This window comes from Pseudomonas sp. G.S.17 (genome assembly GCF_038096165.1).
Lineage (GTDB): Bacteria > Pseudomonadota > Gammaproteobacteria > Pseudomonadales > Pseudomonadaceae > Aquipseudomonas.
Genome location: NZ_CP151076.1, coordinates 399,724 through 455,654, shown reverse-complemented (window position 1 = coordinate 455,654; position 55,931 = coordinate 399,724). Strand labels below are relative to the sequence as shown.

Annotated in this window: 56 protein-coding genes and 2 tRNA genes (2 of these 58 only partly in view); 27 read left to right on the top strand and 31 right to left on the bottom strand. The window is 57.4% G+C overall.

Annotated features, from left to right (window positions below):
- From ssuC to AABC73_RS02115, 5 genes are all read right to left on the bottom strand, one after another.
- Positions 1-391 carry the beginning of an aliphatic sulfonate ABC transporter permease SsuC gene (ssuC, locus tag AABC73_RS02135; protein WP_341522260.1) on the bottom strand. 407 nt of this gene lie to the left of the window's left edge, so the window shows 391 of its 798 coding nt (coding positions 1-391); the start codon lies at positions 389-391; the stop codon falls past the left edge of the window.
- 28 nt (positions 392-419) lie between these two features.
- Complete coding sequence (locus AABC73_RS02130; protein WP_341522259.1) at positions 420-1,385, bottom strand: sulfonate ABC transporter substrate-binding protein; 966 nt, start codon at positions 1,383-1,385, stop codon at positions 420-422.
- Between the two features lie 372 nt (positions 1,386-1,757).
- Positions 1,758-2,396 (bottom strand): peroxiredoxin, encoded by a 639-nt coding sequence (locus AABC73_RS02125; protein ID WP_341522258.1) that lies wholly within the window; start codon positions 2,394-2,396, stop codon positions 1,758-1,760.
- A 184-nt stretch (positions 2,397-2,580) separates the two neighbouring features.
- Positions 2,581-3,936, bottom strand: a complete 1,356-nt coding sequence (locus AABC73_RS02120; protein WP_341522257.1) for an OprD family porin — start codon at positions 3,934-3,936, stop codon at positions 2,581-2,583.
- Between the two features lie 944 nt (positions 3,937-4,880).
- Positions 4,881-5,321: a hypothetical protein gene (locus tag AABC73_RS02115; protein ID WP_341522256.1), complete on the bottom strand. Its 441-nt coding sequence runs from the start codon at positions 5,319-5,321 to the stop codon at positions 4,881-4,883.
- Between AABC73_RS02115 and trmL the strand changes: the two genes are divergently transcribed.
- On the top strand, positions 5,320-5,775 hold the full coding sequence (gene trmL / locus AABC73_RS02110) for a tRNA (uridine(34)/cytosine(34)/5-carboxymethylaminomethyluridine(34)-2'-O)-methyltransferase TrmL (RefSeq protein WP_020291757.1): 456 nt from the start codon (positions 5,320-5,322) through the stop codon (positions 5,773-5,775). The two genes, AABC73_RS02115 and trmL, sit on opposite strands and share 2 nt — an antisense overlap.
- A gap of 195 nt (positions 5,776-5,970) precedes the next feature.
- Here the strand turns inward: trmL and secB are convergent, their stop codons facing one another.
- Genes secB through AABC73_RS02095 form a run of 3 tightly spaced genes read right to left on the bottom strand, consistent with a single transcriptional unit; the run spans position 5,971 to position 7,170 of the window.
- Positions 5,971-6,459, bottom strand: a complete 489-nt coding sequence (gene secB / locus AABC73_RS02105) for a protein-export chaperone SecB (protein ID WP_020291756.1) — start codon at positions 6,457-6,459, stop codon at positions 5,971-5,973.
- 41 nt (positions 6,460-6,500) lie between these two features.
- Positions 6,501-6,755: a glutaredoxin 3 gene (grxC, locus tag AABC73_RS02100; protein ID WP_065835350.1), complete on the bottom strand. Its 255-nt coding sequence runs from the start codon at positions 6,753-6,755 to the stop codon at positions 6,501-6,503.
- A gap of 1 nt (position 6,756) precedes the next feature.
- On the bottom strand, positions 6,757-7,170 hold the full coding sequence (locus tag AABC73_RS02095; RefSeq protein WP_065835349.1) for a rhodanese-like domain-containing protein: 414 nt from the start codon (positions 7,168-7,170) through the stop codon (positions 6,757-6,759).
- 207 nt (positions 7,171-7,377) lie between these two features.
- Here AABC73_RS02095 and gpmI point away from each other — a divergent pair, with 207 nt between their 5' ends.
- The 4 genes from gpmI to AABC73_RS02075 all read left to right on the top strand — a co-directional run bounded on the left by gpmI (position 7,378) and on the right by AABC73_RS02075 (position 12,548).
- On the top strand, positions 7,378-8,913 hold the full coding sequence (gene gpmI / locus AABC73_RS02090; RefSeq protein WP_341522255.1) for a 2,3-bisphosphoglycerate-independent phosphoglycerate mutase: 1,536 nt from the start codon (positions 7,378-7,380) through the stop codon (positions 8,911-8,913).
- A 152-nt stretch (positions 8,914-9,065) separates the two neighbouring features.
- Complete coding sequence (locus tag AABC73_RS02085) at positions 9,066-10,403, top strand: murein hydrolase activator EnvC (protein ID WP_341522254.1); 1,338 nt, start codon at positions 9,066-9,068, stop codon at positions 10,401-10,403.
- Positions 10,404-10,433: 30 nt separating this feature from the next.
- On the top strand, positions 10,434-11,750 hold the full coding sequence (locus AABC73_RS02080) for a S41 family peptidase (protein ID WP_341522253.1): 1,317 nt from the start codon (positions 10,434-10,436) through the stop codon (positions 11,748-11,750).
- A gap of 3 nt (positions 11,751-11,753) precedes the next feature.
- Positions 11,754-12,548, top strand: coding sequence for a divergent polysaccharide deacetylase family protein (locus tag AABC73_RS02075; protein ID WP_341522252.1), 795 nt, complete (start codon positions 11,754-11,756; stop codon positions 12,546-12,548).
- 132 nt (positions 12,549-12,680) lie between these two features.
- On the opposite strand, the gene AABC73_RS02070 is transcribed toward AABC73_RS02075, so the two are convergent.
- The 7 genes from AABC73_RS02070 to AABC73_RS02040 form a co-directional block, all read right to left on the bottom strand.
- Complete coding sequence (locus AABC73_RS02070) at positions 12,681-13,457, bottom strand: ABC transporter substrate-binding protein (RefSeq protein ID WP_341522251.1); 777 nt, start codon at positions 13,455-13,457, stop codon at positions 12,681-12,683.
- Positions 13,458-13,642: 185 nt separating this feature from the next.
- The gene (hisF, locus tag AABC73_RS02065) at positions 13,643-14,413 is read right to left on the bottom strand and encodes an imidazole glycerol phosphate synthase subunit HisF (RefSeq protein ID WP_020291748.1); all 771 of its coding nucleotides are present in this window, start codon (positions 14,411-14,413) and stop codon (positions 13,643-13,645) included.
- A gap of 93 nt (positions 14,414-14,506) precedes the next feature.
- Positions 14,507-15,244, bottom strand: a complete 738-nt coding sequence (gene hisA, locus AABC73_RS02060; RefSeq protein WP_065835343.1) for a 1-(5-phosphoribosyl)-5-[(5-phosphoribosylamino)methylideneamino]imidazole-4-carboxamide isomerase — start codon at positions 15,242-15,244, stop codon at positions 14,507-14,509.
- Between the two features lie 145 nt (positions 15,245-15,389).
- On the bottom strand, positions 15,390-15,650 hold the full coding sequence (locus tag AABC73_RS02055; RefSeq protein ID WP_341522250.1) for a DUF2164 domain-containing protein: 261 nt from the start codon (positions 15,648-15,650) through the stop codon (positions 15,390-15,392).
- A 5-nt stretch (positions 15,651-15,655) separates the two neighbouring features.
- Positions 15,656-16,294, bottom strand: a complete 639-nt coding sequence (gene hisH / locus AABC73_RS02050) for an imidazole glycerol phosphate synthase subunit HisH (RefSeq protein ID WP_341522249.1) — start codon at positions 16,292-16,294, stop codon at positions 15,656-15,658.
- Positions 16,294-16,887, bottom strand: coding sequence for an imidazoleglycerol-phosphate dehydratase HisB (gene hisB, locus AABC73_RS02045; RefSeq protein WP_020291744.1), 594 nt, complete (start codon positions 16,885-16,887; stop codon positions 16,294-16,296). Before hisB ends, hisH begins: the two co-directional genes overlap by 1 nt.
- Before the next feature lie 260 nt (positions 16,888-17,147).
- On the bottom strand, positions 17,148-18,809 hold the full coding sequence (locus tag AABC73_RS02040; RefSeq protein WP_341522248.1) for an OFA family MFS transporter: 1,662 nt from the start codon (positions 18,807-18,809) through the stop codon (positions 17,148-17,150).
- 255 nt (positions 18,810-19,064) lie between these two features.
- Between AABC73_RS02040 and panM the strand changes: the two genes are divergently transcribed.
- The 6 genes from panM to AABC73_RS02010 all read left to right on the top strand — a co-directional run bounded on the left by panM (position 19,065) and on the right by AABC73_RS02010 (position 25,306).
- Positions 19,065-19,493: an aspartate 1-decarboxylase autocleavage activator PanM gene (panM, locus tag AABC73_RS02035; protein ID WP_341522247.1), complete on the top strand. Its 429-nt coding sequence runs from the start codon at positions 19,065-19,067 to the stop codon at positions 19,491-19,493.
- Between the two features lie 78 nt (positions 19,494-19,571).
- The gene (locus tag AABC73_RS02030) at positions 19,572-21,791 is read left to right on the top strand and encodes an AsmA family protein (protein WP_341522246.1); all 2,220 of its coding nucleotides are present in this window, start codon (positions 19,572-19,574) and stop codon (positions 21,789-21,791) included.
- A 148-nt stretch (positions 21,792-21,939) separates the two neighbouring features.
- Positions 21,940-23,007 carry an A/G-specific adenine glycosylase gene (gene mutY / locus AABC73_RS02025; protein WP_341522245.1) on the top strand — a complete coding sequence of 356 codons (1,068 nt, stop codon included), beginning with the start codon at positions 21,940-21,942 and terminating at the stop codon, positions 23,005-23,007.
- A complete protein-coding gene (locus AABC73_RS02020; RefSeq protein WP_065835336.1) occupies positions 23,004-23,276 on the top strand; it encodes an oxidative damage protection protein in 273 nt (90 codons plus the stop codon). The genes mutY and AABC73_RS02020 overlap by 4 nt, the downstream gene beginning before the upstream one ends.
- Before the next feature lie 101 nt (positions 23,277-23,377).
- Positions 23,378-23,453, top strand: a tRNA-Phe gene (locus AABC73_RS02015).
- Positions 23,454-23,557: 104 nt separating this feature from the next.
- Entirely contained in the window at positions 23,558-25,306 is a 1,749-nt protein-coding gene (locus AABC73_RS02010) for a DUF6538 domain-containing protein (RefSeq protein ID WP_341522244.1), read from the top strand.
- 134 nt (positions 25,307-25,440) lie between these two features.
- On the opposite strand, the gene AABC73_RS02005 is transcribed toward AABC73_RS02010, so the two are convergent.
- From AABC73_RS02005 to AABC73_RS01995, 3 genes are all read right to left on the bottom strand, one after another.
- A complete protein-coding gene (locus AABC73_RS02005; RefSeq protein WP_341522243.1) occupies positions 25,441-26,178 on the bottom strand; it encodes a hypothetical protein in 738 nt (245 codons plus the stop codon).
- An 83-nt stretch (positions 26,179-26,261) separates the two neighbouring features.
- Positions 26,262-27,044, bottom strand: coding sequence for a hypothetical protein (locus AABC73_RS02000; RefSeq protein ID WP_341522242.1), 783 nt, complete (start codon positions 27,042-27,044; stop codon positions 26,262-26,264).
- 25 nt (positions 27,045-27,069) lie between these two features.
- Positions 27,070-27,684, bottom strand: a complete 615-nt coding sequence (locus tag AABC73_RS01995) for a recombinase family protein (protein ID WP_341522241.1) — start codon at positions 27,682-27,684, stop codon at positions 27,070-27,072.
- Between the two features lie 329 nt (positions 27,685-28,013).
- On the opposite strand from AABC73_RS01995, the gene AABC73_RS01990 reads away from it, so the two are divergent.
- Complete coding sequence (locus AABC73_RS01990; protein WP_341522240.1) at positions 28,014-28,739, top strand: DUF5343 domain-containing protein; 726 nt, start codon at positions 28,014-28,016, stop codon at positions 28,737-28,739.
- Positions 28,723-29,205, top strand: coding sequence for a TIGR02391 family protein (locus tag AABC73_RS01985; protein WP_341522239.1), 483 nt, complete (start codon positions 28,723-28,725; stop codon positions 29,203-29,205). Before AABC73_RS01990 ends, AABC73_RS01985 begins: the two co-directional genes overlap by 17 nt.
- Positions 29,206-30,106: 901 nt before the next feature.
- Here AABC73_RS01985 and AABC73_RS01980 read toward each other — a convergent pair.
- Positions 30,107-31,171: a fatty acid desaturase gene (locus AABC73_RS01980; RefSeq protein WP_341522238.1), complete on the bottom strand. Its 1,065-nt coding sequence runs from the start codon at positions 31,169-31,171 to the stop codon at positions 30,107-30,109.
- A 100-nt stretch (positions 31,172-31,271) separates the two neighbouring features.
- On the opposite strand from AABC73_RS01980, the gene AABC73_RS01975 reads away from it, so the two are divergent.
- Both AABC73_RS01975 and AABC73_RS01970 read left to right on the top strand, forming a co-directional pair.
- Positions 31,272-32,279: an AraC family transcriptional regulator gene (locus AABC73_RS01975; protein ID WP_341522237.1), complete on the top strand. Its 1,008-nt coding sequence runs from the start codon at positions 31,272-31,274 to the stop codon at positions 32,277-32,279.
- Positions 32,280-32,353: 74 nt separating this feature from the next.
- Positions 32,354-32,839 (top strand): hypothetical protein, encoded by a 486-nt coding sequence (locus AABC73_RS01970; protein ID WP_341522236.1) that lies wholly within the window; start codon positions 32,354-32,356, stop codon positions 32,837-32,839.
- 159 nt (positions 32,840-32,998) lie between these two features.
- Here the strand turns inward: AABC73_RS01970 and AABC73_RS01965 are convergent, their stop codons facing one another.
- Both AABC73_RS01965 and AABC73_RS01960 read right to left on the bottom strand, forming a co-directional pair.
- Positions 32,999-33,256, bottom strand: a complete 258-nt coding sequence (locus AABC73_RS01965) for a bacteriocin immunity protein (protein ID WP_341522235.1) — start codon at positions 33,254-33,256, stop codon at positions 32,999-33,001.
- A 205-nt stretch (positions 33,257-33,461) separates the two neighbouring features.
- The gene (locus tag AABC73_RS01960) at positions 33,462-34,487 is read right to left on the bottom strand and encodes an S-type pyocin domain-containing protein (protein WP_341522234.1); all 1,026 of its coding nucleotides are present in this window, start codon (positions 34,485-34,487) and stop codon (positions 33,462-33,464) included.
- A 479-nt stretch (positions 34,488-34,966) separates the two neighbouring features.
- Here AABC73_RS01960 and AABC73_RS01955 point away from each other — a divergent pair, with 479 nt between their 5' ends.
- Together AABC73_RS01955 and AABC73_RS01950 are read left to right on the top strand one after the other, a co-directional pair.
- Positions 34,967-35,509, top strand: a complete 543-nt coding sequence (locus AABC73_RS01955) for a cytochrome b/b6 domain-containing protein (RefSeq protein WP_341522233.1) — start codon at positions 34,967-34,969, stop codon at positions 35,507-35,509.
- A 165-nt stretch (positions 35,510-35,674) separates the two neighbouring features.
- Positions 35,675-36,829 (top strand): Fic family protein, encoded by a 1,155-nt coding sequence (locus tag AABC73_RS01950; protein WP_341522232.1) that lies wholly within the window; start codon positions 35,675-35,677, stop codon positions 36,827-36,829.
- 114 nt (positions 36,830-36,943) lie between these two features.
- Here AABC73_RS01950 and gabP read toward each other — a convergent pair whose 3' ends face one another.
- Entirely contained in the window at positions 36,944-38,335 is a 1,392-nt protein-coding gene (gene gabP, locus AABC73_RS01945) for a GABA permease (protein ID WP_341522231.1), read from the bottom strand.
- A 711-nt stretch (positions 38,336-39,046) separates the two neighbouring features.
- Between gabP and AABC73_RS01940 the strand changes: the two genes are divergently transcribed.
- From AABC73_RS01940 to AABC73_RS01930, 3 genes are all read left to right on the top strand, one after another.
- The gene (locus AABC73_RS01940; protein ID WP_341522230.1) at positions 39,047-39,811 is read left to right on the top strand and encodes a transporter substrate-binding domain-containing protein; all 765 of its coding nucleotides are present in this window, start codon (positions 39,047-39,049) and stop codon (positions 39,809-39,811) included.
- A gap of 133 nt (positions 39,812-39,944) precedes the next feature.
- On the top strand, positions 39,945-41,162 hold the full coding sequence (locus AABC73_RS01935; protein WP_341522229.1) for a methyltransferase: 1,218 nt from the start codon (positions 39,945-39,947) through the stop codon (positions 41,160-41,162).
- Positions 41,163-41,579: 417 nt separating this feature from the next.
- Positions 41,580-42,098, top strand: coding sequence for a DNA starvation/stationary phase protection protein (locus tag AABC73_RS01930; RefSeq protein ID WP_341522228.1), 519 nt, complete (start codon positions 41,580-41,582; stop codon positions 42,096-42,098).
- A 120-nt stretch (positions 42,099-42,218) separates the two neighbouring features.
- Here the strand turns inward: AABC73_RS01930 and AABC73_RS01925 are convergent, their stop codons facing one another.
- Positions 42,219-43,190, bottom strand: a complete 972-nt coding sequence (locus AABC73_RS01925; RefSeq protein ID WP_341522227.1) for a DnaJ domain-containing protein — start codon at positions 43,188-43,190, stop codon at positions 42,219-42,221.
- A gap of 175 nt (positions 43,191-43,365) precedes the next feature.
- Between AABC73_RS01925 and AABC73_RS01920 the strand changes: the two genes are divergently transcribed.
- The 6 genes from AABC73_RS01920 (at position 43,366) to AABC73_RS01895 (ending at position 46,989) form a co-directional block, all read left to right on the top strand.
- Positions 43,366-43,441 (top strand) — tRNA-Thr (locus AABC73_RS01920).
- A 170-nt stretch (positions 43,442-43,611) separates the two neighbouring features.
- Positions 43,612-43,854, top strand: a complete 243-nt coding sequence (locus tag AABC73_RS01915) for a hypothetical protein (protein WP_341522226.1) — start codon at positions 43,612-43,614, stop codon at positions 43,852-43,854.
- 165 nt (positions 43,855-44,019) lie between these two features.
- A complete protein-coding gene (locus tag AABC73_RS01910; RefSeq protein ID WP_341524161.1) occupies positions 44,020-44,229 on the top strand; it encodes a DNA-binding protein in 210 nt (69 codons plus the stop codon).
- Between the two features lie 306 nt (positions 44,230-44,535).
- Positions 44,536-45,732, top strand: a complete 1,197-nt coding sequence (locus AABC73_RS01905) for a hypothetical protein (RefSeq protein ID WP_341522225.1) — start codon at positions 44,536-44,538, stop codon at positions 45,730-45,732.
- A 120-nt stretch (positions 45,733-45,852) separates the two neighbouring features.
- Entirely contained in the window at positions 45,853-46,230 is a 378-nt protein-coding gene (locus tag AABC73_RS01900) for a hypothetical protein (protein ID WP_341522224.1), read from the top strand.
- 69 nt (positions 46,231-46,299) lie between these two features.
- Complete coding sequence (locus AABC73_RS01895) at positions 46,300-46,989, top strand: SOS response-associated peptidase family protein (RefSeq protein ID WP_341522223.1); 690 nt, start codon at positions 46,300-46,302, stop codon at positions 46,987-46,989.
- Between the two features lie 589 nt (positions 46,990-47,578).
- Here AABC73_RS01895 and AABC73_RS01890 read toward each other — a convergent pair.
- Positions 47,579-48,022 (bottom strand): structural protein P5, encoded by a 444-nt coding sequence (locus AABC73_RS01890; protein WP_341522222.1) that lies wholly within the window; start codon positions 48,020-48,022, stop codon positions 47,579-47,581.
- 130 nt (positions 48,023-48,152) lie between these two features.
- On the opposite strand from AABC73_RS01890, the gene AABC73_RS01885 reads away from it, so the two are divergent.
- Entirely contained in the window at positions 48,153-48,518 is a 366-nt protein-coding gene (locus AABC73_RS01885; RefSeq protein WP_341522221.1) for a helix-turn-helix transcriptional regulator, read from the top strand.
- 13 nt (positions 48,519-48,531) lie between these two features.
- Here AABC73_RS01885 and AABC73_RS01880 read toward each other — a convergent pair whose 3' ends face one another.
- From AABC73_RS01880 to AABC73_RS01850, 7 genes are all read right to left on the bottom strand, one after another.
- Complete coding sequence (locus AABC73_RS01880) at positions 48,532-49,041, bottom strand: DUF1353 domain-containing protein (RefSeq protein ID WP_341522220.1); 510 nt, start codon at positions 49,039-49,041, stop codon at positions 48,532-48,534.
- A 66-nt stretch (positions 49,042-49,107) separates the two neighbouring features.
- Entirely contained in the window at positions 49,108-49,734 is a 627-nt protein-coding gene (locus AABC73_RS01875; protein WP_341522219.1) for a DUF4376 domain-containing protein, read from the bottom strand.
- Between the two features lie 10 nt (positions 49,735-49,744).
- Complete coding sequence (locus tag AABC73_RS01870) at positions 49,745-50,347, bottom strand: hypothetical protein (RefSeq protein ID WP_341522218.1); 603 nt, start codon at positions 50,345-50,347, stop codon at positions 49,745-49,747.
- Positions 50,344-50,763, bottom strand: a complete 420-nt coding sequence (locus AABC73_RS01865; RefSeq protein WP_341522217.1) for a hypothetical protein — start codon at positions 50,761-50,763, stop codon at positions 50,344-50,346. Before AABC73_RS01865 ends, AABC73_RS01870 begins: the two co-directional genes overlap by 4 nt.
- Before the next feature lie 12 nt (positions 50,764-50,775).
- Positions 50,776-51,210 (bottom strand): hypothetical protein, encoded by a 435-nt coding sequence (locus tag AABC73_RS01860; protein ID WP_341522216.1) that lies wholly within the window; start codon positions 51,208-51,210, stop codon positions 50,776-50,778.
- The gene (locus AABC73_RS01855; RefSeq protein WP_341522215.1) at positions 51,210-52,106 is read right to left on the bottom strand and encodes a hypothetical protein; all 897 of its coding nucleotides are present in this window, start codon (positions 52,104-52,106) and stop codon (positions 51,210-51,212) included. The genes AABC73_RS01860 and AABC73_RS01855 overlap by 1 nt, the downstream gene beginning before the upstream one ends.
- Positions 52,103-55,931, bottom strand: partial view of a tape measure protein gene (locus AABC73_RS01850; RefSeq protein ID WP_341522214.1) — the 3' portion only. Its footprint extends 2,648 nt past the window's final position; only the last 3,829 of its 6,477 coding nucleotides appear in the window; the start codon falls outside the window, past its right edge — the gene reads right to left on this strand; it ends in the stop codon at positions 52,103-52,105. Before AABC73_RS01850 ends, AABC73_RS01855 begins: the two co-directional genes overlap by 4 nt.

The following is a 55,931-nucleotide window of genomic DNA, read 5'->3' as shown; positions in this document are numbered from 1 at the left end:
GAAACACCTTTGCGGTTTCGTCGATGCCGAACCAGAGGATCACCAATGGAATCAGCGCCAGGTGCGGGATGTTCCGAATCATCTGCACCGAACTGTCGAGCAGGCGCTCGCCCCATTTCGACAGGCCGGTGATAAAGCCCAAGGCCAGGCCGATGCCGCCACCGATGGCGAAACCGACCCCGGCGCGCCAGCCGCTGATTGCCAGATGTGTCCAGATTTCACCGCTGGAAACCAGATTGATGCCGGCTTCGATGACGGCACTGGGCGCAGGCAGAATGCGGGTCGACAGCCAGCCGGCGCTGACCGATAGCTGCCAGATCGCCAGCAGCAGGATCGGTAATGCCCAGGGCGCGAGGCGCTGGACGATGCGTTGCGAAGCACTAAGGCTCATGGAGTTGTCTCCTCAAGTGGCCTGCTGATTACTGGGCTTTCGCGACAGCAGCGGGTGGGGTCCAGATCACGTCCGCAATGTTCAGCGGCTTGGGAATCAACTTGAGCTGATAAAACGTGTCAGCGATTTTCTGCTGCGAAGCGACGACCTGCGGCGTAAGGAACAACGCGCCGTAGCCCTGACGCTTGACTGACTTCAAGGTGATGTCAGCTGGCAGGCCGAGCAACGGTGCGACCTGGGTGGTGACTTCTTCCGGGTTGGCCTTGGACCATTCGCCTACCGCGCGGACTTCTTCGATCAACGCCTGAATGACTTTCGGGTGCTGTTGCGCGTAAGGCTTGGTCGCCAGGTAGAACTGATGGTTATCGACGATGCCGGTGCCATCGCGCAGGGTTCGTGCCTGCAACTGTTGTTCGGCGGCGGCCTGGTACGGGTCCCAGATAACCCAGGCATCCACGCTGCCACGCTCGAATGCGGCGCGGGCATCGGCGGGCGGCAGGAACACGGTCTGAATGTCGGTGTATTTCAAGCCGGCGTCTTCCAGTGCCTTGACCAACAGGTAATGCACGTTGGAGCCTTTGTTGAGCACGACTTTCTTGCCTTTGAGGTCTTTGACCGACGTGATCGGCGAGTCCTTGGGCACGAGGATCGCTTCGCTGGCCGGTGCAGGCGGCTCGTAAGCGACATACAGCAGATCGGCACCGGCGGCCAGGGCGAACACCGGCGGCGTTTCGCCGGTCACGCCAAAGTCGATGGAACCGACGTTGAGCCCTTCGAGCAACTGGGGGCCGCCGGGGAATTCAGTCCATTGCACTTGCACGCCCTGCTCGGCAAGCCGCTTTTCCAGCGAGCCCTTGGCCTTGAGCAGCACCAGGGTGCCGTATTTCTGATAACCGATGCGCAAGCTTTCCGCCTGAGCCTGGTTGATGGCGCCCAAGGCGACCGCTGCAGCAAACAGAGCGGCCAAGCCTCGACGCAAAATGACAGTGCGCATTGGCGCTCTCCTTTGCTGATTCATGAATGGCACCTGCTTACCCGATGGCGGGCGAGTAAGGCGTTTGACGACAATTCGTTCGCTGGCAATGACACCAGCACCCAGTGACCTTAACAGCAGTTTTTTATATCTATAAATCTCATTTTTTCATTTGGTTATTCTTTAAATGAATATGAAGGGTTTCGGTAGGACCGGACTTGTCCGGGAAGGCGTCGGTGCAGACAATTCAGATCTTCCTTGCCTGCACTGACCTCTTCGGGGGCAAGTCCCCTCCTGCCGGCTCGGGGCAAATTTCAGGCATAAAAAAAAGGGCCGACGAATCGGCCCAAGAACTATTTACAAAATCAGCCTGCTTGTCGTGGCAAGGGTAAATCAGCGATTGGGTTGCGGCGTCAGGCGCAGATAAGGCGTGACAGCCTTGTAGCCTTTGGGGAAGCGTTGCTTGATCTCGTCTTCATCCTTGAGCGACGGCACGATCACCACGTCTTCACCGTCGACCCAGTTGGCGGGCGTGGCGACCTTGTAGTTGTCGGTCAGCTGCAAGGAGTCGATGACCCGCAGGATCTCGTGGAAATTGCGCCCGGTGCTGGCGGGATAGGTGATGGTCAGGCGAATCTTCTTGTTCGGATCGATCACGAACAGAGAACGCACTGTCAGCGTGTCATTGGCGTTAGGGTGAATCAGGTCGTACAAATCGGACACTTTGCGATCGGCGTCAGCCAGGATCGGGAAGTTGACCAGGGTGTTTTGCGTGGTGTTGATGTCGTCGATCCACTTGATGTGCGAGTCGACCGGGTCCACTGACAGCGCGATGGCTTTAACGCCACGAACATCGAAGTCAGCCTTGAGCTTGGCAGTGAAACCCAGCTCGGTGGTGCAGACCGGGGTGAAGTCCGCCGGGTGGGAAAACAACACGCCCCAACTATTGCCCAGCCATTCGTGAAAGCGGATACGGCCTTCGCTGGATTCCTGTTCAAAATCAGGGGCGATGTCGCCAAGTCGCAGGCTCATGGGTGTTGCTCCTTGTTTTGCCGAAATTGATAGCTGAGTTCAGCACACAGTGCCCGACTGCGGAGTGAATTTAAAAGAATGGATATCGATTTATATAGCACTAATGGAAATATCAAATTTCAGGCAAAAAGAACCCCGCACGAGGCGGGGTTCCTTTTTAACTCAACCAGTCAACCAACCAGGCTTATTTGAAAGCGTAGGTGTAGTTGAAGATCACACGAGTCTGATCGGTGTTGGTGGAGCCAGCCAGATCTGCATCGCCGCGGTACGAACCGTGACGAACTGTAGTGCCGAAACCCTTGAGCGGGCCGCTCTGGATTACGTAGTCAACACGCATGTCGCGCTCCCACTCGGAGAACTCACGACCCAGTGTGCGGTTAGAAGCAACACCTTTGATGTCGTCACCGTGCAGGTAGGCAATCGAAGTCTTCAGACCAGGAACACCAAGACGGGCGAAGTCATAGGAGTACTGACCGAAGGTGGTGTTTGTACCCGCGCGGTTGAAGGCGTTGATCATCGAGTCAGTGAACAGGTAGAAGCTGCTACCGCCGTTACCTTCGTTGCTACCCGTGCTCGCACCATTTTTGGTGATGTTGCCGTTGTTCATGTAAGCGATGCCGCCGTCGTCGCCCACTTGCTGGTGACCCACCATAAGCGCGTGACCGCCCAGGGCGTAAGTGAACATTGCCGACCAGGTTTGGTTATCAACTTTGCCAGCGTGCTTGGCGTAGCCGCCGTTGTTGTTGAAGGCATAACCGGCTTGACCGTTCTTACCGTCATCGCTGCTGTTGAAGTAACGCAAGTCAGTCTTGAACGACTGGTCTTCACCCAGTGGCAAAACATGTACCAGGCCCAGGAAGTGCTGCTTGTAGAAATCTTCCAGGTTGGCGTAGTAGTACTGCAGGGTCAGGTCTTTGGTAACTTTCCAGTCGCCGCCGGCGAAGCTGAAGTTGTTGCTACCCTGGCTAGCGCCAGACATGCCCATGTCACTCCAGTTGCTGGAGGCACGACCGATGGTCTGGTTCAGTCGGCCTGCAGTCAACGTGACGTTGTCGATTTCCTTGGATGACAGGATTCCGCCTTCAAAAGCCTGCGGCAGAACACGTGAGTCGTTCGATACCAGGATTGGCAGGTTCGGTGCCAGGGCGTTACCAAGGCGAAGCTCGGTTTTCGAGAAGCGAGCCTTGGCGTTACCGCCGATGCGAGTCCACTCGTCAACGGAAGAACCATCGCTCTCAGTAGGGCTGATAGCGCCATTCGCGGCGTGGTGACCACGGCCGCCATCCAGGTGAATGCCAACCAGCGCCTGAACATCCAGACCAAAACCAACGGTGCCTTGAGTGAAGCCGGACAGGTAGTCGAATTTTAAGCCGGTTGCGGTCTCTTCGTTGCGGTTTGCAGCGCCTTCACGGTTATCACTGTTGAAATACAGAGTGCGCGAATTTACGGACGCTTTGCTGTCTTCAATGAAACCAGCAGCACCGGCTTGTTGGGCCAGGGCCGCAACGGTGACGGCCAGGGCCAGGGTGGACTTCTTCATGTTTCGCTCCTCGTGAATCTAATTTTTGTAATCCCTGATGCCGGCGTCGAAACGCTCTAACTCAGGGATGCGCGATTAGCGCCAGACCCGACTTGGTGAGTCAATGGTTACTGGGCGCCTCAAGACTAAATGACTAGACCGCGTGTGTCGGTGGTCAGCAGGGTAGTGAACATTTCTAAAATCTAAAAAGAATTAATATTCATTCTTTTAGATCCATCGGATATATGTCACAAGCCATGTCGCTTCCGTCCGTCGAGGAGTGTATCGACCTGCAAAGCTAAATCCCAAAATTTATTTCATGACCGCTGGTCGGGGGAACGTGTTCCGGTCTGGCAAACGGCTTAAATCCGACTATCCAGTCACCGTAACCTGCCCGTTATACATGCTGTAAATTCGCTGCGGCCCTTTAAATACGGGAGATCTACTCCAGTAGCCGCAATTGTGACAATTGCCACCGCCTTAGGTCGGACCGAAATATAAAGCTGAAAAAAAATTTAAGAATGGCTTAAGAACGACCTGAAATCCGGGTTTTTGCAGCCGAATTCGACAGATCTGGACGCAGCCTGATGAACAAAAGCGCCGTTGGGCTGTCGGGAAGCTGTCGATGGCGAGAGCTTGCGCGGTCGAGAGCCACAAACATGAAACAGCCTCCTGCGCATTCACAAAGGTGCATCGGCGCGCTCGGTGCACCGCAACGATGCGTAACGGCGAACCCGCTATCGCCATCGCATGGATCAGAACAGAGCTGTATCCGAGCTGAACATATCTCATGAAAAGTCACTTCTGCCCCCCAGACGCCCGATATAACAGGGCTTGGGGCGATCTCAAGCGAATTCAGTAGATTGTTTTTTGCGAAAATCAGAAAACTGGCACGACCTCTGCAATAGCTTACGTATCACCAGTTTTGGGGACCTTGGTACAGGCAGGCCGGGGATTCCCCTCTTTTATTCCTCTCGGAGACTAACTTCCAGTCTCCAGCGCCCGTCCACCGCCGCACCGCGCAAGTCGCCGTGCAGTGGACGGGCCGCCAGCAGGTTCAGCAGCAAATCCTTCCCGCTTCGCTCCAGCTTCCAGCGCACATCTTTCCCATCGAGTTTCAACTGACCACGCCATGGCTGACCTTTCGCCGTGAAGCGTAACGCTACCGTACCGTCCACCTGTTCACTCAGCACCTGCGGTTCGTGGTTGAACCACAGCGCAAGGCCGGTGGGCAGCTCTTCGATTTGCAGCAATTCGAGGGGGTCGGGCTCGGTCAGGCGGCCGATCATCAGCCCCACCATCAAGCCGACAATTGCCAACGAACCAAGAACACGCGGCCATAGCTTCGGTCGCGGGTCCTCTTCGGGGGTAGAATGCACCCCGTCCTCAAGTTCGGAGCCGTGCATGTTTCACGTCATCCTTTTTCAACCAGAAATTCCGCCGAATACCGGCAACGTCATCAGGCTGTGCGCCAACACCGGCAGCACCCTGCATTTGATCGAGCCGCTGGGCTTCGAGCTGGATGATAAACGCCTGCGTCGGGCGGGCCTCGATTACCACGAGTACGCCACCTTGCAGACTCACGCCGACCTGGCCAGCTGCCTGGAAAGCATTGGGCATCCACGCCTGTTCGCTTTTACCACAAAAGGCTCGCGGCCCTTTCACGACGCCCGCTTCGAAGACGGTGACGCGTTCATTTTCGGCCCCGAGAGCCGTGGCCTGCCCCCGGAAGTACTCGACGCCCTGGACAGCGACCAGCGGCTGCGTTTGCCGATGCGTGAAGGCTGCCGCAGCCTGAACCTGTCCAACACCGTTGCCGTAGCGGTGTATGAAGCATGGCGGCAGTTGGGGTTCAAGTAGCACAAGCCCCGTAGGACCGGCTAGCACAAGGCCCGTAGGACCGGCTTTAGCCGGGAGGAAGACAGTGCAGTCACCGCGTCCGTTTCGTCGACAATGCCCATCTCCCGGCTAAAGCCGGTCCTACGGGTCGGGGTCGGCCAAATGGCCCCCAAAAAAAACGCCCCGAAAGGCGCTTTTTCAGTGCAACGGCAACACTTACTGAACAGTAGGTGTTTCGCCAGCTTCCTGCATGCGCTGCAGCTCTTGCGCGTACAAGGCATCGAAGTTCACCGGAGCCAGCATCAGCGCCGGGAACGAGCCACGGACAACCAGGCTGTCGATGGTTTCGCGAGCATACGGGAACAGGATGTTCGGGCAGAACGCGCCCAATGTGTGGCTCATTGCGCCCTGATCCAGACCCTTGATCAGGAAGATACCGGCTTGCTGGACTTCAACGATGAAGGCCACTTCGTCGCCGTTGTTCACGGTAACGGACAAGGTCAGCACAACTTCGTAGAAATCGCCTTCCAGTGCTTTCTGACGGGTGTTCAGGTCAAGGCTGACGGTAGGCGTCCACTCTTGACGGAAAATCGCCGGGCTTTTCGGCGCTTCGAACGACAGGTCGCGAACATAAATGCGCTGCAACGAGAATTGCGGTGCGTCTTCTTCGTTGGCAACGGTGCCGTTGGTCGGTTGATCAGTCATCTCAGATCCTTCTTACTTTTAGGGTCTAGTAGGGTTTGGAATCAGGCTGTCAGCAGCGCGTCGAGCTTGCCGGCGCGCTCCAGGGCAAAGAGTTCATCGCATCCACCGACATGGGTCGAACCGATCCAGATCTGCGGTACCGAGGTACGACCGGCCTTCTTCACCATGTCGGCGCGAACTTGCGGCTTGCCATCGACTCTGATTTCTTCGAATGCCACGCTCTTGTTCTGCAACAATTGCTTGGCGCGAATGCAATAAGGGCAATAATCGCTGGAATAGACGATGACTTCAGCCATTTCATTTCACCAATGGAAGATTGTCTGCGCGCCAGCTGGAAACGCCGCCCGACAGTTTGGCTGCGGTGAAACCGGACTTGAGCAGCTCGCGAGCAGTGGTACCAGCGTGCTGGCCCATGGCATCTACGATGATCAGGGTCTTGGCCTTGTGCTTCTCAAGCTCGGCGGTGCGGGTCAGGATTTTGTCCTGAGGAAAACTCAGCGCACCGACGATATGGCCGGCCGCGTAATCCTTGGTCGAACGGATGTCGATGACTACACCCTGATCACTGTTGACCAGCGCCGTGAGCTCACGCGTGCTCAGGCTGCGACCGCCCTTGCTCATCTCGTAGGCGATCAGCATCGCCAGCAGGATGACGAAGGCGCCAGTGATCAAATAGTGGTTCGTGGCAAATGCAATCAGGTGATCAACCATCAGTAGGTTCCAGGGGCGTTAAAATGTCGGCCAGTATACACAGCACCCAAGATCGGCCAAAGCCCGTACGGCGCTGACACGTTTTGAGCACCTTTGATGCCTTGCGCACAGGATTGGACCCGGCAACGCGGCTCGCAATTGAACAACAACAGCCTCTAAAATGCCGATCCTTTTTTTATTTAACTTCATCAGCCACGAGTGGGATCTATGACTACCACGCCAAAACCTTTGGTCCTGATCATTCTGGACGGCTTCGGACACAGCGAGCACCGCGAAGGCAACGCCATTCTGGCCGCCAAAATGCCGGTCATGGACCGCTTGTACAAGACCATGCCCAACGGCCTGATCTCCGGTTCAGGCATGGACGTCGGCCTGCCGGACGGGCAGATGGGCAACTCTGAAGTCGGACACATGAACCTCGGTGCCGGGCGCGTGGTGTATCAGGATTTCACCCGTGTGACCAAATCCATCCGCGATGGCGATTTCTTCACCAACCCGACCATCTGCACCGCTGTGGACAAAGCGGTTGGCGCCGGCAAGGCCGTGCATATTCTCGGCCTGCTCTCCGACGGCGGCGTTCACAGTCATCAGGACCACCTGGTGGCCATGGCTGAACTCGCAGCCCAGCGCGGCGCAGAGAAAATCTACCTGCACGCGTTCCTCGACGGTCGCGACACGCCGCCACGCAGCGCGCAGAAATCCCTGGAGCTGATGGACGCCACGTTCACGCGCCTGGGTAAAGGTCGCACCGCCAGTATCATCGGCCGTTACTTCGCCATGGACCGCGACAATCGCTGGGACCGCGTGTCCCAGGCTTACAACCTGATCGTCGACGGCGAGTCGCAATTCCAGGCCGCGACCAGCGTTGCCGGCCTTCAGGCCGCTTACGAGCGCGACGAGAACGACGAATTCGTCAAAGCCACCAGCATTGGCGAGCAGGTCAAGGTCGAAGACGGCGACGCCGTAGTGTTCATGAACTTCCGCGCCGACCGTGCCCGGGAGCTGACCCGGGTATTCGTCGAAGATGATTTCACGGACTTCGAGCGCGCCCGCCAGCCGAAACTGGCCGGTTTCGTCATGCTCACCCAATACGCCGCGAGCATTCCGGCACCCTCGGCCTTTGCGGCCGGCAGCCTGAAAAACGTGCTGGGCGAATACCTCGCCGCCAACGGCAAGACCCAGCTGCGCATCGCCGAGACCGAAAAATACGCCCACGTGACGTTCTTTTTCTCCGGTGGCCGGGAAGAACCGTTCCCCGGTGAAGAGCGCATCCTGATCCCGTCGCCGAAAGTCGCCACGTACGACCTGCAACCGGAAATGAGCGCACCGGAAGTCACCGACCGTATCGTTGACGCCATCGAGCACCAGCGTTACGACGTGATCGTGGTCAACTACGCCAACGGCGACATGGTTGGGCACAGCGGCATCATGGAAGCGGCGATCAAGGCAGTGGAATATCTGGATGTCTGCGTCGGGCGCATCGCCGAAGCACTGGAAAAGGTAGGCGGCGAAGCGCTGGTCACGGCTGACCACGGCAACGTCGAGCAGATGACCGACGACCACACCGGCCAGGCCCACACTGCTCACACTTCCGAACCGGTGCCCTTCATCTATATCGGCAAGCGCAAGCTCAAGGTGCGCGAAGGCGGCGTGTTGGCCGACGTCGCGCCGACCATGCTTGAACTGCTGGGACTGGCGATACCCGAAGAAATGACCGGCACTTCGATTCTCGTGGCGGAGTAAAAGGCATTAAACCGGCTTGTTGGCAACGACAATGCCGGTTTTTTCTCTGTACGGCCTCAAAGCTTTAATGAAGAGGCATTTTTTTTGCTAGTTATGGCGGGCATACTAGGCCTGTCATTTTTTCTCACAATTCCTCGGTATCGCCCACCCCCATGCTCCGCGCCTTTATCGCCCTAGCTCTAATCTGCCTGCTCAATCCGGCGTTTGCCGACGATGAGCGTGCGCAAACCCAAAAACAGATTGATGCTGCGCGTCAGGATGTCGTTGAGCTGCAAAAAGCCCTGGGCAAGTTGCAGGAAGAAAAAACCGGCGTCCAAAAGGATCTGCGCGGCACTGAAACTGAAATGGGTAAGCTGGAAAAGCAGGTCGAGGTCCTGCAAAAGGAATTAAAAAAGACCGAAGTCGAGCTGCAACGGCTCGACCAGGAAAAAAAGAAGCTGCAAGCCCAGCGCGTTGAGCAACAACGGCTGATCGCGATTCAGGCACGTGCCGCTTATCAGAGCGGTCGCCAGGAATACCTGAAGCTGCTGCTTAATCAGCAACACCCGGAAAAATTCGCCCGCACGCTGACCTACTACGATTACATGAGTCAGGCGCGCCTGGCGCAGCTGCACACGTTCAACGAAACGTTGCGCCAATTGGCAGCGGTCGGCAAAGACATCGACCTGCAACAGGCGCAACTGCTGGTGCAGAAAAGTACGCTGGATGACCAGCGCGAAGAACTCGACAAGGTTCGCCAGGAACGCCAGAAGGTGCTGGCCAAGCTGAATCAGGACTACAAGGCTCGCGACCAGAAACTGCAATCGCGGCAACAGGATCAGGCCGATCTGGCCAAAGTCCTCAAGACCATTGAAGAAACCCTGGCGCGCCAGGCTCGCGAAGCCGAAGAAGCGCGCCAGAAAGCCCTGATTGCCGCACGCGAGGCTGAAGAAAAGCGCCAGCGTGAAGCCCAGGCTCAAGCTCAAGCCCTGGCAGAGCGAAACAAGAGTCGCGATGATGGCAAGGAAGAGCCTGAAGAAGCGCCGCGCCGTCCGCTCAAGTCGCCCGGCGCGATGGTTTCCAGCGCTGGCGTTTCCTATGGAGGGCCTTTTGCAGAGGCCAAGGGCAAACTTCCATGGCCGGTTGATGGTCGATTGTTAGCGCGTTTCGGCGAAGCCCGTGGCGACGATGCCCGTTCGACCTGGGATGGCGTGATGATCAACGCCGCTGCGGGCAGCCAGGTGCATGCCGTACACGGCGGTCGCGTGGTGTTCGCGGACTGGTTGCGCGGCTCGGGGCTTCTGGTCATTCTCGACCATGGCAACGGCTATTTGAGTTTGTACGGTCACAATCAGAGTTTGCTCAAGCAGGCGGGTGACGTTGTAAAAGCAGGTGAAGCAATTTCCACGGTAGGTAACAGTGGCGGTCAAGAAGCTACAGCGTTGTATTTCGCTATTCGTCAGCAGGGTCGCCCAAGTGATCCGGCCCAATGGTGCCGCACTCAAGGATAAGTCGGTATCAACTTCAGGAGTTCGTTAGACATGCCGTATCTGTCCCGCCTCACCTCGCTGGCTTTCGCTATTGCCATCGTTATCGGCTCCCCACTGGCTCAGGCTGCTGAGGTCAAGGTCGCACCCGCCGCTGCGCCGGTAGCGCCAGCCAAGGCGCCTTTGCCGCTGGAAGAACTGCGCACCTTTGCCGAGGTCATGGACCGGATCAAGGCCGCGTATGTCGAACCCGTGGACGACAAGACCCTGCTGGAGAACGCCATCAAAGGCATGCTCAGCAACCTTGACCCGCACTCGGCTTACCTCGGGCCGGAAGATTTCCAGGAGTTGCAGGAAAGCACCAGCGGCGAGTTCGGCGGCCTGGGTATCGAAGTGGGCGTCGAAGACGGCTTCGTCAAAGTCGTTTCGCCTATCGATGACACCCCGGCTTCCAAGGCGGGCATCGAAGCCGGCGACCTGATCGTGAAGATCAACGGCGCGCCGACGCAAGGTCAGACCATGCAGGAAGCGGTCGACAAGATGCGCGGCAAGATCGGCGAGAAAATCACCCTGACGCTGGTGCGCGATGGCGGCACGCCGTTCGACGTGACGTTGGCGCGGGCGACTATTCAGGTCAAGAGCGTCAAGGCGCAGATGCTGGAAAACGGCTATGGCTATATCCGCATCACCCAGTTCCAGGTCAAGACCGGCGAAGAAGTCGGCAAGGCCCTGGCCAAGCTGCGCAAGGACAACGGCAAGAAGATGAGCGGTCTGGTTCTGGACCTGCGCAACAACCCCGGCGGCGTACTGCAAGCGGCGGTCGAAGTCGCGGATCACTTCCTGACCAAGGGCCTGATCGTCTACACCAAGGGCCGTATCGCCAATTCCGAACTGCGCTTCTCGGCCGATCCGGCTGATGCCAGCGAAGGCGTGCCATTGGTGGTGTTGATCAACGGCGGCAGCGCCTCGGCATCGGAAATCGTTGCCGGCGCCTTGCAGGACCAGAAACGCGGCATCCTCATGGGCACCGACAGTTTCGGCAAAGGCTCGGTACAAACCGTGCTGCCGCTGAACAATGATCGCGCATTGAAGATCACTACCGCGCTGTATTACACGCCGAACGGCCGTTCGATCCAGGCGCAGGGCATCAACCCGGACATCGTTGTGCGTCGCGCCAAGGTCACCAACGAAGTCGATGGCGAGAACTACAAGGAAGCGGATCTGCTTGGTCACCTGGGCAATGGCAATGGCGGTGCGGACAAACCGACTGTCAAAGGCGGCGCCAGCAAAGCACGGCCGCAGGACGACGACTTCCAGCTCAGCCAGGCGCTCAGTTTGCTCAAGGGCCTGAGTATCACCCGCGGCAAATAATCGATGCGCTCGTTTCTGTGCGTTTGGCTGCTGGCCTTGTCGTGGAGCATCAGCGGCGTTGCCCTGGCAGCGTCGCCGGTGGCGGAAAAACCCCAGGCTCGGGTGGCTTATCTGAGCCTGATCATCGACGATCTGGGGCAAAACCCGGTTCGGGACCAACGCGCCCTGGCGCTGCCCGGCCCGGTCACCCTGGCGATCATGCCCGACACGCCTCACGCCACCGAATTCGCCCGTCAGGCTCACAAGGCCGGCAAGACCGTCATGCTGCACATGCCCATGGACCCGGCGACGGGCCCGTTTGCCTGGCATCCGGAACTGCCGCTGCCGGAACTCGAAAGCCGACTCAACGCCGCGCTGCTCAAAGTCCCCTATGCCGCTGGCCTGAATAACCACATGGGCAGCCGCATGACTGCCGAGCCGGTCGCCATGGGTTGGCTGGTGGCTGAACTGCAACGTCGGCATATGTTTTTCGTCGACAGCCGCACCAGCGCCAAGACCGTCGCCGCTGCACAGGCGCAGCAGATCGGCCTGGCGAGCGTGTCACGGGACGTGTTCCTCGACGACGAGCGCACCGCCGAAGCCATCACTCGCCAATTGCAGATCGCCATCAAGTTGGCGCACAAGCAGGGTTCTGCGGTGATGATCGGCCATCCCTACCCCGTCACCCTCGACGTACTGGAACGCGAACTGCCCAACCTCAAGGCCCAAGGCATCGACTGGATCGACCTGCGCCGGATGATCAGCGTGCGCGGCAATGAAGCCATGGCCGGGCACGGCAAGAATGGGGTTTATCGGTAACCACCCCACACCCTGTTGAAGCGAGGCTTGCCCGCGAATGCACTCGTTCATCCAGAACATATCTGGCGCATGTACCGGCCTCTTCGCGGGCAAGCCTCGCTCCAACAGGGTTTATGTGTTGCTTGAGACCACCTACTCAAACCGACTCCGAATCTCGGCAATCTTGCCTTCAGCGCGGATCTGGTCCAGCGCGGTTTGCAAGCGCGCAACCATTTCATCCGGGGTGTTCTTGTTCAATGCCAGATACAACTCGGCGCTGTTGAATTTCAACACCGTCTTGAGACCGGTCACGCCGTCGAGTTTCGCCAGATAGCGGCCCACCGGATCGCCCACGGCCCACAGGTCGATCTGACCATTGGTGAGTTTCTTCACGTTGTCCCGATCACGCAGCAGCAGAATCGGATTCAGACCCTGAGAAGCCAGGCGCTCGCCGATGGCGTCACCTTTGTAGGCACCGATCTTGTAGGCCTTGGCCTGTTCCAGGGTAGTCAATTTGATGGGGCTGTCAGCCCGGGCGAGCATGATCCAGTCGTAGGAACCGACCGGGCCAACCCATTTGAACAGATGCTCGCGCTCCGGCAGCCGGGTCGTGGAGAACACGCCATAGCCGGGTTTTTCCAGCGCCAGCTTGTAGACCCGCTCCCAAGGGAAACGCAGCGTCATGCTGTAGTCGATGCCTGCGCGTTTGAACGTCGCACGCACCACCTCGGCAGCAATGCCGTCGATGCTGCTTTCCTGGGCGAAGTTCTTGCCATCGACGGCCATGTTGAATGGCGGAAAGTTTTCGGTCAGCAACACGATGGAAGTGGGTGACGCGCTACCTCCCTCGTCGCCAGTCGTCGCGGCCTGAACCGCCCCCGCCAACAATGAACTGAAGGCTGCGAATGCAATAAGACGGCTTCTGAACATGTGCATCCTCCTGACGCATGACAGCGCACAGAGTGCAGCGCTGTCGGGTGCTTGTCCAGAGCGTTGCAGACATGCACATCCATTGTGGGAGCGAGCTTGCTCGCGAAGACTCAAGCACAGCCAGCACAACTTTTCAGACCTCAGCCGCCTTCGCGAGCAAGCTCGCTCCCACTAAGCTTGCGGTGTCAGCGCACCACAATTCCGCGCTTGGCCATATACGCCTTGGCTTCGGGGACGGTGTATTCGCCAAAGTGGAAGATGCTCGCGGCCAGCACGGCGCTGGCGTGGCCTTCGATGATGCCGTCAGCCAGATGTTGCAGATTGCCGACGCCACCGGACGCAATCACTGGAATGCCCAGCGCATCGCTGATCGCCCGGGTCACGCCGAGATCAAAGCCGTTTTTCATGCCGTCCTGATCCATGCTGGTCAGGAGGATTTCACCGGCGCCCAGCTCTTCCATCTTCATCGCCCACTGCACGGCATCCAGGCCGGTCGGCTTGCGACCACCGTGGGTGAAGATTTCCCAGCGCGGGGTTTCACCGGGCAGCGAAACCTTCTTGGCGTCAATGGCGACCACGATGCATTGGGAACCGAAATGCTGCGCCGCTTCGGCAACGAATTCCGGGTTGAACACCGCTGCGGTATTGATCGAAACCTTGTCGGCTCCGGCATTGAGCAGGTTGCGGATGTCCTGCACGGTACGCACGCCGCCGCCCACGGTCAGCGGGATGAAGACCTGGCTCGCCATGCGCTCCACGGTATGCAGCGTGGTATCGCGGCCATCGACGCTGGCGGTGATGTCGAGAAAGGTGATCTCGTCCGCGCCCTGCTCATCGTAGAGACGCGCGATTTCAACCGGATCGCCCGCATCACGAATGTTCTCGAACTTGACGCCCTTGACCACACGACCGTTGTCGACGTCCAGGCAAGGGATGATGCGTTTGGCCAGGGCCATGGGCTTAATCTCCAAAACGGATTGGACCGTAGGACCGGCTTCAGCCGGGAGAGCGCCCTCGCGGCTAAAGCCGCTCCTACGTCGTAAAGCGATTTAGCGTTGGTACTGGTCGCACAGCGCCTGAGCTTCAGCCACGTCCAGCGTGCCTTCGTAGATCGCACGACCGGTGATGGCGCCGATAATCCCCGGCGCCTTGGCGTCGAGCAAGGCGCGGATGTCGCCCAGGTTATGGATGCCACCGGAAGCAATCACCGGAATCCGCGTTGCCGCAGCCAGGGCAGCGGTGAACGGGATATTGCAGCCCTGCATCATGCCGTCTTTGGCGATGTCGGTATAAACGATCGCCGACACGCCATCGGCTTCGAAACGCTTGGCCAGATCGATCACTTGCACGGTGCTGATTTCAGCCCAGCCGTCGGTGGCGACGAAACCATCCTTGGCGTCCAGGCCGACGATCACTTTGCCGGGGAACGCGCGACAGGCTTCAGCGACGAACTCGGGATTCTTGACCGCCTTGGTGCCAATGATGACGTAGCTCACGCCAGCCTTGACGTAATGCTCGATGGTTTCCAGCGAACGAATGCCGCCACCGATCTGGATCGGCAGGTTCGGGTAGCGCTTGGCGATTGCAGTCACCACGTCGCCATTCACTGGCTGACCTTCGAACGCACCATTGAGATCGACCAGATGCAGACGACGGCAGCCGCCCTCGACCCACTTGGCGGCCATGGCCACCGGATCATCGGAGAACACCGTGGAATCTTCCATTCGGCCCTGGCGCAGACGCACGCAGGCACCGTCTTTAAGATCGATAGCGGGGATAATCAGCATGCTTTTTCCTTCGTCAAAGGGAACCGTAGGAGCGGCTTTAGCCGCGAGGGCCATAAGGACCGTAAGGGCCTTGAGCTCGCAACATTGCTCGCAACATTGCTCGCGGCTGAAGCCGCTCCTACGTGTTGTTCAATTGTTCAATTCTTCAATTCTTTTCGAGCGCCCATAAATCGCTTTCGATGCTCTCGAAGCGCTCTTTGAGGTGCTGCTGAACATCGAAAATCGCGCGATTGTAATAATGCCGGGCGATCTCGTTGGTGAACAACTCCAGCACTTCGGCGACCTCGAACGAACCCAGGTCCAGTTCGAAGCGCTGAGAGAACAGGCGCTTGAGCTTGTCGATAGCCTGCTGCTCATGTTCGGGACTGAGGGTCAGGATCGGCGGCTTGCCTTTCGCTTTAGCCATGGCGATTACCAGCGACCATCCCACGCGGCGAAGTTCTGCAACAGTTGCAGGCCATGGGTATGGCTCTTCTCCGGGTGGAATTGCACGGCAAAGCGCGAACCTTCAGCCAGCGCGGCGGCGAAATCGACGCTGTAGTGACCACGGCCAACGACCTGGCGCTGATTGGCGGCATCGATATAGAAGCTGTGCACGAAGTAAAAGCGCGCCAGGTCCGGAATGTTGTGCCACAGCGGGTGATCCACCGCCTGCGTCACTTCGTTCCAGCCCATGTGCGGCACTTTCAGATGCTCGCCGTCCTCGTGCAGATCCTTGCCAAAGAACTTTACCTGGCCGGGGAACATGCCGATGCAGTCCACGCCGCCGTTTTCTTCGCTGCTGTCGAGCAAGGCCTGCATGCCGACGCAGATGCCGAGAAACGGGCGATCCTGGCTGACTTCGCGCACCAGCGAATCAAAACCCAGGCGGCGGATTTCAGCCATACAGTCGCGAATCGCGCCGACGCCTGGAAACACCACGCGGTCGGCTTCGCGAATCACATTGGCGTCGCTGGTGATGTGAACCCGGCCCGCGCCAACGTGTTCGAGCGCCTTGGCGACCGAGTGCAGGTTGCCCATGCCGTAATCAATAACCGCGACCGTCTGCATCAGAGCACACCCTTGGTCGAAGGCATTTGCCCGGCCATGCGCTCGTCCAGCTCAACCGCCATGCGCAGCGCGCGGCCGAAAGCCTTGAACACGGTTTCGATCTGGTGGTGAGTGTTGGTGCCACGCAGGTTGTCGATGTGCAGGGAGACATTGGCGTGGTTGACGAAGCCCTGGAAGAATTCCTGGAACAGGTCCACGTCAAAACCGCCGACCACAGCGCGGGTAAAAGGCACATGCATCTGCAGGCCAGGGCGGCCGGAGAAGTCGATGACCACACGCGACAGCGCTTCATCGAGCGGCACATAGGCGTGGCCGTAACGACGGATGCCTTTCTTGTCGCCGATGGCTTTGCTGAAGGCCTGACCCAAAGTGATGCCGACGTCTTCCACGGTGTGGTGGTCGTCGATCTCAAGGTCGCCTTTGCAGTTGATATCCAGGTCGATCAGCCCGTGCCGGGCGATCTGGTCGAGCATGTGCTCAAGAAAAGGTACACCGATATCAAATCGGGCCTTTCCGGTGCCATCCAGGTTGATCGAGGCATTGATCTGGGTTTCCAGAGTATTGCGCTCGACGTACGCCTTACGTTCGGCCATCACCAGCTCCGCAAAATCATTGGGCGAAAAAGGCGATCATTATAGGCCTAGAAGGCGCCTGGCATGAAGCAAACAGAAGAAGGGAAAGCAAGAAGACGACGAATTACGGGGGTTATTGGCGGTCGACGGCTAAAAACGCTCCATACATAGGAGCGGCTTTAGCCGCGAGAAGGACAACAGGAACGCGGCATTTCCGTTGTCAGAAATGCCACGCTCCCGGCTAAAGCCAGTCCTACACGTCGGTAGGCGCGGCGTCAGTCTTAGTGAAACAACACCGCAGTCTTCTGCAAGGTCACCCACACACCCCACGCCAACGGAATACCCACTGCCAGCCAGGCAGCGATAGCCAGCGGCTTGGTGGATGGATTGGCTTTCCACTCAAGCACGGTGGTGTGATCCGCGCCCTTGTCGTGGCCGATTGCTTGCTCTGCAGCCAGCTCGGCATCGGTCATGAAGTACTTGTCGGCAACCGGACGTACCAGCAGGTTGCAGATAAAGCCCAACACCAACAGACCGGCGAGGATGTACAACGTGATGTCGTAGGCATCGGCACGAGCAACGCCGTGGCTCAGCTGATACTCACGCAGGTAGTTGACCAACACCGGACCCAGCACACCCGCCGCTGCCCATGCCGTCAGCAGACGACCATGGATCGCGCCGACCATCTGCGTACCGAACAGGTCCGCCAGATACGCCGGAACCGTTGCGAAGCCACCGCCGTACATCGACAGAATGACGCAGAACGCACCGACGAACAGCGCGATGTTGCCCAGATGGCCCATGCCCGGAATCAACGCGTACAGCGCAAAACCCAGCGCGAAGAACACGAAGTAAGTGTTTTTACGCCCCAGGTAATCCGAGAACGATGCCCAGAAGAACCGTCCGCCAATGTTGAACAGACTCAACAAACCGGTGAAGCCCGCAGCGATAGCGGCGATCTGCTTCAGCTGATCGCCATCGAGCTGACTGAAGGTCAATCCATTGCCCAGCAGTTTGCCGGCGAACACTTCCTGCAACAGCGGCGAAGCCATGCCGATAATGCCGATACCCGCTGAAACGTTCAGGCACAACACCAGCCAGACCAGACGGAACTGCGGGGTTTTCCAGGCCACGTTCACGTGCACGTGGCGGTGGGTGATCATCGCGTTGCTGGCTTTCTTGACCGGAGCGGTCCAGCCTTCAGGTTTCCAGCCGGTTGGTGGAACACGATAAGACAAGGCGCCGCCGATCATGAAGACGAAGTAAATCACCGCCATCACCACGAAGCTCTGCCATACGCCGACACTGCCGGCCGAAGCGAAATGCCCCATCAACGCGGCTGCCAAGGGTGCGCCGACCATCGCGCCGCCGCCGAAACCCATGATCGCCATGCCGGTAGCCATGCCGCGCTTGTCCGGGAACCACTTGATCAGGGTCGAGACCGGCGAGATATAACCAAGGCCCAGACCAATACCGCCGATCACGCCCGAGCCTATCCACATCAGCCATATCTGGTGCGTGTACACCCCAAGGGCTGAGATCAACAGGCCTCCGCACCAGCACAATGCCGAAACAACGCCAGCCTTGCGTGGACCCGCGTGCTCCAGCCAGCCGCCCCAAATGGCCGCCGAGCAACCCAGGAAGATGAAGAACAGAGTGTAGATCCAGCCGAGCATCGAGATCGGCCAGTCGCAGGCAGACGAGAAAATCTGCGCGAAAAAGCTCATATCCGGTGCGCAAGCGACCGGTGCGGTGATGCCAACGGACTTCGACAGCGGCAACCAGAACACCGAAAAACCATACGCCATGCCGATGCACAGATGGATTGCCAGTGCCGCAGGTGGAACCAGCCAACGGTTGAAACCGGGCTTGGCGATGATGCGCTCTTTGGACAAGAACGCAGGCTGCACGGCAGGGCCGTCCAACACAGTGCTTGAACTCATTTTTGTATTCCCCAATTGTGTATAACTCGCAAGGCCTTGGTTGCTGCACACCGAGTCCATTCGCACGGGCAACAGCTCTCTTATCGGCGCCATTTCCAGTTACGTGACAAAACGACGCACCTGTTGCACCAAAAGCGAGAGATTAGCATTTGCCGCAGCATTAGAGGCAACCTGCCATCAGTTTTTTGACGCCAAAATTAGCCCGTTGCCGGCTCAGCACTATCCAGACGCCTTCACCCCGCAAAAGGAAACATCATGCCTATCGTTGTCGAGTCCCTGCAGTCGGCCACTTACCAGGACCAGGGGGATTTACAGAAGATCTACCGAGACGCCCCGCCCTGGCTGTTCGCGCCGTTCAACGATGCGTCGCAACTCATTGAGTCGACGCTGGAGAACAACACACTGATTGCCGCCCGCTTCAATGACCGCTTGCTGGGCGCAGCGCGCCTGCAAAGGCACGGGCAAGTCTGGGAACTGTCGCACTTGTGCGTGCGCGCCCTCACCCGCCGGCGCGGGGTCGCTGAACGTCTGGTGATTCATGCGCAGAAATCGGCCGCAGATGCTGGTTGCACGCTACGCTTGCTGGCAACCGCCGAGGCACTCGAAGTCCAGACTCTGGCGGCCAAACTCCACGTAGAGTTGCAGATTTCCCCAGTGCCTGAGCCTGGGACAAGCTGTGCGTGAGGCATCCAAGGCCCGGTACCTGCGTGAGGACGTTATACTCGCGGGCATATTTTGAACGTCGAATACAAGGACTCGCCCATGAAAGCGTTCGGCAAAATCCTGGGACTGTTTGTTCTCGGGCTGTTGCTGATCATCGTGGCTCTCGGTTTCGCCCTGAGTCATCTGTTTGATCCCAACGACTATAAAGACGAGATTCGCCAACTGGCACGCGACAAGGCAAACGTGGAACTCACGCTCAACGGCGACATCGGCTGGAGCCTGTTTCCATGGCTTGGCCTGGAGCTGCATGAAGCCAGCGTCGCCACCTTGACCAACCCCACCAAACCTTTCGCCGACCTGCAAATGCTCGGTCTGTCCGTGCGCGTGCTGCCGCTGTTGCGCCGCCAGGTACAGATGAGCGACGTGCGTGTCGAAGGCTTGAACCTGAGCCTCAATCGTGACGAAAACGGTCATGGCAACTGGGAAGATATCGGCAAACCCGCACCTGCCGAACCCGGCGCCACACCACCGCCCACCGACAACAGCCCAGCCGTTGCGACCCGGCCCGACAAGGCCGCGCAGCCCATCCGCCTGGATATCGACAGCCTGACCGTCAATAACGCACGGGTCGAATACACCGATGCGCGCAAAGGCCAGTCCTTCAGTGCCGAAAGCATCCAGCTGAGCACCGGCGCCATCCACGAAGGCGCCGAGATTCCGATCAAACTGACGGCTTTCCTGGCCACCAACCAGCCAGTAATACGTGCCAAGACCGAACTGGTTGGCGAGCTGCGCCTGGACCGGGCGCTCAAGCGTTATCAGTTTGAAGACATGCGCTTGTCCGGCGAAGCTTCGGGCGAACCGCTGCAAGGCAAAACCGTGACCTTCGCTGCCCAAGGGCAATTACTGGTCGACCTGGCAGCGAACGTCGCCGAATGGACCAGCCTCAAGCTGTCCGCCAACCAATTGCGCGCCCTGGGTGAACTGCACGTTCGCGAACTGGATAAAACCCCGCAACTCAGCGGCGGCCTGTCGATTGCCCAGTTTGACCTGCGCACCTTCCTCGACAGCGTCGGCCAGACGCTGCCGGCCATGGCTGAAGGCAGCCTGAGCAAGGTCGAAATGGTCACCCGCCTGACCGGCACGCCAACCAGCGTGGCGCTGGAAGACCTGAACCTGAAGGTCGATAACAGCGCCTTCACCGGCCGCATCGCCGTGGATGACTTCGCCAAACAGGCGCTGCGCCTGCAACTCAAGGGCGACACGTTCAATGCCGACCGTTATCGTCCGGCCGAAAGCGAAGAAATCAAAGGGGCAAAAGCCGCGCGCAAAACCGAAGTTCAGAGTGGCGAAGCGGCTGCTGTCGCCGGCGCGGGTACGACGCCGCTGCCGGAGCAACCTACCAAAGCGGCCTGGAGCACCAGCAAACTGCTGCCGCTGGAACGCATGCGCAAACTGGACGTAGATGCCGACCTGAGTTTCGGCACGCTGACGCTGGACAAACTGCCGATTCAGAACGCAGCACTCAAAACCAAGGCTTTGGACGGCGTAGTCAGCCTCGAAAGCCTGCGTGGCGATCTGTACAACGGCAATTTCGAAGTCAAAGGCAACCTTGACGTACGCCCGGACGTACCGCTGGTGAGCGTTCAGACCCGCGTCGCCAAAGTGCCCATCGAAAGCGTTCTGCAAAGCCAGGGCCAAACCCCGCCGGTCAAAGGTTTGCTCACTCTCAACAGTGACCTGAACGGCAAGGGCAACAGCGAAAAAGCCCTGATCGACAGCCTCAACGGCACCGCCAGCTTCATGCTCAACAATGGCGTACTGGTCAACGCCAACCTCGAACAACAGCTGTGCCAGGGCATTTCCCTGCTCAACCGCAAAACCCTCAGCGGCGAGCCGCGCGGCAAGGACACGCCTTTCCAGCAGCTCAACGGCAATCTGGTGTTCCGTAACGGCGTGGCCAGCAATCCTGACCTCAAAGTGCGGATTCCCGGCCTGACCGTGAATGGCGATGGCGACGTCGACCTGCGCGTACTGGGCATGAACTATCGCGTGGGCATCATCATCGAAGGCGACAAGACCGAGATGCCTGATCCGGCGTGCGAAGTGAATCCGCGCTATGTCGGCATCGAGTGGCCAGTGCGCTGCCGTGGCCCGCTGGAACTGGGCGCCAAGGCCTGCCGTCTGGACAAGGAAGGCCTCGGCCAGGTCGCCGCGAAACTGGCGGGCGACAAGCTGGGTGACAAGATCGAAGAAAAACTCGGCGACAAAGTCAGCCCGGAACTCAAGGACGCGCTGCGCGGACTGTTCAAGCGCTAGAAACGCTCCCGATTTGTACGACCGGCTGTAGATGTAGGAGCGGCTTTAGCCGCGAGACCGTATCTCGCGGCTAAAGCCGCTCCTACAGCCGCATCTACAGCCGCATCTACAACAACCCATACGCCTCCAGATCAACCCGGACCAAGCAATGCAACCCGAGCAATTTTCCACCGCTGTACTGGACTGGTACGACCGCTATGGTCGCCACGACTTGCCTTGGCAACAAGGCATCACGCCGTATCGGGTGTGGGTTTCGGAAATCATGTTGCAGCAGACTCAGGTCAGCACGGTGCTCAACTACTTCGACCGCTTCATGGAGGCGCTGCCCACCGTGCAAGCCCTGGCCGAAGCGCCGGAAGACGAAGTGCTGCACCTGTGGACCGGCCTGGGTTATTACACCCGCGCGCGCAATCTGCAAAAGACCGCAAAAATCGTCGTCGCTGATCACGGCGGCGAATTCCCCCGGGACGTGGAACAACTCATTCTGCTGCCCGGCATCGGCCTGTCCACCGCAGGCGCCATCGCCAGCCTGAGCATGGGCCTGCGCGCGCCGATCCTCGACGGCAACGTCAAACGCGTTCTGGCGCGCTACACGGCGCAGGAGGGTTATCCCGGTGAGCCGAAGGTCGCCAAACAGCTTTGGGCCACTGCCGAGCGCTTCACGCCGCACACGCGGGTCAATAACTACACTCAGGCGATGATGGATCTGGGCGCAACGTTGTGCACCCGGAGCAAACCCACTTGCCTGTTGTGCCCGTTGGAAAGTGGCTGCGAAGCGCACCTGCTGGGCCTGGAAACCCGCTACCCGATCCCCAAACCGCGCAAGGACGTCCCGCAGAAGCGCACGCTGATGCCGATGCTCGCCAACCGCGATGGCGCGATTCTGCTTTATCGCCGCCCTTCCTCGGGTTTGTGGGGTGGATTGTGGAGCCTTCCGGAACTGGATGATTTCGCCGATTTGCAACACCTGGCCCTGCAACACTCGCTGGAGCTGGGCAAACACCACGAACTGCCGGGGCTGATCCACACCTTCAGCCACTTTCGCCTGAGCATCGAACCCTGGCTGGTCCAGGTCGAGGAGTCCGCTCACCACGTGGCCGAGGCCGACTGGCTCTGGTATAACCTCGCCACCCCGCCGCGCCTGGGCCTTGCCGCCCCGGTGAAGAAGCTGCTGAAACGCGCAGCCGACGTATTGAATGCAGGAGAGTCGTCATGACCCGCACCGTAATGTGCCGCAAATACAAAGAAGAACTGCCCGGCCTGGAACGCGCCCCTTACCCTGGCGCCAAAGGCGAAGACATTTTCAACCACGTCTCCCAGAAAGCCTGGGGCGACTGGCAGAAACACCAGACCCTGCTGATCAACGAACGTCGCCTGAACATGATGAACGCCGAAGACCGTAAATTCCTGCAAACCGAGATGGACAAGTTCCTATCCGGCGAGGAATACGCCAAGGCCGACGGCTACGTTCCCCCCGAAAAATAAAGCGTTTCCAGCAGTGCGGGTCGTAAGCGACGGTAATAATTCAAATTTTTTTAAAAAACCCGTTGACGACCCCCTGAAAAAAACGTCTAATGCGCCCCGTTGCCCAGATAGCTCAGTCGGTAGAGCAGGGGATTGAAAATCCCCGTGTCGGCGGTTCGATTCCGTCTCTGGGCACCAAAACATTTAAGCCCCTGATTCCGCAAGGTTTCGGGGGTTTTGTGTATCTGGAGTAGCTGTAGCCCGCCCAACTGAGTACACATGGCGGGTACACGATGGCATTCATGGCACAACCCTGGAAAGATCCGAGAAGCGGCATCTACTACATTCGCCGCCGCGTCCCGAAGGACGTGAAGCCCTACCTCCCTCAATTCGGCGAGTTCTACAAGCGCAGCCTTGAGACTACCTGCCGGATCGAAGCCAAAACTCGCTTCGCATCAGAGTGGACAAAATCCGAAGAGCTCTTTGGCCGGACTCGCCTTCAGAATCAGGGCGACTTCCAACCCGCTGCGCGTGATGCCATACAGATCGCCGCATGGTGGGCAAAGCGAGAGCTTGAGGACTCCGAGCTATCAGGAAATTTTGAGCAATGGCTCATTTGCACTGACGATGATGTAGAAACACTTGCATCCTGCTTTGGCGCTGGGAAAGCGAGAGACATACTCAAGCGGCGCGACTTTGGGGCACGTCGCATGGCGAGTCTCGACAAGCTCATTTCTGAAGAGCTTTCTCGGCACAACCTCCCTCCGGCAACCAATGGCTCAGCCTTCGAGACCCAACTTCGGGAAGCATTCCTTGCGAAACAACTGGAACTCTCGGAGATCGCTTTCAAGCGCTATCACGATGACCACGCGACCACACTAAGCATGCCGCCAGAGGCACCAATCAGCTTCGACACTGCTCGACATGAACGCGAAGAGAACAAGCTATCCGAGGTCTTCGAATCTTGGGCTCGCAGGGCACGTGACACTGACGGCGATAGTCGAGACGTGCGAAAGCGCATAGGCGAATACCAAGCGACAATCAATCGCTTCATCGAGCTATTGGGCGACCTGCCAGTTGAACGCATCAGACGCAAGACCGTAGAGGAGTTCCAAGGCTTCCTGCGCCGCCTTCCGAGCAAGGGCGATGGAATACGAGCTTTAAACGCTCCAGAACAGATCGCCAAGGCCGATGCGTTGGATTTACCTCGCCTTAGCACAGCCACGGTAAAAAACCGCCTAATGGCCCTCTCAGCGGTTCTTAGCTACGCGGTTCGAATGGAGTATCTGGCCGAAAACCCCGTGACCACCTCCGGGATTACCCAGCAGCTCGCCAAAGCCAGCAGCAAAGCCGCTCGTACTGCTCCACGTAAGTCGTACACTCGGACCGAGCTCATCACAATCTTCTCCAGCCCCGCCTTCCGAGGTGAATGGCTGCCTCCACGTGCCTCGTTCGGTAAAGCATGGTTCTGGCTGCCACTCCTTCTCTGCTACTCGGGTGCCCGCCGTGAAGAGATTGCGCAGATGCGAGCATCCGAGGTGAGACAGAGCGAGGACGGGATATGGTATCTGGACCTGATGTCTACGCCGGAGGAGGACGGTAATGACAAGCGCACGATGAAGACACTTGGCAGCCACCGGGCGGTCGCTGTGCACCCGGACCTTATCGAGTTGGGTCTCTTGGATTATGTCGCCGAGCTTCCACAGGACGGCCAACTGTTCCCATTGCTAACCCCAAGCCCTGACGGATGGTATGGACATAACTTCGGCAAACGCTGGGGCGAGTATCTGAAAAAAGTTGTTGGCTTACAGTCACCCGTCAGGCCAGCTCACGGATTCCGCCACGCTTTCAAAACGATGTGTCGAGAGGCAGGGATTCCTGAAGAAGTGCACGATGCAATGACAGGACACGATAACGGCTCCGTCAGTCGCAAATATGGGGAACGCCAACTACTCCATATTCAGCGTGAACATTTGATCACTCTTCCAAGTATCGCTCGGCTCGCTGGGCTCTTGGAGAAACCAGAAGCATCGACCGAGACATACAGATAGGCTCAAGCGAGCCAACCGTATGCGCGTCCGAAGGAGGTCCACCTGGGCACAGGAAGCCTCCCTCCTGGACATCAAGGGATGCGGACACGGTGGCCCGCTTTTCCCCACAGAGATATTGAGTGGCCCACTTAAGGTCAAACGCAGAGAGCCTCCAGTTCAGCATCTGAAGTGAACACAGGCTTGACCTCCTGGACCACCCTGCGACCAACCCTCCGACTTAACTCCTCGGCAACCTCCAAGTTCCGCTCACACAGGGCCTCGACTGAGCCGGGATAAACACCAGGAGCAGCCAAGTTGAGCAACTCCTGAAAGACCCACTTGAAGGATGTCCCAGGAAAACGACTGCAAAATTCAAGTACTTTCTCGGTCATCACGTCCTGAAGATCGGATGCAGCTCTGAGCAACTCACGGTTAGCCTCAAGCGCATCATGTCGAGGCATCCACTCAGGAACAAACAAAGGGGTAACTTCAGCCTGCCCAGCGGCCCGCACGGATTCTTTGAGGTACCGGTACTGATGCTTGGTCATTCCCAGCTCGAAGGCTCCCGTGAGCTCATTCTTCACCAACCCAAAACGAGCTTTGAGAATAGCCCAGAGCTCCGAGCGCTTTACTCCCTCAGGGCGAACACTCAACGCCAGGGTCTTAGCCACAGCCTGCTGCTGGGAAATGAACGGATGGTCTACCTCACCAAAAGGACCACAGTCCTCTTTGTTTAACTTCGCTTTCAACTTCGTGACTTGTCTGCGAGAGAGGCCAGTAGACTCGGCTACAGCTCGTATACTTTGTCCCTGCTCAAGTAGTCGGACGGCACTTAGCTCGATAGCTTCTTCAGTTTGAACAATCTGCTGCGAAGAAACAGCGGGAGTTTCCATGGAGAGTCCTCATAGTTGTTTATCTATGAGTGAGGACTTTTGCCTCCAGTCTGGAGCCTACGAGCTCGGCTCGAAGCGCAACCCTACGATGCTCCCTTGTCATGTTTGGCCCTGAGCTCGGCCCTTTTAGCGAACTCTTCCAAAGGGATACCTTTTTTGATGTTCTCAATGAAGTTGTCCAAGGCTTGGGGATTTCCCCGAATACCGTCTGCTATGAACCTGGTAAACAGACGAGACCCTGCATCTGTAACAAGAGGAAATAAGAGCCTTCTCTTCAGGTCAGCCCGGTCTGGCGCAGCATTGGAGTCGACGACAATCCAGTAAGATACGCCGCCACACTGAAAGCAACGTCCCGCATCAATGTCCGCCTCACTGACTCCACTGCATCCGCTTGGAAACTTAAGAGACGGCTTCACATACTCAACATCGCAATCGTCTTCAAGGCAGTGCGGACAGGTAAACTTGCCGATAGGGTTAGACACCCCCCGCCTGGCAAAAGAGTCTCTCAGAGCCGCTGCCTTACTCCTCTTACGGGCCGCCACAGCTTGCTGAAGCTCAGACAGGACCTCTGCATATACCTTGGGCCCAGCATCGAGATATTCCCCTTCAGACAACGGAGAAACAGCCTTAGAAGCACTCTTCAGATGCGCAGCAAGATCCCGCCATTCGGCAGCAGGATTGTCATGCTGGAAGTCGTACAGGGAGGACATCAACAACTTACTGGCAGCTTCGGCAATCTGCTTGTCTGAGGTTTGGAGGGAGACGGTAACAGATTCCTTCGATCCCCCCTTGGGACGGACCCTGAGGTAATAAATGCCCGAACGCTGATACATCCATGGCTGACTGAGAGGACACTCGACAGGCATGCTTAGGGTCTCTCCTGCTTGCAACCTACGCATCGCGTTCGCCCAGCGAGTCAACCACCTTTTGAGGCTGTGGCGGCGTGACAGCTACGCGACGGGCGCGCTTAACGGACGCAGGCGAGATTCCGAAGTGCTCTGCTGTGGCACTGATGCTCGCGTTGTTCTTCTCACGCCACCGGACTACTTGCAGGTCATCAATAACCTTTTCTCGCCCCAGGTTTTTACCTTCGGCCTTAGCACGCTGAATGCCAGCCATCTGCCGGTCTTTGATATTTACACGCTCAAGCTTGGCCATAGCGGCAAGCATAGTGAGCATCATCTCCCCCATTGGTGTGCTCATATCGAAGCCTTCACGCAGCGAAACAACTGCTGCGCCCTTATCCTTAAGAGCCGTTACCGTTTCCAGCACATCGATTGTGTCGCGGCCCAATCGGTCAATCGCGTAGACCACGATAGTGTCCCCCTGACGGGCGTAGCTCAGTAACTCACCCATGCCCTTCCTGGCACTGGCTTTGATGACCCCTGAGGTCGCCTCGTCAGCAAACCAGCGATCCACCTTGAAGCGCTGCTCAATGGCCGCCCGCTGGGTACTCGTTGTTTGATCCCCAGAGCTGACCCGGAGATAGGCGATTGTTTCAGACATAACACCCCCTGGCTCAAAACGTATGGCTCACAGTCTACCGAGTGGCTCAAATAAATTCAACAGCAATGAGCCACCCTTGACCCCTACGCGCTGGCATGGCTCACAAGGTGTACGTTTTGACCCTCTATGAATAACACATGCTCCCCTGGGAACTCGTCCAGAGGTCAACTTTCGGTCATGCTTCAGGGGGGGGGCCGCCGGACCCGAGGGGGGAACCAAGACATAAGTCAATTGGCCCAGGGAGCTCGAAATTTTGCGCCAAAAATTAATTCTGTTATGGTATTACTGATCAGGAAGATTCAAAAAGCGACGTAGAGAGGGATACATCTGTGGCCGTCAAACATCCTTATGTGACAAGCAGCGCTGGGCTTTCCCAAACCATTGCACAACTTCGGCGGTCATTCCCGGCATCATTCGGTGCCGACACTATGAAAAAACTTGGGATCGCACCAAACAACGAAACATACATAATAAATTCACTTCGCTTCCTCGGCATATTGGATTCTGAAGGAAAAAAGGGGCCCGCCGTAGGGGCCGTATTTAGCCAACACGATGACGAGGACTTTCAAGCAGGCTTCAGCGAGATAGTGAAGGCAGCGTATGACGACCTTTTTACTTTACATGGCGAAAACGCTTGGGCATTACCAAGTGCAAAATTAATCGGTTATTTCAGGCACACCGACGGCACAAGTGAAATTGTAGGCAAACGGCAAGCCTCTACCTTTCAGTCATTTGGCACACTGAGCGGCAAGATTGATGGCGCGAAGCCCCCCGCTCCAAAGGTCCAGAGAAGCGAAAAAACTGGTACTAAACCACCACGTAGCAAGGCTGCTGCATCTCGACCCATTGCCCCTCAGCAGGACGATGTTCAATCATCTGCCTCAATTGCTGTCACCCCAACAAGCATTTCACCACCCGTTAATGCAAGCTCTAATGGGGGAATGGCGCTGACTGTCAGAGTTGAGATCAACCTTCCAGCGGGCGGGGATCAAGAGACGTATGACCGTATTTTCAAAAGCATTCGAGAGAATCTACTGAATGGAAACGTCGCTTGAAGCCTTTGAGTTAATTGTTCGCAGGGCAAAGTTGTTTGACTCTGGAGAGAGTGTCGAAAGTATTAACCTGCACCCTTTTGATCAAAGAAATGTACACCAAAAGCTTCCTCAAAAAGTGCGAAAGCTCTTCGATAACGGCCATTGCGCCGAAGCAACTTTCGAGGCATTTAAATATGTAGACAAAGTAATACAGAAAATAGCAAAGATAAACGAATCAGGCTATAAGCTGATGATGAGGGCATTTAACGAAAACAACCCCCTCATAAAGCTCACCAACTTAACATCAACGAGCGATATTGACGAACAAAAGGGTTATAGCTTTCTCTTCTCCGGCTCGATTATGGCAATAAGAAATCCAAGAGGGCATGATACTGATATGAGTGATGACCCGGATGTCTGCCTCGACCACCTGGCGCTGGCGTCTTTACTACTTCGTCGGTTAGAGCAGAGCAGCTTCGTTTGGTAGATAAATCAAATCCGGTCATATACGAGCTTTCCTACAAGCTCACATTCGGCTCTTTTCGCATCTTCAACCCGAGCCTCATTACGGGTGAAGCTTTCCGTTCGGTATCGCTAACGTAACCGTTAACTGACATCTATAGACCTCCCTGGCTTCTCATGTCAGACCCCTTCATATAGTAGGGGATCCCTTCCACCACTCCGAATCTGAAGAGCCTGTGATCTACCAGATCCCCTATTGGCGACAGACATTCATTTTTAACAATGCCATTTCCACTCTTCCAAGCTCCGACTCTAAGTATTCATATCGTCGTTCAACTCCAGCTTACATCTATACTCTGAGTACACATTGCGAGTACACTACAGCCTGAAGAACCTCTTCGGAGGTCCAGTCTATGCGGGCTTACAGTTTCCCAGGCAGTGTCGGCGGTTCGATTCCGTCTCTGGGCACCACTAATTAGATTCAGGTGGTGCTACACAATCATCTGAAACCCAAAAAACCCGCCTTGTGCGGGTTTTTTGTTGTGTGCGATTCCTACCGCTCCCTTGCGGGTTGTGGATAGGATGGACCAGGTCACGAACGTTTTGGAGGCGACTAGCCCGGCCAGACGCCCGGCTTTTTCATTCCGGTCGTTCACGAGCTTTTCACGTCTCGACCCGTATGGTCTATTCAGCTCCTTCAACACCTTGAGCCCGCTGATCCCCATCGCGGGCTTTTCTTTGCCTGCAATTCGTCAGCCTGCGTTCCTGGCTCATGCCCATGCCCTACGCTTTCCTCTCTATACGGAGGAAACACCATGCCAGGCCAGCCAACCTCAATCCACCTGCCCTACCTCCAGTGCCTGAACGGACGCCTTCCCGGACAAGTCCGGTCCTACCGGAGTCCGCACGTCCGCTGCCCCCCCCTGTCAAACCCGCACCTCTTCCTGAACCCGCACCTCTTCCCGCTCAAATCGATTCGCCCTGGCAAACGTGCCGAAGTCGTTGAAGCGCACGCCCATTTCGGCCATGACTTTGTGTGCCACCGGGCTGGTCATCTGGCGGATGTAGAACGGCTCCTTGACCACGAAGTGGTGAATGCCATGGGTGCTGCCGAAGTTGAAGCAGAACGCTTGCATCGGCCACATCCACCACGGGTTCATGACCTGGGTCTGCTGCAGCACGTTGCCGGGTTCGACGTCGCCGTAGTAGTGCATGTTCGAGCTGACGAAGTGCAGGCAGAACGTGCGCAGGACATTGGGGCCGACCAGCACCACCACCGCGATGTCGATCACCTGCATGACCGCCATTGTGTTCGCCGACCAGACAATCGGTGAGCCCAGCAAGCTGGCAACGCCGTTGGCTGCGTGGAAGCCCAGAAACACGTACCAGCAACCCCAGTTGAGCAAGGCCAGCGGGAAATAGACCTTGAGGGTGCGCTTGAGAATGCTGAGTTTGTGCGCCGGGGTTTTCGCTCGCAGCATGCGGATCAGCGCGGTCATCACGTTGTCGCCGACCATCAGCAGCCGCGCCAGGCCCCAGGGTTCGCCGTTGGTGATGGCGCGCTCTTCCATATCGGCCTCGGTGCCGGAAACCTTGTGGTGGTTAAGGTGCAGATGTCGACGAATCCACGGATTGATGGTGCTGGGGCGTGCGAGCCAGACGAGCGCCAGCATCAGGTTGTGCGGGATGCGTCGCTTGCGGAAATACATGCTGTGGATCAAGTCGTGTTCAAGTTCGTGGGTCAGGGACGCGAAAAACCCGTTGAACAACAGACACACCCACCAGGCCACATAGCCGCCGATATACAAAGCGGCGCTGACGATCATCCCCGTCAGGGCGAACAACAGGATGCCGACGCCAATTGCGTCCTGATAACGGAGAGTCGGATAGCGCGCCCGCAGTTCTGCACCGCGCTCCATCACCACGGCGCGAATATGTGCCGATCGCTGCTGCGCATTCAGTCTGGCGGGACTTGCAGAAGTGTCATGCATGCTTCCATCCTCTAGGTATGAAGTGAAAGCACTGTGCGCGGACTTGCGGAACACCGCGCGCCCCTGGACGCCAACCTGTTGACCGGAAGCGCCAATCTGTATGCACGAACCAAGCATCCTCGCCAGCTGGACCCGCGCCTTGCGCAAGCAGCTCGATGCTTCGGGCCTGGACAGCGTTGCGCTGTGCCGGGAGGCAGGGCTGGACCCGCAATTGATGGACGATCCCAACGCCCGCTATCTGGTGAGCGACACCACGCGCCTGTGGCAGCTGGCGGTCCAGGCCAGCGGCGATCCGGCCATTGGCTTGCGGGTTTCCCGTTTTGTGAGCCCGACCACCTTCCATGCGCTGGGTTATGCGCTGGTAGCCAGCGGGTCGTTGCGCGAGGTGTTCGAGCGCATCGTGCGTTATCACCCGGTGGTCAGCGATGCGCTCGAACTGGACCTGCAACGCGCCGGAGACCGTTATCGGTTTCGTTTCCGCGTGCCGGTCGATAGCCCAGCGCCAGCTCATGAAGCGCTGGACGCGTTTGCCGCCATTTACGTGCGCACCTGCCGCAACCGGCTGGGAAGAACCTACGCGCCGCTGGCGGTGCACCTGCAACGTCCGGAACCGGCCGACCCTACGCCATGGCGCCAGGTGTTCCGGGCGCCGATATTCTTTGCCGCCGAGGAGAATCTGCTGGAGTTCGACTGTGCCGATTTCGACAGCCATCTGGACGATGGCAACCCGGAACTGGCGCAGCACAACGAAACCGTGCTCAACCGCACCCTCGAGCAACTCCAGCCGCTGACCTGGGAACGTCGCGTGCGCGCCATCATCGAAGCACAGCTGCCCGAGGGCGAACCCTCCGCTGAACGCATTGCCCAGGCCTTGCATGTCAGCCTGCGCAGTTTGCAGCGGCATCTGGCCGACGAAGGTTGCCGCTTTGATCTGCTGCTCAACGAGGTGCGACAAAACCTGGCGTTGCAGCATCTGAGCGATCCGCGCAATTCGTTGAGCGAGGTTGCCTATCTGCTTGGATTTGCCGACACCAGCAGCTTCAGCCGCGCATTCCGACGCTGGACGGGGCAGTCGCCCGGTCAATATCGCGAAGGCGTCGGTAAATAGCGCCTTGGTAAATCCAACTGTCTGCGTTTCAATAGCGGCCTGTGAAACCTTCGACCGCAACAGGACCCAAGCCCATGGCCTCGCCAGACAAACAGCACAAACGCGCCCAACGAGCGAAAGCCAAGGCAAAACAGAACCGCTCCAGCAAACCGGCGCAAAACGTTGTGCATCCGGTTTTCGCGTCGCCGCTGGTCAACCAGCCATTCGATGACGTCGAAATCGACCTGAGCACCTTCGACTTCAAAGACATTGAAGAAAACGGCTTCGACCCCGCCGACTTCGACGATTTGTTCCAGACCATGAAAGCCGCGCACACCATCAGCCAGCTGGCGATGTGCGTGGTGTTCCTGCAATACCCGGTGCTGGAACTGGTCATCGCCGAAGAAGACGAAGAGCCAGCCACCGACTTCATGATGGGCCTGCTGATTACCTACCGGGCGATGTTCTACGAGGAAGACGAAGACGCGGCGATTGAATGGATCGGCAGCACTTCGTTCCAGACCGACTACAACGAAGCCTCGCGCCTGCTGCTCAAGCGCAACGAGAAGCCGGCTCGCTGAGCCAACTTGCTTCAGGCCATGGCGCTACCGAGAACGATTCGGTGATCAGTTGACTGATGCCGACTCGCGGCTACCTGTTCTTTCACTGCCACTCGCGCCGCGTGGGTTGCCCAGGCCTCACATTTGTGAGGTTCCATCTGGCATAGCTGATAACGCGGATCAAAAGCGCGGTTTGAAGCCAGGATGACCGGTCGCCAAGCACCATTCCTGTAGGGTTCGCACCACTCCCTCTGCTGAATCATCTGCACCATCCTCGGGATAAAACAGAAGATCGGTACTTGCTGGATGTGGAACAACAGTCTTGAAATGATAAATCAGCTCGTCGCGCTGACTCTCAGTCTCAGCATCCAGTATTGCCTCAATAAACTTCATGAATTGATATTCGGTATAATCCGAAAGTTTAGTTTTTGCATCCATCACTTTAGCTCCCGATGAATATCAATATGATTCTTAGGCGTGGTGACTCTAATGTTGTCGACATCATAAATAGGACCGCCGTCGGCAACCCTATCAACATGGTGTAATTCAAAGGACATTCGTTTTCCCGCCTGCCCTAAAGCAGTTGTCACGGGTGCATACCCTTTCTTTAAAGCGGCTAGATTCGACGTAGTGAATTGGCTACTCAACGCCGAATCTTTCGCGACTTCACCCCAAAACGCCTTCCTGAACAGATCAAAACTTGAAACTCCCGCCCTCTCAGCTTATCCGCAATCCGCGTCGGGATTGGCACACCAAGACCTTGACCTGCTCCCGCCAACCAGATCCCGATTACGTCCTCGCCTTTACCGGTCACAACTCCCGGCGCATTGCGCACGCTGAGGGAGAGGTAGATCGGCGACAGTTCTGGTCTGGTGGGGAACCAGATAATGGCGTCGCGAAAGTCCTGTTCGAGAACCGGGTGTTTATAGATCCGCTCAGCCTGCTCAGCTTCGGGGTACACAAGCGGGCCAAGTAATTGTGGCGCGCCTTCAAGGGCGGGAATGGCTGGTTTGTCACGGGTGCCAGCAGCGGGTGTCCAGATCAGCCCGATGCCGTCACCCAGATCGGCAACCAACTGTTCACCCTGCCCGGTGGCAGCAATCAGGGGCACGCTACGCCAAGCCCGGTTAGCGCCGGTGTAAACCCCAAACGCACTGACGGATTGTTCTGGCAGGTATTTGATATTGATGCGAACGCCGGTAGTGGCTGTCGTCAGGTCCGCGAAGTCCTCTCGTGTGTAGAAAGCTGCATCAGGAGCCAAGGACCAATTGGGTATCAGCATGGCGACGGTTCCCGCCAGCAGACCACCCGCCACGGAGCTGCCTGCTGCACCAGCAATTGCTGCGGCCCCCGTCCCACCGACAGCAACCGGAACAGTACGCGCTAATGACAACGCACCGTTGCCCAGTCGCCCCGACAGGGTAAGCGCATCTACCGAGCCACCGATGAAATGCAGCTTGGCCCCATCATCGGTGATCTCTTCAGCCGTGCTGAGCACAGCAAAATCACCGTAATTGCTCAGCCCTTCAAACGGCGCCTTCGCACTTGGATAACAAGCTTGCCCCTTGGGCACCATCAGTGATTTGGCAAAAGTGCACTGCTGAACGATTGGTGGCTCAATCCGCCTGGCTTCTTCGCGCTCTTCCCAACGGCGTAAATCCTCCTGCATCCGGGCCTCGTCAGCAGCCCTCGCCGCCTGCTGTCGGCGGACATCTTCGGCTCCGCGCAGCTGACGCTGTCGCTCCAGAAACTCCTTGGTCGGTGAACGCGTGTTCACGCAACATGAGTGGGAACAGCTTCGGGACTTCCCTACTTGCTTCATTGATCATTCGCCCCCCACAGAGCGATTCAGCCAAAGAATCGTGAGGGCGTGAAACTAGAAAAATTGTCAGACCGAGATAAGAGGAAGCGAGCCATTCGGCTTGACTGAATTATCTCTAAATGAGGTAGGACTCCGCGTAGGATCTTCTGCAACTGACTACAACGAAGCCTCGCGCCTGATGCTCAAGCGCAACGAGAAGCCGGCTCGCTGAGCCAGATCAATTTCCTACGCTGTTATTTAATTTACATCGCGCGCTTCAGGGCATAGTTTACGCCGCTTAAAGAGAATGACTCCGTTTCTCAACAGCGAGCCCGACGTTGAACGCAATGAACCGCCACACTCCAACCGCCGATCCTGCGGCAGGCCGACCCAAGCCTTACTCAAGCGTTCGGGTTTTCCTGCACTGGTTGTCCGCGCTGATCATCATCTGGGCGACCGTCAGCGGTTTTGGCGTGGCGCTGCTGCCCAAAGGCGATGCGCTGCGCCAATGGGTCGAAGCGCTCAATCCGCAAGTCTCCACGTTGTTCATCCCCTTCTTCGCCTGGCGCTTCTGGCTGCACCTCAAGGCGCCGAAACCTGCAACCACAGCCAAATCAACTCAGGCGACACTGGCACGGGTGACCCACAGCGTGCTGTATCTGCTGATTGCTGGCGTGCTGATTACTGGGGTTTTAATGATGACTCACCCGGTCATTCTGTTGACGCTGATCCCGATGCCCCAGCTGATTCACTCAACGCCCGCCCTGGCCGAGCTGCGCAGTGTGCATCACCTTCTCTGCGCGCTGCTTGCCGTGCTGGTGATCCTGCATTTGCTGGCCGTGATCAAACATCAAGTGACGGGGCGTTCGGTGCTGTACCGGATGCGTTGAAGCGCGCGACTTACGCTCTCCCGCGCTCACTCTTTGACTCAAATTCAACTTAGTCATGCCGCCGATTTAAGATAACCTCAATCGGGACTAATCAGGGACGCCCCGTGAACAGGGCGTTTCCTGATTTTTTTTAAAGATATCGTTATTCAGCGTATGAGTTGTCACATGGCAAAATTTACACATCACAACCTTGAGCTGCTCAATCCGTCCTTTGACTCCGAATTAGTGGACGTATTGAGCGAGCTGGAGCACCTGCGTCGCCTGCGATTGGGGGGGGATACCCCTGCTCCGGTGTTTTTCCAGCTTAAAGCCATTTTCCATATGCTCGAAAGCCTGGGCTCTGCCCGAATCGAAGGCAACCATACGACGCTCGCGGATTACCTCAACAGCAAAATGGAAGGAAAGGCCGAAGCTACGGATCAGCTGCGCGAAATAGCCAATATTGAAAAGGCTATGGACTACATTGAGGCAGTCATTACCCCCGGCGCGCGATTAACCGAGCACATGATTCGAGAACTGCACGCGCTGACAGTACTGGATCTGCATCGCGAAGGAGACAAGACTCCTGGCGCCTACCGGGCCGGATCTGTGTGCATTTCACAGTCAGAACACTCGCCGCCTGACTTCATTCAAGTTCCAGGCTACATGCGCGAGCTGGTCGACTTTATCAATAGGGAAGATCAGCCTAAATACGACCTCATGAAGGTTGCACTGGCCCATCATCGATTTGGCTGGATACACCCTTTCAGCAATGGCAATGGCCGCGTCGTCAGGCTGCTCACTTATGCACTGTTGATGAAATACGGTTTCAACGTCAGCACGGGTGGGCGAGTCTTGAATCCCACTGCCGTGTTCTGCAATGACCGTGAGCGGTATTACTCCATGCTTGCGCTGGCGGATACAGGGACGAAGAACGGTCTGGAGTCGTGGTGTACTTACGTGCTGGATGGCATTCGCGACGAATTGGCAAAGGTAGATCGACTTACCAGATACAGCTACCTGTCGCAGTCGATACTTCTTCCTGCGATTGCCTTTGCGCGGGAAAGACTTCTGATTACCACGACTGAAGAATCGGTGCTGGTGGTGGCGATCAAATCCAGAGTCATCAAGTCTGCCGACCTGATCAATGTTTTGCCGAATTTAAAAAGCGCGCAGCGCACTTACCTGATCCGCAAGCTGGTAGACCAAGGCATGCTCCTCCCGCTAAGCGAAGGTGCCCGGCAGTACACCGTTGGCTTCTCCAACAACTACCTGAATCGGGGGGTGATAAAAGCTTTGAGGGACCAGGGTTTTATTCCAGAGCCTCTGGATCGGCCGTAAAAATCCTTAAGCGGATACGCTGATTATGTAGGAGCCAGCTTGTTGGCGAGGCGATGTCAGGACGCTTCGCGAGCAAGCTCGCTCCCACATAAGTTGGCTCCTACCTGTGCGATGTCAGCTCAACACAACCTTGCCAGCCCGTTCGATCTTGCGACGGCGGGCGACGAACAGGCCGGCGGCGACGACCAGCAGGCTGAGCAAGCCGGTGGCGAGGATTTCCACGCGGTGGGATTCCTGGATCAGCATGACGCCCAGCACCGCGACGATGAACACGATCACCGCCCAGGTCAGCCATGGGAACAGCCACATCTGGAAGGCCACGCTCTCACCTGCCGCGATGCTCTTCTGGCGCATGCGCAATTGCGAAACAGCGATTACCAGGTACACCAACAGCGCAATGGCACCGGAGCTGGCGAGCAGGAAGTCGAACACCGCTGCCGGGGCGACATAGTTGGCGAAAACCGCCAGGAACGCCGCGCCTGTGGACAACATCACCGCCCAATAAGGCGTGCCGCTTTGTGTAGTGCGCTTGGCAACAGCCGGCGCATCACCGCGCTTGCCCAGGGAAAACAACATCCGCGAAGCGGTGTACAGCGCCGAGTTAAGGCAGCTGGTCACGGCGATCAACACCACGATATCGACAATCATCTTGGCGTTCGGGATGCCCATCATGTCCAGCACGGTCTGGTAGGAACCGACTTCAGCCAGGCCGCTGTGGTTCCACGGAACCAGTGCCACGACGAGGAAAATCGACAGCAGATAAAACAACGAGATCCGCCAGATCACCGAATTGGTAGCCTTGGTGATCTGCTTTTCCGGGTCCTTCGATTCAGCGGCCGCGATGGTCACGATCTCGGTGCCCATGAACGAGAACATCGTGGTCAACATTGCGGCCAGCACCGCGCCCATGCCGTTGGGCAAAAAGCCTTGGGTGTCGTACAGATGACTGACACCGCTGACCTGGCTGTTGGGCAGCAAACCGAAGATCGCCGCAACGCCCAGCACGACAAAACCGATGATCGCTATGACTTTGATCAGCGCAAACCAGAACTCGAACTCGCCGTAGTTCTTCACGCTGAACAGGTTGGTGACCGTGAGCAGCAAGGTGATGACCAGCGTGAAAGCCCAGATCGCGACATTCGGAAACCAGGCATGCAGGATGGTCGCGGCGGCGTTGGCCTCCAGCGGAATCACCAGCACCCAGAACCACCAGTACAACCAGCCAATGGTAAAACCGGCCCAGTGCCCGATCGCACGGTCGGCATAGGTGGAAAACGAACCGGTATCGGGCGACGCAACCGCCATCTCGGCCAGCATACGCATCACCAGCACCACCAATGTTCCCGCAGCGGCATAAGCCAGCAGAACAGCAGGACCGGCTTCGGCGATGGCATGTCCGGAGCCAACGAACAAACCGGCGCCAATCACACCGGCAATCGACAGCATCGTAATGTGCCGCGGCTTGAGCCCCTGATCGAGCTCGGAAGAAATCGGGGTACTGCTCATTGAACCTACCTTTGCGAGGGGATGCGATTCGCACCGGGCGTCTTCGTAAAAAGAAAGCAACGGTGCTGTTTTTTATTTTTGACGCAAGAATTACGCCAAAATGTTTCAAAAACGACGTCGCCCTTGGAATAGAGGCTTTAGACAGATGTACGACAACCTATTGATTGCAATGGCGTTTAGCCATTTTTGTAGGATTTGTTACCTGCCGCCCCACGGCGCGATACGAGAACGCACCGAAACTACACACCCGGGATTTCAATGCACCTCGGCGGTGCGTCTAGTCTGAGCGTGCGGAAAAACAAGCGCACGTAACTCGTAAATGCGCAGGAAAGAATCTGCCACCATGGTGCGATCTGGATTACAGGTAGGAGGGGACTTGTCCCCGAATGGCCGGTACAGGCGGCGTTACTTTCGGATTTTATCGGTGCAGGACGCATTGCAATCGGGGACAAGTCCCCTCCTACAAGGTCCGGTCTTTGCAGGTCCATCGCGAAACCTCGTACAACGTGTGTCGATCCATCTGACCCATTCAGCTAAAACCATCCCACACGCCCGCCCGTCCATGAAATAAACTTCATCCGGCGCCCTCGGACGTTGAGCTTTTACCGCGCGCCAGGGTCGAAGAGCTGAATCGCCACACCAGGCCGCTCCAACGGCCTGCCGGCACGGCGCAATCATTCATGTCCAGCAACCGCAAACGGAGCAACACCCATGCAGATGTACAGAAAATGCCTGCTGGTCGCAGTGGCCACCCTGGCTTTCACGACCGGCGCTTTTGCTGTGGACAAGTTGAAGATGGGCGTCGAAGCCGCTTACCCGCCATTCAATAACAAGGACACCAGCGGCCAGGTCGTCGGCTTTGACGTCGAGATCGGCAACGCTCTGTGCGCGAAGATGAAAGTCGAGTGTGAAGTGGTAGTTACCGCATGGAATGAGCTGATTCCGTCGCTGGTCGTAGGCAACTACGACTTCATCATGTCGTCCATGTCTATCACGCCGGAGCGCAGCGCGCTGGTGGACTTCACCACTCCGTACTATTCCAACAAGCTGCAATTCATCGCACCCAAGACCAGCGACATCAAGACCGACACCGCGTCGATCAAAGACTCGTTGCGCGGCAAGACGATCGGCACGCAGAACGAAACCGTTTCCGCGACCTGGCTGCAACAAAACCTGGGCGAAGAAGTCACGATCAAGCTCTACGACACTCAGGCCAGCGCCTACGCCGACCTCGCCGCCGGGCATCTGGACGCCATCCTGGCCGACAAATACCCGAGCTACGAATGGCTGAAAAGCGACGCGGGCATGAGCTTCGAATTCAAGGGCAACCCAGTCTACGACAACGACAAGATCGGCATCGCCGTGCGCTTGAACGACCCGCTGCGCGCCAGACTCAACCTGGCAATCAAGGAAATCATCGAAGACGGCAGCTACAAGAAAATCAACGACAAGTACTTCCCGTTCAGCATTCTTTAAGCCGATTGTGTCGCGATCGTCGGCATTAATCGCCGGTCGCACCTGCATTTTGCCTAGACGCGCACCAAACGTGCTGCTATGAAGAGGGCTGGTTTCCCGACCAGCCTTTTTCGCACCCAGACAGCAGCCGACCATGGCCCACGACCCCGTTGCACAAGACGATCACCTGCGCAGCCGCTTTCGCGCGCTGGACAGCTTCCTGTTCGCCTATCAATCGCTGTGGCGCCCCCGGCCGTTTACCCATCTGCAACTGCCGTGGGAAAGTCGCTATCCGGAGCTGGCCGGCTGGCTGCGGCAACGCTCGCTGAGTGAAGCCGAGATCGCGCATAACCGTCCCGAACAACTCGACGCGCCGTTTCCTTTTCCGCAACTAGCCGCCGAAGCCGTTGAATTGAGCAGTGTTGCGGCGCTTCCTGCATTCAACCTGCCCACTGTGGCGCCGCGCATGAGCGTGGATGTGCCGGGCCGAAAATGGCAGCAGATCGAAGCCTTCGCCAGTCGCCTGGAATTCACCAGAACACCCGAACACTGGCTGGACTGGTGCGCGGGCAAAGGCCATCTCGGGCGCCGCCTGACCCATCAAGACCAGTCGCTGACCTGCCTGGAGCGTGATCCGAAACTGGTGCAGGCCGGGCATCAACTCAGCGACCGACTGAACATCAACGCCACGCATGTGCAGCAAGACGTCATGGCCGACGATGCCTGGCGTCGCCTGCGCCCCCATCACACTCCGGTCGCCCTGCACGCCTGCGGCGACTTGCATGTGCAACTGATGCGCATCGCCACCCGGGTCCGCTGCGCGCAAGTGGCTATCGCACCCTGCTGCTACAACCGCATCGATACCGAGCAGTATCAGCCCCTGTCCATCGAAGCCCAGGCCTCCGCGCTGAAACTGTCCAGGGACGATCTGGGCTTGCCCCTCAGCGAAACCGTCACCGCCGGCGCTCGCGTGCGGCGTCAGCGCGATACCTCGATGGCGCGCCGCCTGGCCTTCGATCTGCTGCAACGCCAGTTGCGCAATACCGACGATTACCTGCCCACACCTTCGCTGCCGGTTGCCTGGCTGGACAAGCCTTTCGCCGATTACTGTCGAGACCTGGGCGCCTTGAAGGATCTGCCGCCGATCCCCGAGCAGGACTGGTCTGCGCTGGAAGCCGCTGGCTGGGAGCGTCTGGCGCAAGTGCGCAATCTGGAGCTGGTGCGCAACCTGTTCCGTCGCCCGCTGGAGCTTTGGCTGGTGCTGGACCGGGCGCTGTATCTACAGGAACGCCACTACAAGGTGCGCGTCGGAACCTTCTGCGACAGCCATCTCACCCCGCGCAATCTGCTCTTGATCGCCCAACTCGACTGACTGCCCAAATGTACCAAAACCTGTGGATAACTCTGTTGATGAAAATAGGCAGAGTGCCCCAAAAACTTAGCTCGCTAGCTATTGAATTCGCGCGCCGTTTTTTTCGACAGTGCGCAAAGCCCCTGTAAACAGCGGCTTGCCGAGAAATGAGAACGGTTCCAGAAACATCCGAAAAATTGGTTCGTATGGTTCGGAGCTTGTGCATAAGATTTGAGCACGCGCAGTAAAGAAACCCGCAACCGAGGCTGTTGGAATGCTAAACACTGACATCCGTCACATTGGCATTGTCCAAACAGGCGTATTCGTCTCAGGATAAAGGTTCGCCCCGCCAGGCCCGCCGTTCAGGTGCCTGCACGCAGTCTGCGCGACCTTTTGCCATCCCGTTCCGTCTATTGATCAATCAGGAAGGAAACGTCCATGAACAATCTCGAAGCCGCCAAAGAACATCGCAAGGCCGACCTGCACACCCCAAACAGCCTGGGCGAAGATGCCCGTCGCGATTTGTCCGGCGAACTCAACGCCCTGCTGGCCGACACGTTCGGCATCTACATGAAGACCAAGAACTTCCACTGGCACATGTCCGGCCCATATTTCCGCGACTACCACTTGCTGCTCGACGATCAGGCTGACCAGATTTTCGCCACCACCGACGCCATCGCCGAACGCGTGCGCAAGCTGGGCGGCACGACCCTGCGCTCGACCGGCCACATCAAACGCCTGCAACGCATCGCTGACAACGACGCCGACTTCGTCACCCCGGCCGACATGCTCGCCGAACTGCGCGAAGACAACATGCAACTGGCCAACTACATGCGCGAAACCCACGCGCTGTGCGACGAACACAACGACGTCGCCACCGCGAGCCTGCTGGAAAACTGGATCGACGAAGCCGAACGCCGCATCTGGTTCCTGTTTGAGTCGGGTCGTACGTCGTAACGGTCAGGTAGAAGGGGACTTGTCCCCGAAAATGCCGGTGCAGACGCCGGCCCTACCGACAGGCACGACCTGTGAGAGCGAGCCCGCTCGCGAAAAGCCCGGCACAACTGCAGCCAGGCCTCAAAACTCATCACTGCGCACATTGGAAAACTGCGAATTACGGTTCTCCAATTTGCGCAGCGTCAGCTTGTACACCGTCGACTTGACCCGATTATTCACCGCTGTTTCCTCCAGACGAATCCGACTGGACGCATACGCACAACCGGTGTCGAGCATCTTGTACTTCAACAGGTAATAGCCGACGTCCATGCGCGCAAAGGTGAAAGAACTGTGCGCCGGAATAAACGCATGCCGATAAGCGTGGCGCCCACCGGCGTCGGTCACCTTGGCGTACACCGGCTCATTGCCAGCGCTGTTATCCACAGTAATTTCCGACCACCCGCCATCCCGAATCACCGGCAGACCGCTGATATATCCCGCAGCGGTGGGCCACGGCGCGCCCAGCGGATCAACCGGCGGCGCAATGCACTGCGGCTGGGCCGGGTCGACCAACTTGATCGGAGTACCAATCGGCACAGCGATCGCCTCAGGCCTGGACTCGACCGGCGCGACAGTCGCAACCGCTTCGATCACCGGCGGCGGCACAAAAGGCTTGCCCGCATCCGGGTCATAACCCATCCACGCACCGCCGGCACAGAACAGGATAAACAGCGCCGCCCAGCGTAAACGGCTGCCACGTCGAAGCGGCCTGGAAGTTTTAGCCTGCGCCGCTGGACGCGACGGTTTAGGTCTGACGGCCACCACCGGAGCAACCGGCGCCCTACCCGCCTGCGCCTGCCTGCGTTGAGCCGCCGCACCCCGCGCCTGCTGAGCCTGACGAATCAAGGTCGCGTCGTACTCCGCACGCTTGCCCGGGTCCGCCAACACATCATGCGCCGCATTGAGCAACGCCATCAGATCCGACGCATTCGCCGCCGGATTCCGATCCGGATGCAACTGCTGCGCGAGCTTCCTGAAGGCGAGCTTGATCTCCTCCGCAGAAGCATCCCGCGCGACATTGAGCTCGTCGTAATACGTACGTGTTTTGGGCATTCAGCTTGCAATCCATGGCGACGGGCCATCTTAACAAGCTTTCCCCAGCGAAACCCGCACACAACGCAACCGCGCTACACAGCGCACAAAATCCCGGTAGGAAAATATTTTTCAACCGAATCAGACAGCTAGGCTTTACACGCTCGAAAACCTCTATATACTCTGCGCCCATCACGCCGGTATAGCTCAGTTGGTAGAGCAACTGACTTGTAATCAGTAGGTCCCGGGTTCGACTCCTGGTGCCGGCACCATACAAAACAAAGGCTTGCAGCGATGCAGGCCTTTTGTTTTTCTGTTGAACGTACATTACCGCGTACATTCGACGACATTTCTGCTCCATCCTCCCTCGAAGATAATCAAACGCTGCCGTTAGGCGGCTGGTGTTAGGTCTACGCTTTCCTTTTTCTATGGAGGAAACGCCATGTCGCTGCCAGATGACCCTACCCCTATCCTGCTCGCCCGCTTCAATCAGAACATTAACGCCGTCGCCTCGGCTGTGGACGAGATTCGGATATGGATCGAACGCCAGGGTGACCAAGAGACATCTGGCAGTATCCGTAGCTATCTAGCGATCCTGGAAAGCAATTCCGACATAATCGTCGTCGGAATGGCGGAGTTGGTCCAGCGGTGGAGGCCAGAAGATCAGAAAGATCCTGAGGATTGATAAGCCTACGCCATCCCTTGAAGAGGCTGTCACATGAAGCGACCTAGAACACTTCCCCAGCTACTCAGCGCGGTCGCTGAAAAACAGGCAACTCTTACCGGCGCCATCCAGGATCTTTCGCAGTGGGTGGAAACGAACCAGCCGGCACTGCAAAACAGGCAGCGCGTGAGTGAGCCGATAGTTGAGCATTCCTTTTCGGCGGAGTGGTTCAGAGGAGAGATTTTGCCCTATGTGTTCGGGATCAGCCCCGAGGCGGCGCGCAAGTATCGCTCTGGAGGTCTGTGGCTGGAGGGTAAGCACTGGCGCAAAGACCCCGCCAACCGCATCGTTTACAGCCGCAAGGCTATCGAGGCCTGGATGGCGGGTGAGCTCTAGCCGTGCGATTTTGATAGTCCAGCGGATGGGTAGGTAATTCAGCCTGATGAAACGCTGCTGTTCCTCCTAATGGCCCAGTACGACGTGTCATACGTTGGAAGCCCGCCACCACTAGTCTGATCAACCACCATAGTGCCGTTCGCTGACAACCAATTCGCTCTGGGCATAATGCCGTCGAAAGCGGCCTGCAGTGATAGATAACAAGCGTTGACGCCAAAGAAGGTGACGCTCTCAGAAGAGGCTCAAAATATGGTAGTTGATCGCGTTCATAGGGACACCCTGTACTCTGAGGTTTGGACGACGCCTATGCTGAGCCTCGCATCAAAATATGGGGTATCTGCTAATTTTCTAGCGCGAGTCTGCGCGCGCCTTAACGTCCCTCGCCCTCCTCGAGGCTACTGGGCAAGGAAGGCATCAGGACAAAAACCAAAGATCCCGCCACTTCCAAAAGCCCGGCTCGGCGACGTTCTTGAGTGGAAAAAAGGCGATCACCTGGCGACCACGCAGACGCCGGAGGCGGTGGATGCCGCTACGCCCACGAGCAAGCGTGATCGTCACTCGATGATTTCTATGCCCCTAGATGATTTCACCAAAGGGAAAGTGACGGGCGATGGCTATTTGAAACCATTGAAGCGTCATTTGGCCGACCTCATCGTTACTGAAGCGACACTACTCAGGGCGGCGAAAATCCTTCGAAAACTTGCTACCAGCGCGCGCGACTTTCAAAGTCACGTTGAAGCAGCGTGCGTCAAAGGGGGCTTTAGCCGCGTCGAACTTGGCGACGAATCTGGCAGACTGAAAAGATCCGCGATGGAGCCGGGTCTCTGGCGCCCGGGCGTGCCCACTTTGATTTTCATCAATAACTTCGTCTTCGGGATCACCATCTATGAGCAGACAATCCAAAAGGAAATGGTCTACATGGATGATGGCAAATACGTAACGGTTAAGGAGGCAAGGACTCTCTACCCCGGGCTTTGGGATAGGAAAAGGAAGACGCTCTACCGTGTGAGCAGCCAACGGGTAGCCGCCAAAAGGCTGTGCTTGAGGGTGTATAGCGCCTATTCGCGGGTAAAATGGGTCAAAACCTGGACTGAGGATGATTCCAGGCTTGATAAGCAGATCCAAGAGATTTTAGTTGTCCTACACACCCAGGCCAAAACCCTAAAACCTGAGCTGGATGCGGCTGATCGAAGGGCAGAAGAGGAGCATAGGGATTGGGAAGCGAAGTGGTTGATCCTCAGTGCGGAGCGCGAGCGATCTTTAATTAAAAAAGCTCGAAAGCTGTCCCTGCAAGATTTGCTTAAAACTATCGATAGGTGGAGCGAGGGGCAGCGCATACAGGCGTTCTTCGCAGATGTCGCCAAGAGAGCAGCATCTTTGCCGGATGACCAGCGGGCAGACGTTATGACCAAGATCGAAGAAGCTCAAACGTTGCTTAGCGAGCCAGACAGCCTGACTTTATTCGCTCCATGGCGGATGCCCTCTACCCCTGCAGCGGAGTAGGTCCATGCCTACTGGTTCGCCCGTCCTACCAGCGGCGAACTGACTCCTCGTCGACTCGCCTTGCACAATCGCCAGCATCTCGAATACTGTATATGCAAACAGTATAAAGAAGTAAGTGTCATGCTCATCGACGACGACTCATTCGGTTGCCTTGGCGTTCCGACCCCGCTGGAAATGCTGAAACAGCAGTCCGCACTGCTCTGCGACGAGATTGCAGATCTAAACGATAGGCTGCGCCGGAGCCGATCCAATGTCGCTGAACTGATCGACATGAACCAGCAACTGGCAGCGGAGCGTGACGCACTGAGGATCAAGCTCGCCGCAACGGAGGCCAGGGTTTCGGATTGCCTACGGCAGGCTGGACTGGACAACAACAAGATGAAAGGGCTGATGCGGGTCGCGGATCAAGTTGAGATGCTCCGCGGCGAACTGGACGCGGCCAATAAGCGGCTTCGCGAATATCAAGCGGAGACGCTGCCCAACGGCGGCCGGAATTAATACGTCGCTGAATCCAATAGCGTGGCCGTGGTCAGTAGTTGATGACGGGGAATTTCGACGGGTGACGCTATGTGCGGAAGGATTGTTCAGTACAAAGGAATGGATGATTACTTCAGCGAATTGGCGCCGAGGTTTCCGAAGTTCAGCGGCTTCGATAATGTGCCAATTGCTCGGTACAACGTAGCGCCGTCGACGAAGGTCAACATTCTGCGAGCGGACGAGGCCGGGATTCATATGGATCCGGTTCGCTGGGGATGGTCGCCGTTCTGGGCGAAGGGGAAGCGTGCCGACCCTATCAATGCGCGAGTCGAGACGGTGACGACGGGGAAGTTCTTCAAACAACTCTGGCCCAATGGCCGCGCCCTGGTGCCGAGTGAAGGCTGGTACGAATGGGTGAAGGATCCAGACGACCCAAAGAAGAAGCAGCCGTACTTCATTCGACTGAAGGGTGACGCGCCCATGTTCTATGGCGCGCTGGCCAAGGTGACGCCCGGCCTTGAGCCGCACGACGAGGATGGTTTCGTGATCATCACCGCAGCCAGCGACCAGGGCATGGTCGACATTCACGACCGCCGACCGCTTGTGTTGACGCCAGAGCTAGCCAACGAATGGCTTGACCCTGAGCTTTCGGCAGAGCGTGCCGAGGAAATCGCCAAGGAATGCTGTCGGCCGGTCGATGACTTCGAGTGGTACCCCGTCGGCAAGGCCGTGGGTAATGTAAGGAATCAGGGGCCGGAGTTGATTCGGCCGCTTAGTTAGTCGGGGTAGAAGCCTGGGATGCCGCATTCATCGCAAGATTTCCCATGTAAATCAAATGATTAAGCTCCAAAAGGCCGATTAAAACCCGGCCTTTTTGTTGGTTGCCCACCTAATGAAATCAATCGGTTACGGTTGCGTATTGGGGAAGATTTCAAGCCGACGAAAAACAGACGGTGCAGAAATATACGGTCAGGCGTACAACGGGCAATCTGCCACCTACATGACACAAGGATTGGAAATGAGTATCGCGACTACTATCGGGAATTTCGTGAAGGGGTTAGTAATCGCCACGCCGGAGCAGCGAGAGCAAGCCCGGCTAGGTATGGTTAAGTTCATTAAGGATAGGTCACTATCTTGCAGCACGTGCAATGCTCTGGCAGCGCCAATCATTGAGACGAGTGATCGATATAGGTGCGTGAAATGTGGTCGACAATTCTCCGGAGCTAACCACCACATTAATCAGGCGATCTCGGGCAGCTCCAAGCTGACAGGCTCGGCGAAGTTAATAATTAGGCGTGATTATGAGAGCTTGGCGGCTGAAGTCGATAAATAGCCGCGCGGCACCAAACCTCAAGTCTGTAGTTTCAGATCATGTTAGCGCCCGCCGCACGGCCTCCTGGATAACAGCCTGACTGTATGGATTGCCGCCATTCTCGTGTTTGATGATGGCGGTGACCACGCCGAGCAGGATGCGCCGATCCCGAATATCGATGCTTTCGTTCGGCAGCACGCCGGCTTCCACTGAGACGGCCTTGACGTATGCATCGGTGTTGTTCTCTACCGACGGCGCCCAGCGGTTGATCGTCTCGCGCACCGTGTCGATACCTTGCAGGCCAACGCCAGGCATCCCGTCCTTCCCGCGATAGTTGATCAGCAGCTTGGCGAGCGCGCGGATTCCGTTCTCTGGCGTGTCGAAGCGCGCAAAGCGTTTCTCAATGGCTGGGTCGGGCGGCAACTGGCCTTGCCAATTGTTGCGCGGGTTGTAGTCGATATTGCCCGGATTATTATTTCGTAGTCCGCGAGCGATGGTCATGTCGGTTTCCTTGTGGCAAGAAGAAGCCCGCACGCGGCGGGCTTGTGAGTGATCTGTGACGGGGAGATGTTGCTTACCTGCGAATCTGAGCTACGATGCCTGTATATCCATCCAGCACAATGAGCAGATTATGACCAACGTTTTCAATTTCGAGCGAGCGCGCGAAGACAAACAGGCTGACAGGGATCAAGAGTTCATCGACTTCATCCTCAGCCAGCCGCAGACCATGACGGCAGAGCAGTGCTCCCAGGCCAGAGGTCTTTTAGGATGGTCTCAAGAAGCCCTCGCATTTCGGTCAGGCGCGTCCGTGCTGGCCATTAGTCAGTTCGAAACCGGAACCAGGCTGCTCCGCGACGTCACGAAGCAAGCCATCGTGTTCGCCCTGGAAGCTGAAGGACTGATGCTCATACCTGGGCACCCGCCAATGCGTGGCGAAAACGTCCGAGGCATGACACCCAACCCGCGCAACGGTAAGAATTTTCACATGGTCGAGTAGACGCGCCCCGCTATCAGTCGCTGAGCGAAGAAGCGCCCGGACTTGTCGGTGTCTTCGTGTAGCTCCAGTGGCCACCCAGACGGACGCCCAGAAAGAAAATCCACGCCCGCCATCGGGCCGTACCGTCGCCAGTGGTCAGCGCCCGGTAATAGATGTCGTCGCACTCGCGGCGGGTGAGCGGCCCGAAGGTGTACAGCCAGTCATGCAAGATCGAGGCGCGCATCCCGTAGCCGACTAGCAGGCCATAGATCGCCAGAGCAATGACCGCGATGACGATCAGCGCCGCACGAGTCCACGGATAGGAATCAACCAACGTGCCCCCAGTCAGCGCCGTAACCGCGCACCACCGGCAGATTTCCCGGAGGATGCGGATCGATGCCAGGTCACTGACGAAGGTGTTCGGCACGACGATCAGGCCATGAACTGGATCGTTGAATCCCATCTCCTGCCGCATCTCCACGTCCCAGCGGCTGATAAACCGGATGTCTGGCCGTACGTCGAATTTGCCGATCGGTGTCGTCATGCTTTTCTCCAGGCACAAAAAAACCGCTCAAGGCGGCCGGGATAGCTGAAATTTGTAGTCGATGGGTTACGCGGGCCAGCCCTCGTCGAGCATGGCGGCGGTTATGGTGCCTTCCGCGACCGCATCAAGCAGCGCGGCTTCGCGGTTGAAACAAGCCTGTACGTGCGCCCGCACCATCGAAGCAACGCCGAGAATCTGCTGTCCGGTCAGCTCGACAAAGCCCGCCGAGGTTTTCCAGTGCAGCGAGTACTCCGGATCAATGATCGCCTGCACCGCCGCGCCAGTGATCAGGCCTTGGCTATCGCGCCCGGTGTCGATGGGCATGCCATCAATTGTGGTCCCGGCAATCTCGGCCGTGTAGCGCCGCGCCGCGATCTGAGTTGTCCACTGCTCGGCCACCAACGCATCCCGCGCCGCCTTTTCTGCCGCCGTCATATTTACCTGATTGCGGGCAACCTTCACCACCTTGCGCGCGGCATCAATGGTCAGCACTTCTGCGCCCCATTTCTTGTTGACGCCCAGCTCGCCCTCGGTATTTTCTTCGGGCCACCATGCGGAGTCTTGCAGGCCGAACTCAGCAGGCGTCCACGATAAGTCAGCGAGTGATTCAGGCAACAACAGCGGGCTGATAAGGAAGTCGGGGATTGGCTCGCGAGTAGCGATACCGTTTTGTACTCGAATTAATTCAGACATAACCAACCCTTTAATTAAATTCGACTACTTGAACTAAAGCGGATGCCGCGATATTCGCGTTTGAACCGCCGCCACCAAATTTTATAGTTGCTGTATTGGTACTCAACTGCGCAAAGTTTAAACCCCGGCAATACTGAAAACCCGGAATATCTTGAGACGTCAGGACACTGAAAACTAACGTTTTTGAAGGCTCGGGCGTGTATCCTAGCGCAACTGCAACTTGTGTGACTCCGACTTGCGCCGTGCCGACAACCTTAGTTATTTTTTTAACATTGTCGAATTCGATAACGGTAACAATGCCGTTAGAACCGGACCAGACCGCATTAGTTGAAACAGCAAAGTTGGCGATTTTTCCGTCCCAAATATTCCAGAGAAAGCCGCCATATCTATCATTTTGGCCGGAGTTCTGAGGATCTTCCGCACCTTGTTGATCGAACATGACGATAGATTTATCAGGATCAACGGGGTTTGGCAAAGTAAAAGAAGCACCCCCGATGTAAACGTTTATGAATCCGCGTTGAATACTTTTGATGTTTGACGTCGAACCGTTGGAAGCTGACCCCAGCCCCATCGGATCCTGAAGCGGACTTCCAAGCGGATTACTCAGATTCATGACATATCCATCCATTCGGCGGTGAATGCGACACCCGAAGGCCACGCGATCTGAATGCCGACATACACCTTCTCGCCTGCTTCCAGACGCTTCGGTGCGGTCGCATTGAAGTTACCGAAAACCGTTTCGGGAATCTTGGCGGTTGTGGCCAGCGTGTAGGCCGCCAGAGTTTCCGAGCCGATGGGCTGGAACGTGACACCGTTGTCCTTGCTGCTGTAAGCCTGCAAGCCCGTGGCCGTAACCGTGGACTGCGGAAAGGCTGAAATCTTGGCGAGGTACGCCCCGTCAGGCCCAGCCGTGGCAATCAATTTAAGAGAGGCCAAGGTAGGCGCCGGGATGCTGCCCAGTGCGGCCGTGCAAACGCCATAGCCGGTCTTGATCTTCTGCGGAAACGGTTTGGTATCAGTCAAAGCCATGATGGTGATCCTTTAAAATGGGCCTGAGGCGGCAATTGCGTGAAGGCGAGCAAGCGGGGTTTTTAAGTCTTTGAAGGCAACGCTTTGCTCGTCATCGGAAACGACCAGCGCTTTGCCTGCATTGCCCACCAGCGAAGGCAGGCCAGCAGCAGAGCCAGCCGCAGCGGCAGCAGCCTGCGCAGAATTGCGATAGGCCAAAGCATCCGCCGCAGATTGAGCGGCAGCGATTCTGGACTGGGAGGCAGCGTCAGCCGCCTGCACCGCCCCAGCACGAGCCAGCGCCACAACATCGATCGTCTCGTTCATCCAGGTGACGGTGAGGTTGGTGGCAGCAACCATCACCGGCAGATAGGCGATGGTCGCGTCCGCTTTGGGCGAAAATCCCTCGGGGCCATCGGCCCGGCTTGGCGATGGTGGTGGCGTCGGAATAGCAGCCGGAATAGCCATTAAATAACCCCTTCAATAGAGATAGCGCCTTGCGAGAAGTCGGGACTGCTGAATGGGAACCGGAAGGTTTTGTAGAAGCCGTAAATGATCGTGGATTCGTACTTCTCTTCTGCGATCCAAACAACCGGAGTTGCGCGGATCTCGGTCAGCATCTTTTTAATTTTGTCGATTCGAATGGTTTCAACTTGAATCGGAAAGTCGCCAACATCAGAGAACGAGCGCTGTACAACTGTCATCGTTCCGAAAGTTGGGTCGCGAACTTTTCGGCTGTAATCATCGATGCCGACAGATGCCTCCCAAAGTGCAGTGCCGATGGCCTGCAACTTGCCATTGATTAAAATGCCGACAGCAGCCGTGCCAGCGCTTTCGACGACAACCCTGATATCCGCCGTGCCATAAGCTGGCATATCCAACACAACCACGTTCGTCCGGTAATCGATGTCCTCGAAAAACCAGTCGTACCAGTTATCAACGCCAGCGCTGATCAGGCTGATCTTCCGGTTAAAGACGATGCCCTCTACCGGATCAGTTACCGTGATGGTTACCGACTTGCCGGACAGGTTGAACAAGGCTAGGGAGTTAACGACCGTGCCGGGACGCATCACGACATCAACCTTTAACGGGTTGGTAGTTTGCGTCCCGATAACGTCATCGAACATTTTGTACTTGTTGGTGAAACTCACGACCATCCATGTTGGAGTTTCTTTAGCCAGGCCATCCAATGGCGAATCCGCAGTGGTCGTCGTTAGCACTTCATAAATCATGTGCGTCGCGGCGAGTATCTTGCGGGTGCCCTTTGGATAAGTGCCGGCCACCCACTCGGCATAATCGTTTTCTGGCACGTTCGATGAAATCAGCATGCTTGGAGAAAATATCGTCGGCCTGATAAATCTCATACCAGCACCTCCCGCGTTTCCGGCATGCCGTCGTTCTCCCATTGGCGAATGATCTTGGTGCGCGTATCCGAATCACTGATGAGCGGCAGAAGCCCCTGCTTGATCGCGGTGATGACCTGGTCGAGCTTGGTCGCCAACACCGCGATGCCCGCGCTATCACTGTCGCTGCCGTCGTCAGAATTTGAACCGTTGGCATCGGCTCGATAGCTTGCGGCGCCCTCGAACCGAAGCTGCGGCGCGCCGCCGGCGGCAAAGCCTGGCAACTGCCCGGCGTTCATCTGATCAAGCACATCAGTGCCATAAGCGCTGACGGCACTGGCGCGCATCACGTACTCGCCGTTGGATAGGCGGGAAAGAATGCTGTCGCTAGTGCCGGTGCCTGGGCCACTGATCAGCCCGCCAGTTGCGTGCGCGGGAATCTGCCCGTTGGTCATTGCGGAATCGCGAATAGCCGCCGCGATCTGGTCATACGGGATTGCCCCACTGTCCAGGGCTGCCTGCCAGAACGCCTTGCCGGCTGCGTCAGCGCCGCGACCCAGCACCGACTGATAGATCGAGTCGATGATCGTGCCGTTATTCTGCGAGGTGTTCGCAACAGCGCTTCCTGCGCCGGTGCGTGGCAATGTGGCCAACGCGGCAACAACTGCCGCATTCATAGCCGCGACCGCCGCTGCAACTGTCTTCACCGAAGTGTCGACGCCGTTCAGAGAATCGATCTGCGCCTGAGCGAAAGCCATCTCCTGATCAAACCGCGTCAGCTGAGCGTCATACGCAAGCTTTGCCTGGGCGATCTGAAGGTTCAGCCCGGCGACGATCTGCTGTTGCGTCGTCAACTGTTTGCCGTTCAGGCCATTCAGTTCGGACACAACGTTCGCGGTTTGGCCCTGATCACGCGCAAAATCTTCCATGGACGCGTACAGGTCGGCGTTATTGCTGCCGACCGTATCGAGCGCATCGTCAAGGCCCGTGACGCTGGACAGCAAACCGCCCGCCTGCACCGTCGCCAATGCGTTACGCAGCGTAGCCTGAGCCTGGCTGCGCAGCATCTTGGTGACGTCGTCCGAGTCGCCGCGCAAGGCTTTGAGCGTCGTACTCAGGCTGCTGCTGATCGATTTCAAGTCCGATATGTTGCCGTTCGCAGTGCTCAGCATGTCGTTCAGCGAAACGTTCGCGGCGTTGTAAGCGTCGGTTACGTTCTTTTGATCGACAGCAATGGCTCGCTGAATCGCAGCCATCGCACTGGTTGCGCCGGCAAGCGCGGCAGTCCTTAGCGCTTCGGCCTGTTGCGCAATGATTTTGAAAGCATCGCTTGCGTTGCCGGCCGAGCCCTTCAGGAAGTCGAATAGTTTCTTGCCCGACTCGCCCGCCTGGCCGGCCGCGTAAACCATGTTCTTGTAATCCTGCTCAGAAGCAGGAAGAACCACGCCCATCGCGGCAAACTGCGCCGTGATGTCGGAAAGCTTGTCGTTGGCCTTTTCCGCGTCAGTCGTGAACAAGCTGTAGTAGTTGGCGTTGGTTGCCGCCTGAGCGTCCAGCACTTTCTGCGCGTCCACCGCCCGCTGCGCGATGATGGTGTAAGCCGTGTCGGCGACGTCCGAGTACTTGATCAACGTCAGCGCCGCCGCTGCGCCAGACGCAGTGGTCGTGTCGAGAGATTCGACCAGAGCCCGAAAGCCTTCCTTGGTGGCGGGCAACGTGTAACCCATCGCCGTGAACTGTTTGGTGATCGCTGCCAGCGTATCGTCGGCCTTCTCGGTGTCGCTGAAAAAGGCGTCGTAATACTTCTGGTTGTTGGCAGTGAACTGCTCCATGCCGCCGATGCCAATCAGCAGGGATTCGGCCAGCTTGCCGCCAGCAACTGTCATCCCCAGCATCTTCAGGTTGATCAGTTCGAAACTGCTGTTTACCTGGACCAAATTGTTGATGAAGGTAGACAAGCCTTCGAACGTGTAGCCATCCAAGCCGGCAGTAGTCGCTTTGTTGATGGCCGAGACAGCCGAGTCACCCAAGCTGACGAACCATGCCTCAATCTCGGACTGGATGGCCTCGGGCGTCTTGTCCTTGGTGCTGATACGGGTCGCGGCCATATCCAGGCCATCCAGCACCGACTCGCTGAGCTTGACCCCGAGAATCTCGAACATACCCATCGCGCCGAGTATCTTGGCGTTATAGGCAGACCCGAGCGCATCGTCAGTCGCATCGTCCAGATCATTTGTCAGGTAGCGAGTTTTGTTCGAGCCGGAGAGCAAACCCTTCTTTTTCTTCTGTTTCGTGTACTGGGAAGCGTCAAAAACGCCGCCCTCAACACCAAGCTGGATGCCAACGTCCTTGGTTTTGTACCCGCTACCAAACAGCTTGCTGCCGACGGCGGTCCATACCATCTGGTGGAATGTCGAGCCGGACAGGATTGCTGCCCATTTGCCGCCAACCGCCTTGCCAAGAACTTTATCCACGCCTTCCAGAAAGCCTGCCTGAAGCACGCCTGGCGTCATAGCAATGTTGCCCAGGGCGGTGCCGCCTGCGCTTTCGCGTACCTTGCCAGCATCCGGACGGACGCCTGCGTCGTACAGCTTGCCGGACTGGTACATACCCATGATGACGGCGAGCGGCCACATCGCGCCCGCGCTGCCAAGTGCGGCGGATAGCCCGGACTGGCCAGCGGCATAGGTTGCCGAGCCAGCGGTACCAGAAACCAGCGTGCCGCCCAGTCCGAACCCCGTACCTGCCGCAACCGTAGATCCGGCTGCGGTTGCACCCGTCTGCAGGCCGAGCGCAGAGGTTAGAGCTGTCACGCCGGAGGTAAACGTGCCGGTTGCGGTGCTCAGCATGCCCGCGTAGTAATTGATTCCGCCAGTTACCGCGCCGGTCAGTCCGCCGCTTGCCCAGCCGGCGACGACATCCGCGCCAACGCCAGTGATCGCGCTCCATGCGGAATACAGTGTCTTGCCAGCGGAGAGGGCCTCCCCAAACATCGAGCCGCTAGAGGACGATCCCGACGAACCGCCGCCGCTACCAAGAAGTTTTCCCCAGACCGATGACAGTCCCTGGCCGTTATCCGTGCCGGTCAGCCAGTTGCTGAACGACGCCAACAGCGGTTTGGTGGTAAGCATGTGGGCAATTTCGCCCAGCGTCTGCTTGAAGCCTTGTTTTAGCTTGTCCCAGAGGTCGCCAGCGCCATCGCCGATGTTGGCCCAGGCGTCGGCAAACACGCTGTCGATACGATCGATCGCACCTTCGGTCATCTGGCCCCAGATCGTGGCTTTGCTCTGGTTGACCTGGTACTCGTTGCCGAGCTTGACCAATGCATCTTGATACAGCGCAGCGTTCGCCGGATAGCGAGCAATGGCAGCATTGAGCGCGTCCTGCTCGGCGGTGAAATCCTTCAGGAGTTTGGTCTGCGGGCTCAGGCGATCAACGATCCCCTCAACCTGCCCAGCCTGTTCAAGTGCCTTGTTTGCATCCAGCTGAGCCTTGGTGGTGGCGACCAGCTGCTTGTATTCTTCACTGCCCACGGCAATGTTCCTGCCCGCCAGCGCTACGGTCACCGATTTTTCGATGTTGTAGGCCTCAAGCGCATCCTTGCCCTGTAGCGTGGCGGTCGCCTGTTTCAGGATCCCATCGACTTCGGCCTTCAGTTCCTTGATGTTTTTTGAAACGTCGCGGCGGTCCTCAGCATCGTGCAGTGCGTTGACAGCGGCGGTGACTTTGTCGCGAGCGCCAGCGCCCGTTTTGAGCAATTCTTCTTCGATCTGCTGCTGAATGGTGATCGCACGAACGTTATCGGCGCCGGACAGATATGCAGCTGCCATTTCATTGGCAGACTGT

Bases quoted from the DNA above. Each gene is read 5' to 3' on its own strand.
- AABC73_RS02095 (WP_065835349.1), bottom strand. From the start codon at position 7,170: ATGGTTGATCACCTGATTGCATTTGCCACGAACCACTATTTGATCACT.
- AABC73_RS01950 (WP_341522232.1), top strand. From the start codon at position 35,675: ATGGCAAAATTTACACATCACAACCTTGAGCTGCTCAATCCGTCCTTT.
- hisA (WP_065835343.1), bottom strand. From the start codon at position 15,244: ATGCTGATTATCCCCGCTATCGATCTTAAAGACGGTGCCTGCGTGCGT.
- AABC73_RS01870 (WP_341522218.1), bottom strand. From the start codon at position 50,347: ATGAATCTGAGTAATCCGCTTGGAAGTCCGCTTCAGGATCCGATGGGG.
- AABC73_RS02075 (WP_341522252.1), top strand. From the start codon at position 11,754: ATGCGCTCGTTTCTGTGCGTTTGGCTGCTGGCCTTGTCGTGGAGCATC.
- AABC73_RS02125 (WP_341522258.1), bottom strand. From the start codon at position 2,396: ATGAGCCTGCGACTTGGCGACATCGCCCCTGATTTTGAACAGGAATCC.
- AABC73_RS01895 (WP_341522223.1), top strand. From the start codon at position 46,300: ATGTGCGGAAGGATTGTTCAGTACAAAGGAATGGATGATTACTTCAGC.
- AABC73_RS02040 (WP_341522248.1), bottom strand. From the start codon at position 18,809: ATGAGTTCAAGCACTGTGTTGGACGGCCCTGCCGTGCAGCCTGCGTTC.
- hisB (WP_020291744.1), bottom strand. From the start codon at position 16,887: ATGGCCGAACGTAAGGCGTACGTCGAGCGCAATACTCTGGAAACCCAG.
- AABC73_RS01985 (WP_341522239.1), top strand. From the start codon at position 28,723: ATGGAAACGTCGCTTGAAGCCTTTGAGTTAATTGTTCGCAGGGCAAAG.
- AABC73_RS01960 (WP_341522234.1), bottom strand. From the start codon at position 34,487: ATGCAGGAGGATTTACGCCGTTGGGAAGAGCGCGAAGAAGCCAGGCGG.
- AABC73_RS02005 (WP_341522243.1), bottom strand. From the start codon at position 26,178: ATGGAAACTCCCGCTGTTTCTTCGCAGCAGATTGTTCAAACTGAAGAA.
- gabP (WP_341522231.1), bottom strand. From the start codon at position 38,335: ATGAGCAGTACCCCGATTTCTTCCGAGCTCGATCAGGGGCTCAAGCCG.
- AABC73_RS02055 (WP_341522250.1), bottom strand. From the start codon at position 15,650: ATGGCTAAAGCGAAAGGCAAGCCGCCGATCCTGACCCTCAGTCCCGAA.
- AABC73_RS01935 (WP_341522229.1), top strand. From the start codon at position 39,945: ATGGCCCACGACCCCGTTGCACAAGACGATCACCTGCGCAGCCGCTTT.
- AABC73_RS02115 (WP_341522256.1), bottom strand. From the start codon at position 5,321: ATGCACGGCTCCGAACTTGAGGACGGGGTGCATTCTACCCCCGAAGAG.
- AABC73_RS02080 (WP_341522253.1), top strand. From the start codon at position 10,434: ATGCCGTATCTGTCCCGCCTCACCTCGCTGGCTTTCGCTATTGCCATC.
- AABC73_RS01865 (WP_341522217.1), bottom strand. From the start codon at position 50,763: ATGGCTTTGACTGATACCAAACCGTTTCCGCAGAAGATCAAGACCGGC.
- AABC73_RS01915 (WP_341522226.1), top strand. From the start codon at position 43,612: ATGTCGCTGCCAGATGACCCTACCCCTATCCTGCTCGCCCGCTTCAAT.
- AABC73_RS01885 (WP_341522221.1), top strand. From the start codon at position 48,153: ATGACCAACGTTTTCAATTTCGAGCGAGCGCGCGAAGACAAACAGGCT.
- AABC73_RS02130 (WP_341522259.1), bottom strand. From the start codon at position 1,385: ATGCGCACTGTCATTTTGCGTCGAGGCTTGGCCGCTCTGTTTGCTGCA.
- AABC73_RS01905 (WP_341522225.1), top strand. From the start codon at position 44,536: ATGCTGAGCCTCGCATCAAAATATGGGGTATCTGCTAATTTTCTAGCG.
- AABC73_RS01980 (WP_341522238.1), bottom strand. From the start codon at position 31,171: ATGCATGACACTTCTGCAAGTCCCGCCAGACTGAATGCGCAGCAGCGA.
- AABC73_RS02030 (WP_341522246.1), top strand. From the start codon at position 19,572: ATGAAAGCGTTCGGCAAAATCCTGGGACTGTTTGTTCTCGGGCTGTTG.
- AABC73_RS01975 (WP_341522237.1), top strand. From the start codon at position 31,272: ATGCACGAACCAAGCATCCTCGCCAGCTGGACCCGCGCCTTGCGCAAG.
- AABC73_RS01965 (WP_341522235.1), bottom strand. From the start codon at position 33,256: ATGGATGCAAAAACTAAACTTTCGGATTATACCGAATATCAATTCATG.
- AABC73_RS01930 (WP_341522228.1), top strand. From the start codon at position 41,580: ATGAACAATCTCGAAGCCGCCAAAGAACATCGCAAGGCCGACCTGCAC.
- AABC73_RS01860 (WP_341522216.1), bottom strand. From the start codon at position 51,210: ATGGCTATTCCGGCTGCTATTCCGACGCCACCACCATCGCCAAGCCGG.
- AABC73_RS01955 (WP_341522233.1), top strand. From the start codon at position 34,967: ATGAACCGCCACACTCCAACCGCCGATCCTGCGGCAGGCCGACCCAAG.
- AABC73_RS02020 (WP_065835336.1), top strand. From the start codon at position 23,004: ATGACCCGCACCGTAATGTGCCGCAAATACAAAGAAGAACTGCCCGGC.
- AABC73_RS01875 (WP_341522219.1), bottom strand. From the start codon at position 49,734: ATGTCTGAATTAATTCGAGTACAAAACGGTATCGCTACTCGCGAGCCA.
- AABC73_RS01925 (WP_341522227.1), bottom strand. From the start codon at position 43,190: ATGCCCAAAACACGTACGTATTACGACGAGCTCAATGTCGCGCGGGAT.
- AABC73_RS01880 (WP_341522220.1), bottom strand. From the start codon at position 49,041: ATGACGACACCGATCGGCAAATTCGACGTACGGCCAGACATCCGGTTT.
- AABC73_RS01900 (WP_341522224.1), top strand. From the start codon at position 45,853: ATGCTCATCGACGACGACTCATTCGGTTGCCTTGGCGTTCCGACCCCG.
- AABC73_RS02120 (WP_341522257.1), bottom strand. From the start codon at position 3,936: ATGAAGAAGTCCACCCTGGCCCTGGCCGTCACCGTTGCGGCCCTGGCC.
- grxC (WP_065835350.1), bottom strand. From the start codon at position 6,755: ATGGCTGAAGTCATCGTCTATTCCAGCGATTATTGCCCTTATTGCATT.
- gpmI (WP_341522255.1), top strand. From the start codon at position 7,378: ATGACTACCACGCCAAAACCTTTGGTCCTGATCATTCTGGACGGCTTC.
- secB (WP_020291756.1), bottom strand. From the start codon at position 6,459: ATGACTGATCAACCGACCAACGGCACCGTTGCCAACGAAGAAGACGCA.
- AABC73_RS01855 (WP_341522215.1), bottom strand. From the start codon at position 52,106: ATGAGATTTATCAGGCCGACGATATTTTCTCCAAGCATGCTGATTTCA.
- AABC73_RS02000 (WP_341522242.1), bottom strand. From the start codon at position 27,044: ATGCCTGTCGAGTGTCCTCTCAGTCAGCCATGGATGTATCAGCGTTCG.
- AABC73_RS01940 (WP_341522230.1), top strand. From the start codon at position 39,047: ATGCAGATGTACAGAAAATGCCTGCTGGTCGCAGTGGCCACCCTGGCT.
- AABC73_RS02085 (WP_341522254.1), top strand. From the start codon at position 9,066: ATGCTCCGCGCCTTTATCGCCCTAGCTCTAATCTGCCTGCTCAATCCG.
- trmL (WP_020291757.1), top strand. From the start codon at position 5,320: ATGTTTCACGTCATCCTTTTTCAACCAGAAATTCCGCCGAATACCGGC.
- hisF (WP_020291748.1), bottom strand. From the start codon at position 14,413: ATGGCCCTGGCCAAACGCATCATCCCTTGCCTGGACGTCGACAACGGT.
- mutY (WP_341522245.1), top strand. From the start codon at position 21,940: ATGCAACCCGAGCAATTTTCCACCGCTGTACTGGACTGGTACGACCGC.
- AABC73_RS02070 (WP_341522251.1), bottom strand. From the start codon at position 13,457: ATGTTCAGAAGCCGTCTTATTGCATTCGCAGCCTTCAGTTCATTGTTG.
- panM (WP_341522247.1), top strand. From the start codon at position 19,065: ATGCCTATCGTTGTCGAGTCCCTGCAGTCGGCCACTTACCAGGACCAG.
- AABC73_RS01995 (WP_341522241.1), bottom strand. From the start codon at position 27,684: ATGTCTGAAACAATCGCCTATCTCCGGGTCAGCTCTGGGGATCAAACA.
- AABC73_RS02010 (WP_341522244.1), top strand. From the start codon at position 23,558: ATGGCACAACCCTGGAAAGATCCGAGAAGCGGCATCTACTACATTCGC.
- AABC73_RS01890 (WP_341522222.1), bottom strand. From the start codon at position 48,022: ATGACCATCGCTCGCGGACTACGAAATAATAATCCGGGCAATATCGAC.
- hisH (WP_341522249.1), bottom strand. From the start codon at position 16,294: ATGCAGACGGTCGCGGTTATTGATTACGGCATGGGCAACCTGCACTCG.
- AABC73_RS01970 (WP_341522236.1), top strand. From the start codon at position 32,354: ATGGCCTCGCCAGACAAACAGCACAAACGCGCCCAACGAGCGAAAGCC.